We start from the raw sequence: 46,423 nt of genomic DNA, 5'->3' as shown, positions 1-46,423 counted from the left end.
GGGTGACGATGCTCTCAATACCGTCTCCTTCTGCAAAAAAAATAATTGGATCCTGTTTTATTTGCGATAGACAAGATGTGTAGACGATTCAGCTTAAATGGGAAAGAGCCTAATTTGTAACCGATGTCTTCGGAATAGACTCCTACTTAGTGGTGGCTATGGGTGGACTCGAACCACCGACCTCAGCATTATGAGTGCCGCGCTCTAACCGGCTGAGCTACATAGCCACAAGACGCGTGATTTTGTCGTTTTAATGACAGGATGTCAAGTCTATTAACGTATTTTTTTATATTTTTCTTTAATATGAGTTCAGTTTCAGGAAATAATGATAGTTCATTGATTTAATAAGCCTATTTTTAATCGATCACAGCTATCATTTAAAGAAGCAATTAAGCCTGGGTAATGATTCACCCAGGCTGGAAAGAAAGTTAAATAATCAATAAATACATTGCGCCAGGTCCACGTAATATTTGAACCAGTAGTTCTTGCTTTTTCTGCAGTGCTATTTGTTGTAGAGATTTCACATCTTTAACAGGAGCTTTGTTTGCAGAAATAATAATATCTCCAGGTCTTAGACCAGCACGCCATCCTGCGCTTGTTTCTGAAGCACCAACAACTTGTACACCGATTACGTTGCCATGAGGTGGTGTTTCTTGCTCAAAATTTCTTAATGCTAATCCATAGAGGAACGGATTCTCAGCTTGAAGTTTTTGTTCATGAGATTTGATGTCAGTAACAATAGCATCAAGAGTAATTGGTTTTCCATCACGTTGAACAATCATTTTAACATTTGACCCCACACGCAAGAGGCTAATTGTTGTTTTTACCTGGGTTGCTTGGGTAATTTTAGTATTGTTAATTTGGGTAATTATATCCCCAGACTTTAAGCCAGCTCGTTCAGCAGGAGAGTTTGGATTAACCTGTGATACTAATGCTCCTTGGAAATCTTCAGGATACCCCATGGAATGAGCTAACTCTGGAGTTAAATGTTGAACGAATATACCCATTAATCCACGATGGATTGAGCCATATTTGATTATTTGTTGTGCTACATCTTTAGCCATATTAATAGGAATAGCAAACCCAATACCTACATTACCACCATAAGGGGAAAGAATTGCGGTGTTAATGCCTATCAATTCTCCTTTAGTATTAACTAGTGCACCACCAGAATTACCTGGGTTAATTGCCGCGTCAGTTTGAATAAAGTTTTCTACACCTTCAATGTTTAAATCACTACGTTTTAAGGCACTAATGATACCAAATGTTGCTGACTGGCTATTGCCAAAGCTGTTTAAGCCAAAAGGATTTCCGATAGCCACTACAAAATCACCTACTTGTAATTGATCTGAATCTCCTATAGGCAAAGATTTTAGATTTGCTGCATTGATTTTTAATACAGCCAAATCAGTTTCGCTATCACCACCAATCAGTTTTGCTTTCAATCGTCGACCATCTTGGAGGGTGATGGTAATAAGGGTAGCATTTCGAATGACATGATCATTAGTAATAATGATTCCATTTTGTGCATCTAAAATAACACCGGAACCAATGCTTTCAAACTTACGTCCTTTTTCTGGAGCAATTTGACGAGGTTGCCTATTATTTAGTGCATCATCATCACTCCGCGATGAAGCTCCAGGAGGTGCTGCATCGCTCGGTAAATAACCTTGTACAGCAACATTCACGATCGCCGGCATTATATTTTTTAAAGCTGGAGCTAGGCTCGGAATTGGTGCAGAGGCTTCATTAGCCGCATAAGTAAACGAGGCGGTTAAAAGAAGCAGGGTACTCATAAATAGTTTGATATATTTTATCATATTTTAGTCCTGAGGTTGATCATTAAACCAGATTAAGGTAGCTATTCTACCTGTTTGTGATGTTCTTCGGTAGGAATAGAACTCATTTTTTAACTCAAAAGTACATAATTCTGACTGATAAACGGTATTAACCCCTTTAGCGTTCAAAACAATTTCAGCGATTAGTGATAAATTCGCGAGCCATTTTTCTTTCATAGGATTGAAGGCTTGCTGACTTAAAGGATAAGTCTGAATGAATTTTTGATAGACTTCATCACCCACCTCATAGCATTTTTGACAAATGGAGGGGCCAATCCACGCTAATAGTTCCGATTCCGGGCTGTTCATTTTATTGAGTGTATTTTCAATAATACCATGAGCCAATCCTTTCCATCCAGCATGAATTGCTGCAATCTCAGTTCCTTGCACGTTACATAGCATGATTGGTAAACAATCCGCGGTAAGAATGGCCAAAGGATATTTTTGAGAGCGAGTTATGGAAGCATCAGCATTTCTATTAAGATCCTCTTCTACTATAACGCAATGAGTACTATGTGTTTGCTTTAGCCATTGGGGTTCGTCTGGGAGTTGCAGCAGCTCAACGAGTTGTTGTCTATTTTGCATCACGTGATGGTCATTATCACCAATGCCTAAGCCCATATTGTTACTTTCATAAGGTATTTGGCTATATCCTGAAAGTCGAGTAGTACTTAAGGCAGTGATATTTTTTGGGGCAGACCAGTTCGCTAATTTAGTCTTCATAATGCTCGTCCAATGTGTTTAGAAGAAGTTTAAAATCATCGGGTATTGGGGCCATAAGCGTCAACTGTTTTTCTGTTTTTGGATGATGAAATGAGAGAGCACAGGCATGCAGTGCTTGTCTTTTAAAGTCTTGGAAAAGAGCACGCAACTGTTCTGATGCTTGTGCTGGAAATCGCATCCGTGCGCCATAAAGTGGATCACCAACTACTGGATGATGGATATATGCTAAATGAACCCTGATTTGATGTGTTCGCCCCGTCATTAGATTGACGTCCAGTAGAGTAAAGTCATGATACTGTTTTTTTACCGAATAATGAGTTATGGCTTGTTTTCCATTCTCCTGTACCGCCATTTTTAGTCTATTTCTAGGATGTCGTCCAAAGCCTGTATCAATGGTACCACCAGAAATAATATGGCCTTGTACTAAAGTAATATACTGACGTTTAATTTCACGAGCTTGCATTTGGCGTATCAAGGAAGTATGCGCGGGTATAGTTTTAGCCACCATTAAAAGCCCTGTCGTGTCTTTATCAAGCCGATGAACAATACCTGCTCGAGGTAAATGAGTGAGCGAGGGGTTGTGATGTAACAATGCATTGACTAAGGTATGTTCTTTATTTCCAGCTCCTGGATGAACGACCATATTTGCCGGTTTATTGAGAACTAAAACATCTTCATCCTCATAAACAATAGTTAAAGGAATTTCCTCTGGGACATAATGATCAAAATGAGTGTTCGTTACATTAAAATCAATATTAATCTCGATCAGATCGCCATCTTCAACTTTGTCTTTGGGTTTACACGATTGGTGATTAAGCGTTATTGCACCCTTTTTAATCCAGCTACTGATTTGTGAGCGTGAATAGTCAGGGAGTAGCTGTGCGAGCACGCTATCAATGCGTTGATTATGGTACTCGCGAGAAATGGTCAACTGCTTTTGAATATGCTCTATCATCAAATCGTTTCAGTCTCAGCTGCAATGAGGCGTCCTCGTAATGAATTTGGCAATGCATCATTAATTTGAATAGAAACGAATTGACCAATTAAATGTGCTGGACCGTCAAAATTTACTACTCGATTGCACTCAGTACGTCCAGAAAGTTGTTGAGAGTCTTTTTTAGAAAAACCAGTTACTAATATTTTCTGTGTGCTTCCAATCATCGATTGACTATAACGAGATGCTTGCAATAAAAGTCTATTTTGCAAGATCTGGAGTCGTTGCTTTTTTACGTCCATAGGTGTGTCATCAGATAAATTAGCTGCAGGTGTACCTGGCCTTGGACTATAAATAAAACTAAATGACGTATCAAAGCCAATTTCGTGGACTAAGTCCATAGTATCTTGAAAATCTTTATCTGTTTCCCCTGGAAAACCAACAATAATATCTGTAGATAAACGGATATCTGGTCGTACTTTTCGTAACTTTCTAATTTTAGATTTGAACTCTAAAGCAGTATATCCTCGCTTCATTAAACCTAAAATGCGATCGGAACCGCTTTGTACTGGCAAATGTAAATGATTAGCCAATTCAGGTACCTCTGCGTAAGCATTGATTAGATTGTCTGAAAACGCCAAAGGATGCGATGTTGTAAAACGAATTCTGCCTATACCCTCTATGGCGGCAAGATAATGAATTAAAAGAGCTAAGTCAGCAATATCCCCATTTTCCATTGTTCCGCGATAATCGTTAACATTTTGACCTAATAAATTAATTTCCCTAACCCCTTGGATTGCCAATTGGTAGCATTCAGCAAGTACATCATCAAAAGGTCGGCTAATTTCAGTGCCCCGAGTATAAGGGACAACACAAAAACTACAATATTTGCTGCAGCCTTCCATGATGGAAACAAAAGCAGTTGGTCCTTCAGCCCGCGGTGCTGGCAGATGATCAAACTTTTCAATTTCTGGAAAACTTATATCAACAACGGGCTTTCTCTTTTCCATTCGCTCGTTAAGTAACTCAGGAAGTCGGTGTAACGTTTGTGGGCCGAAAACAATATCAACAAAAGGTGCTCTTTTAATAATATCTTCACCTTCTTGACTCGCTACACAGCCGCCTACGCCAATCACTACATGGGGGTTTTTCGCTTTATATTCACGCCATTGTCCTAATTGAGAAAACACTTTTTCCTGTGCTTTTTCACGAATAGAGCACGTGTTAAGTAAGATCACATCTGCATCTTCAACTTGATCCGTTTTGACCAAACCATGTGATTGCAGCAAAACTTCTGCCATTTTAGATGAGTCATATTCATTCATCTGGCAGCCGTTAGTTTTGATATATAGTTTTTTTGCCATATTTTAAAGTCTACTTTGAAAGTGTAAGGTACAAAGAGTAGGACCAGAATATTACTGGGGGAGCCACTGATTGCATCCAGGTTATTTTAAATAATTTCGGGAAGTTCCGTATTATTTCATTAATGTGCACTTTGGCAATAAGTTTCTTTGATTTTGGGTAAAATAATTAAGGCAATAAGCATTCCTAGCGGAAGAATAGCAAGGCCAGTATGATATGCTTCCAGCGGATAAACTCTGACAGTACCATTGACTTCACCTTCCCACATTTTATCAAGAATATAACCAATAAGTGGTTGCGCTAACGCTATCCCTAGCATATTCATCATATTCATAAAACTTAAACCTGTAGCAACATATTTTTTATTGCATAACTCTTTAGCAACAGTAAATGCAGGTAAAAATCCTGCAGAAAAAAGACCAAATGCGAAGAGTAAAAGTTCCATATATATTGCTGTATTAATCGGAACAAAAATAAAGAGTAAAGAACAAATAAGGGCACCGATACATCCTATATACATAGGAGGTTTACGCAAGCCAATTCGGTTAGAAAATATGCCCCATAAGGGACTAGCAATTGCCCAACCAATAAAGACTAAAGAAATATAATTTGCTGCGGTCGTTTTGGTAATCATCATTTTGTGCATTAAAAAAGGAACACCCCATAGCCCACAAAAAACAGGCGTTGCCATGTACATTAATCCACCATAGCAGGCCACTAGCCAAAGTTGTTTGTTTTTCATTAATGCGAGCAAACTAGGTATTAGGTGCTCCTCTTCTACTAGATGAGGTGCAGAAATTTCATGATTCTTTGGCGTATCTTTAGCGATAAAAATAAGCAAAACAGCAAGAACAAGCCCAGTACTTCCCATGATCAGCATGCTATGACGCCAACCAAAATGGTCAATTAATAATGCTAAAGGGGCTTCTCCCCCAATTGCTCCGAGCATTCCTATGGTTACCATGAGTCCGGTAAGCAAAGCAAAGCGTTGAGCGGGAAACCAATTTGCAGCTAGCTTCATTGTTCCGACAGCTGCGAAAGCTGAACCAAAACCTATCATTAAGCGAGCGACGCAAGCCATAAAAAAGCTATCAGTCATGCCGAAAGCGATAGTACTTACAGCACAAACTACAGTAGCTAATGTTAACAGCCGATGTGGGCCAAAATAATCCATTAATACACCACCTGGCAATTGCATGGCGGCATAAGAATAAAAATAGATACCGGATAAAATTCCTAGGGTTTGGCTGGTAACTGAAAAGTCCCTCATGAGTTCATGGCTCATGACACTAGGTGATACTTGTAAGAGGCACTCATAAAAATAAAACAAACAACCTAAGCCCCATACCATCCAAGGCATAATTGATTGGATTCCGAAATTTGTTATTGATTCAGGCTGAGTATTGTAATGTGCCATTCTTTTGTCATTCTCCAGAGCTAAAGGCAATTGATTTTGAACAAAAACTGAGTATTAATTGGGGTTAAACATAGCTTACTTAATAATGCAGTTTTTTCAATCAAAAATGTCAACACACAACCTTATCATACTAATGTATAAATTTCATCATCTAAAATAGTAACATCTTGTATATTATTTGTCTATCGTTCATTCGGATCATGAGATTCATCAATGACGACTCGAGTTCCTTTCATTCCACCTCCTGGTAAATCTATAAATTCTTCATTAAGCCAACGTGCATCTTCAATGAACATTCTGACACAACCATGACTTGCTTTATAACCCGGTAATTCATAGCTGCCATGGAGGGCATAACCCATATAAAAATGCATGCAATACGGCATTAAAGCACCTCCATCGTCTCCATTAGATCGTCTTGGAAATACAGTTGAAACACAATCTATATCTTGTTTACGAACAATTCGAAAAGAGCCTGTGGGTGTGGTACATCCTCCAATGACTCCAGGGCATTTTCCTATTCCTGAAGATATAGGGCCCCACCAGAGTAGTTCTCCATCTTGATCATACGCTGCCCAAGCTAATTTCTTTTGGCTCACGTAAATTGTCTTTTCACCATTAGGTTCTATATATCTTGGAAATGGAGAGACATCATAAATCGTTAAACGGTCAATGTTTTTAGGTACAGCAATAGTTATTCCTGAGCGTAAGGGAATGTTCATACGATTAATTCGCTTTACCATATCTCGTTCTTCTTCATTTGGAAAAAGCTTATCCCAACTCTCACCACTTTTAATTTTCATGCAAAAGTAATCGGGTGAATTGCATAATGTTTCTCCATATCGGGTATGGGCGAGAACAAATTGACTGGTAAATAAGACACTGATGAAGATTATTATTGATATTATAAGTTTCATACATGAATCTCAATTTAGGTCTTTATATCGTCTTTAGCGGCATTTTAAAAAATAACTTTAAGTGTATTGAAATGAATCAACAATAAGATTCAAATACAGGTACATTCTAGGAACAAGCACTCAATGTTTTCATTTTAAAAATTAGAAGATCGTTCCTGTATGACGAGCATGTGGATTTAAGAATATTTTTTTCTGTGTATAATAATGAAGATTTTTTTAAATTAGGTTCCATTATGAGTTGGTTTAAAAAACTACTACCCTCAAGAATTAACACTGAGACTTCTCAAAAAAAAGGAGTTCCTGAAGGTTTATGGCTGAAATGCTCTGGATGTAATGAGGTGCTCTATAGTATCGAGTTAGAAAAAAATTTAATGGTATGCCCATCCTGTAGTTTTCATCATAGGATATCAGCTAGAACCCGTATTAGGCAATTTCTTGATGAGGGTGGTCAAGAGGAAATTGCTGCGTCTTTAGAACCACAGGATAGATTAAAATTTAGAGATTCCAAAAAATATAAAGATAGAATCTCGCAAGCCCAAAAAGCAACGGGTGAAAAGGAGGCTTTGATTGTTGTAAAAGGAACTTTATTACAACAACCTGTAGTAGTTGGATCTTTTGAATTCAATTTTATGGGTGGTTCTATGGGGGCTACTGTTGGTGAGAAGTTTGTTCGTGCCATACAAGTAGCTACTAAAGAACAAAGATCTTATATTTGTTTTACAGCGAGTGGTGGGGCGCGCATGCAGGAAGGGCTTTTTTCCTTAATGCAAATGGCGAAAACATCAGCTGCTTTGGCTAAATTTGCCGAAACAGGATTGCCATTTATTGTGGTTCTCACTGATCCCACAATGGGTGGAGTATCTGCTAGTTTTGCAAGCCTTGGTGATGTAATTGTTGCTGAACCTAATGCATTAATCGGTTTTGCAGGCCCCCGGGTTATTGAACAAACAGTAAGACAGATCTTGCCAGAAGGGTTTCAACGCAGTGAATTCTTATTAGAACATGGCCATATTGACATGATTCTAGAGCGAAAACATATTCGTCCAGTTGTTGCTGAATTGGTCTCCAAATTAACACGTAAAGTCGCAGAGGGTTAGTTGTCACAACATCATTGTATTAGTGAATGGTTATACGATTTAGAAACCAGAAATACTCAAGAAATACAACTAGGCTTAGCTCGTATCAAGGAAGTTGCACAAATAGCGCATTTGCATCTTCCTGAGAGTCGAGTGATTACTGTTGCTGGTACTAACGGCAAAGGTTCGACTGTAACGGCTCTTGAAACAATTTATCACACTGCTGGATATAAGGTGGGGGCTTATACATCGCCTCACCTTCTTCAGTTTAATGAACGTATTAGAGTCAATTTAACTCCAATTTCTGATGATGATTTATGTCATGCATTTAACATTATCGAGAAGGCTCGTGGAGAAATCATCCTGACTTATTTTGAAATGACTACTTTAGCTGCTCTTTGGTATTTCAAAAAAATGAAATTGGATATCATTATCCTGGAAGTGGGATTAGGCGGCCGGTTGGATGCCACTAACATAGTTGATGCCGATTTATCTATTATTACGACGATCGATTATGATCATCAAGATTTTCTAGGCGATACGCTTGAGGAAATTGGTTATGAAAAAGCAGGAATTCTTCGTCCAGGTAAGCCATTCATTTATGCGGATGATATTCCACCTGCTTCTGTAATCGAGATAGCGACACAGCTTGCTTCTCCGACATATCTTTATAATCAAGATTTTTCAATTCAGGAAAAGGATTCTAGCTGGAGTATTTATTATGGAGAAAAGGACAATTTTGCTTCAGTTCATGAATTACCTAAGCCCTCAATACAACTCAAATCGGCAGCAGCTGCAATCACTGCCTGTTTTTTATTAAAGCACTATTTACCTGTGGCATATACTCATTTGCAATCTGCTATGCAGCATGTTTTTATCCCAGGTCGTTTGCAGTTGTATCAAGGAACTGTGGATGTCTTATATGATGTTTCTCATAATCCTCAATCTGCGAGACTGCTTGCTAAGACTTTGCAAAAAATAAAAAAAGGGAAGGTTCACGCTGTTTTTTCTGCGTTAAAAGATAAGGATATTTTTAACTTAATTATGCCATTAAAGGATTGTATCGATTATTGGTATCCTGCACAATTGGATAATAAAAGAGCTGTCAGTGCTGATTTACTGATTACAAATTTAAGAGATGCAGCAATTTCTGTGGAGTTTTGCTATACTAATCCTCTGATTGCTTTTGAAGCTGCATTAAAACAATCTAGACTTGGCGATTTAATTGTTGTCTACGGGTCTTTTTTCACAGTGAGTCATGTTATGGCTAATAGGAGATTCAATGAAATTAGTAATTGATGAGAAGCTAAAACATCGTTTAGTTGGCTTGGCTGTTGTTTTATCCTTGGGCGCTATTTTCCTGCCATCAATGATGAAAAAATCAAGTCAGCGCTTTGAACATAATTTTCGCGTCAATGTGCAATTACCTCCTAAACCAAAAGCTCCTCATGTGGTTATGACTGATGAAAAAGAAATGTTTGAGACCATAAAAGTAGCTAAAGTAGAAATTCCTCCTGTTTTAGACCAAAAGGGATCTGAACTCGATAAAGAAGATTTTATCCAATCTGTTCAAGCTGTCGATGATGCAGCGATTCGTATAGCCAAGGCAGAGCGTGTATCTAACCGTGGGGTTGCTACAAAACCTATTGAGCTTGCATTAAATAATGCTGCAAAAAATGTGGTTAAGAAACAAACAAATGAAGTGGTAGCAAAACCAGCGAAACCGGTCGAACCCGTAAAAGTACAGACACAAGCGGTACAGAAGCGCGTTGCCACTAAGCCAGTTATTGCTAAAGCACGTGAGAACCATTCTGTAGAGCAAAAAAATATCTATGCAGTTCAATTAGCATCTTTTGCACAGTTTTCTAATGCTCAAGCTTTAGTAAATAAATTACAAAGCCAAGGATATAAGGCCAATTATATTAAAACGAATGGAAAACGGGGGGTTATTTATAAAGTTTATGTAGGACACTCACCTGTTAAAAGTGATGTGATGAAAGTGAAAACTCAATTAGCAAGTGCGATGCAGTTGAATGGTTTAGTAGTCAATACTGGAGTTAGCTAACGATGCAATTTCAATGGGTTGATATAATTTTTATTATAATAATTGGATTATCTTCTATTACGGGTTTGTTAAGAGGATTTGTTAAAGAGGCTATTGCTATAGGAGTATGGGTACTAGCTGTGTGGGCAGGTTATAACTATTCGGGCAGTGCCACTCCCTATATCCAACCTTACATACAAACTCCATCCATTCTTTCAATAGTAAGTTTTATGGTTGTTGTTCTTGGTGTTTTAATCGCAGGCGGTATCGCTAATTTTGTCATCGGACTTTTCTTAAAGGGCAGTGGTTTAGGTGCTATGGATAAAGTTTTAGGTGGTATTTTTGGTTTTGGCCGAGGCGTGTTTATCCTGTCACTTATCTTTGCTGTACTGAGTATGACGTCTTTACCTTATCAGCAATATGTTCAGGGTTCCAGGGTTTATAACCAGCTCACACCTGTGATTAACTGGATTTCTGGATATTTACCAGGACTTCTTAATCAAGCGAAGCAAATGGCCGCAAATAACAAATCATTTAATCTTATTGATATAACCCCAGATGTTTAATGTATTTATAGACCGAATAAGGGAGCTTTTTTCGCACGTCAGCGCCCTTTTTTATCTCCGCACGAAGTGAAGTAGAAGAAATTTCATAGTTACCTGCATTAAATAAAAAAACGCACCCTGATTGAGTGTCCAAAAGTTCTGTTTTATTTTCATTTTGATGTTTTTTTAAAAATTGCTGCATCACTTCTGGAATAGCTTGCTTCGCGAATTCAGATCGGTTAATTACTATGAGATGTGCCAGTGTAATTATTTTTTGCCACTGATGCCATTTGAATAAGGAGAGAAAAGCATCATAACCAATAATTAAGGTAATCGAGGCGCTAGGATACTCTGCTCTAAAACTTTCTAGGGTTTCAACCATATAAGATGGCGTAGTACGCTCTATCTCACGTAAATCCAATTTGAAGTTTTGATTTCTGTTCTTTATCGCTCGCCGAATCATTTCTATTCGCTGCTTACTCGTAGCAACAGTAGCTGGCTTTATAGTTGGTGTTTTACAAGGAAGAAAAATATAAGCATCAAATTTGAAATGCTCTTGTAGGGTTAAACTGGTTTGCAAATGTCCATTGTGGATTGGATCAAAAGCACCGCCGAAGATAGCTATACTGTACATGAATCACCTATTGTTTTTCCGAGACATAATGAAAGAGCAATATTTTCTAAAGCGTTCCATATTTGTGAATTTATATTGGATTTAATACGCTCATCAATGGAATAACAGTATCGATGTAATTGGGTCAACGTTTCTTTATTAAATCGCTTACAGCATGTTTGATAAAGAGAAATGCGTTGTGGCCATATTTTTAATTGAGCACTGGCACTCTTAATATCCATTTTATGTTCTAAGAAATGAGAGAGTTGCATGATTACTCTGATTTCTTGGCTGAGCATCCATAATACCAAAGTAGCTTCAGTCTTATTATTCGCTGCATGACGCAAAATCTGAATTGCTTTATCGCCTTGGCCGAGTAAGCATGCATTAACTAATTCAAAAAGATCATGTTCGCATTGGTCTGATAAATGTTCTTGTACTTGCTGGACATCAATTTTTTGGTTGCCACTATTAGAAAGTACTATCTTTTCGATAACTTGAGCACAAGCTAACATATTTCCTTGGGTATAATGGTGAATTAAATGAGGAACCTGTGCATCAAAATGGATGGAGTTTCTCTTTAATTGCGTTACGATCCAACTTTTCATAGCATCTGCATTGAGTGGGTAAGCGACAGTAAGTACAGCATGTTCTTGGGAAGAGAGCCATTGTAGCTGTTTTAAGGGTAAATTAGGCGCCCTTATGATAATAAAACATCGTGGGTTAATAGAACTAAGGTATTCTATTAGAATTTTCTTTCCTAATGCATCTATTGTTTTTTTATCAAAAAAAATATTTAAAAGCACAATATCTGAAAATAAAGAATAACTGTTTGCCTCTTCTCTGACGATATTCCAATCCTCGGTAGACTGAATAGTCATAATTTTTTCATCATAATGATGATTTTTTTTGATGGCTAATTTTATGGTGGCTAGAGAATCTTCTAATAGATAATTGTCTTGTCCAATAAGCATGTAGAGTGGGGCAATTTTTTTTTGGACTTGTTGAGCGAGCATTTGTTGTTTTATTTGCATGTAAGCAGGCCTTAACTTAGTGGTCATAAATGTATGCTCTAATGGCACTAAGTTAAGACCCTGCCTACTTCCCGTGGCTTGTCTGCGGGATCCAAGGATCTAATCCTAGCGCGAGATCTCTGGATCCCGCAGACAAGTCGCGGGAAGTCGAGAGAAAAATTTAGTCAAAAAAATGCTTCAATTAGTGCCATTAGTTTCACTACAGCAGATTAAAATGAAGGTTTTTGTAGATGACTCAGCCGATATAGAATTTGAGTCACAGCATCTTGTTTCATTTCTCCAATTAAAATGCTTTCTTCATCTTTGGATCCAAGAATTCTATCATTATTCAAAGTAAGTTGTCGGGAAACACTGACCTTGCTTGGAGGTGTTAAATCTTGTCCTTTACGGGTTTTCAACAGGTATACTACGTTCAAAGTTAACGTATATTGTCTGGGATTTGTACTTGCTCCAACACTAATAATTTGCTGCTGTAAGTTCACTTCATTCACTAGAAGCCAGTATTGGGCACGGGAAGGCTCAGGATTAATTTCAATCTTTGAACCTTCCAATCGTGATTTTATTATAGAAACAAATTGTTTGTCGTTATTTTCAGAAATAATTGCAATATTATTAAGCCAAATTGGCACGTTACTTACACCACGCAGATGAAATCCACAAGCAGACAGCAATAACGACAGCATTACAGTGACGCTACTGTGTAACATCATGGATTGGAACTTGGAATAACTATATTTCATCAACCAACAACCAAATTAATTAATTGCCTATGTGCAACTACAATCGCTTTTTTAACAGTTTGATTCGCGAGAAAATCTTTTACATGTTGTTTCGCTGTAGCAATTAATACTTCTTCTGTTGCATCTACACTAGCAGTAAATTGCGCTCTAAGCTTACCATTAACCTGAACTACATAATCTACTTCGTCTGTTTTTAATGCCCCTTTATCCACTCTTGGCCAGTTAGCATCAATAATTGCTTTTTCAAAGCCTAATTGTTGCCATAAGTGATGAGTAATATGAGGGGTTATGGGGGCGAGTAATCGAAGTAATATACTCATACCCGAATGAATAAAGAATTTATCTTCTTCTGTTTCTATTGAGTAACTTGATAGTTCATTAAACAGCTTCATACAACCTGAAACTACTGTATTAAATTGATTCCGATCGTAATCATGAGTAGCTTGAGCCAGAATTTGGTGCACAATATGCCGTGATTTTTTTAAGCGACTTTCAGCTTGTTGCCAGTTCACATGACCATTACCACTAAGAATAAGGTTATTTATATCGATGAACATATTTTGATGCTGATAGGCAAAAGTCCAAATCCGTTTAAGGAAACGATGCGCGCCTTCTACAGCAGTATCAGACCACTCTAAAGATTGTTCAGGTGGGGCAGCAAACATAACAAATAAACGTGCTGTGTCCGCTCCATAAGTATTAATCAGATGGTTAGGATCAACTACATTGCCAACTGATTTAGACATTTTATGTCCATCTTTTAAAACCATACCTTGGGTTAATAGGGCTTTAAAAGGTTCATCTGAGTTTACTAAACCTTCATCACGCATTAATTTGTGAAAGAAGCGGGCATAAAGTAAATGCATTACGGCATGTTCGATACCACCAACATATTGATCTACAGGAGTCCAATATTTTGCTCGATCATCAAGCATTGCATTTTCTTGGCCTTTGCATGCAAAACGTGCGTAATACCAAGAAGACTCAACAAAGGTATCAAAAGTATCTGTCTCACGATACGCATCCTGACCACACTTTGGACAAGGGACGTTAACAAATTCAGGGCATTGAGCGAGTGGAGATCCTGTGCCGGTAAATGAAACATTTTCAGGGAGTATTACCGGAAGATCTTCATCTGGAACAGGTACAGTGCCGCATTGCTCACATAAAATCATGGGAATAGGTGTTCCCCAATATCGTTGTCGCGACACACCCCAGTCGCGCAATCTGTAGTTAATTGTCGCTTTACCCGCATCGTGCTCTTCGAGGAAATGTGTTATGGCTTCCCTTGCTTGAGTAGAGTTTAACCCATCAAACTGGCCTGATTGAATCAGCGTACCTTCCCCTATGTAGGCTGATAAGTTTAAGTCGTGCTCTAAACCATTTTCCGGTTTTATAACGTCTATAATAGGTAATTGGTATTTTTTCGAAAATTCCCAATCTCTTTGATCGTGAGCTGGGACTGCCATTACAGCACCAGAACCGTATTGCATAAGCACAAAATTTGCTACCCATATGGGTAATTCTTTTCCTGTTATGGGATGAATCGCAGTCATTCCAGTATCAATACCACGTTTTTCCATGGTGGCTAACTCAGCTTCGGCCATTTTTGTGCCTTGGCAGCTGTCAATAAATTCTTTTATTTCCTTACGACTATTTGCTGCTTCTTTAGCTATAGGATGATCTGTTGCTACTGCAAGATACGTTGTCCCCATGAGAGTATCAGGGCGAGTTGTATAAATTTTTAGCCGCTTAGGGTAATTAGTGACATTGAAATAGATTTCAGTTCCAGTAGATCGTCCTATCCAGTTGCGTTGCATCTGTTTGACTTGCGCTGGCCATTCATCCAGCTCATCTAATGAACTCAATAACTCATCAGCATAAGCTGTAATTTTAATGAACCACTGAGAAATTTCTTTCCGTTCAACCAGTGCTCCAGAACGCCATCCCCGACCATCAACTACTTGTTCGTTCGCTAAGACAGTTTGATCGACGGGATCCCAATTTACCACGGCATTTTTTTTATATACTAAACCTTTTTCGAATAATCGAATGAAAAACCATTGTTCCCATCGGTAATATTCAGGATTACAGGTGCAAAGCTCTCGTCTCCAGTCATAAGCATTACCAAGACGTAAAAACTGCTTTTTCATAGACTCTATATTTTGCTTAGTCCATTCAGCTGGAGGAATTCCATTTTTTATCGCTGCATTTTCTGCTGGTAAACCAAATGCATCCCAGCCTATAGGTTGGAGAACATTTTTGCCCAAAGCACGCTGATAGCGAGCAATAACATCACCAATGGTGTAGTTACGTACGTGCCCCATGTGCAATGTTCCACTTGGATAGGGAAACATGGATAAACAATAAAACTTCTCTTTGTTTAAATCTTCTGAAACATTAAATGATTGTTTTTTATGCCAATATTGTTGAGCTTGTTCCTCAACTTCTTGTGGTATATAGGTTTTATCCATGATCCAATTTATTAAGTGACTCTAAACCGCTAAGGATAACTCCTCTTGGGTCTGCCAGCAATAGATTATTGCTGGAATAAGCGACGAAGTTGAATAAAAAGCATAAAAAATATAAAAAAAGTACAAAAAATGAAAGAAGGATACTCATGCCAAATAATCCATGGAGTAAAACCTTCAGCTGGATAGATAGTACCTTCTAATAATCCGGCACTGAATGGTGGAAGGCTTTCTACGATAGTTCCATAAGAATCAATTATAGAAGATAAACCATCATTATTAACAACTACTTGATATCGTCCAGTCAGTAAGGAGAGGAGTTGGGCCATTTGCAATTGCTGATAACTTGCTAGCGAATGTCCAAACCAACCATTATCGCTGATTGAAACGATCCATTGTGCTTTAGGCATTTGTTCCCGTAAAATATTGGGGTAGGCAATTTCATAACAAATCAGACTAGCAATTGGGTGTTTGGCAATTTTAATTAAAGGCTGTTGCTTTTTTCCGGGGACTAAATTTGCTTCAGGTAAATTCAGCCATTGATAAATTTTAATTAGAGGTTTAGGTATGTATTCCCCAAAAGGAACGAGTTGACGTTTGAATTTTTTTCCTTTTGCCTGACCAAAAGTAATGATGGAATTATAGTAATGGGTTTCACTGTCATTTGTAGGTTGGAGTATACCTAACATTAATGCACTCTTCGCTTTTGTGGCTTTTTTATTAAGTTTGAGTAAGTATTTATCTAAGTAACTCGCAGGAAGTGGTATTGCAGATTCAGGCAAAATAATAAGTTGTTTTCCTAATAATTTATTTATTGCATTCTCGTAATATTTTAATAAGTTCCAAAATAAAGCTTCATCCCATTTATCACGCATGGATAAATTAGCCTGAACTGCACCGACACTAATGGGTTCCTGTTTTATTTGTGACCAGGAAATATTTTTACAGAGTATAGGGCTTATCATGATGAGTACCAAAACAATGATGCAGGAATAACGTCTGGGATTGTTTGGTGAGACAGCTAAGGTGAGTAATGCAGCGATAAAAACACATACTAAGCTTAATCCGTAGACTCCTAAAATAGGGGCAATGTATTTAATCGGTGTATCAATGAGCGTTGTACCTACCAATAACCAAGGAAATCCACTAAACAAGGTAGAACGACAATATTCACTTAAGCACCATAAAGTACTAAATAAGAGTAAGGACAGTAGCGTTCGATGTTTTAACTCCAGTAACTTAAATAAATAGGCAACAAGAGCGGGGAAGAGAGAGAGATACATGATAAAAATTAATGTAACTAACGCTGAGCCAAAATAATTTAATTGGCCATAATCATGAATACTGAGAATGACCCAGGAGACTCCAAATCCAAAATAGCCTAATCCATAAAAAAAACCTAGATAAGCGCTTTGTTTTATAGAACAATTTTTCAGGCTAAAATAGAGGGAAGCTAGACTTAACAGAGTCAAGCCTGGAATGTGAAAGGGTGCAAAGCCGAAGGGTGATAATATTCCAGCTATAAACACAAACAGATATTTAGTATAGCCAAGACGGATTGATGAATTAAGCGTGGCGGTATTCGCTAAAGCAGTTTGCTTCATATGTTATCAACAAATTATAAAATGATAAGATAAATGAGTCCTGGATTTAGGTCAAGAATTAGCAAATTCTTTTCTTAAAACGAACGATAACATGTATCACAAAATAGTGCACCATATAATGCAACAATGCAATTTAGATATAGAGAACACTACCAAAGCCTTGAGAATTTGTGTAGGATGATTGCGTTTTATAATGGGAGAGGGATTAAATGTATAACGTAATGATTACTGGTGCAGGGAAAATTGGTAGTTTAATTGCTTGCTTACTGTCAGAAAGCGGCTCTTATCAGATCCATTTAGTGGATATCGATTTTAATGGATCAGATGTGAAAAGGTTATTGGATGCAGTACCGAAAATCAAAACTGTGGCTTTAGATGTTCAGGATATAGAGTCTACTCAAGCTTATATGGAAAAGCATGGGATTGTGGCTGTTATATCAAGCCTTCCTTATTTTTTAAATACCTATGTTGCTGAGGCGGCAAGAGCAGCTAAAGCACATTATTTTGACCTTACTGAAGATACTGCTGTTACAGAAGCAGTTAAAGCAATTGCTTTAGATGCAGAAACTGCATTCGTACCTCAGTGTGGCTTAGCACCTGGATTTATTAGTATTGCTGCTAATAGCTTAATGCAGGAATTTGAGGAGTCTCACCATGTGAAATTACGTGTAGGTGCTCTTCCTCAGAATGCAAATAATGCGCTGCAATATTCATTGACTTGGTCTACCGATGGTGTAATCAATGAATATGGTAATCCTTGTTACGCCATTAAATATGGAAAAGCAGTTACTTTAGCTCCATTAGAAGGTTTGGAAACGATTCAAATTGATGGTTGTGAATATGAAGCCTTTAATACTTCTGGTGGTCTTGGAAGTTTGGCAGAAATGCATTCGGGTAAAGTGCAAACCATGAATTATAAAACCATGCGTTATCCAGGTCATTGTCAAAAAATGCGTTTATTAATGAATGACTTATGTTTAAATCAAGACAGGCCTACATTAAAGCGAATCTTAGAAAATGCTATTCCTAAAACGTATCAAGATATTGTGATTGTTTATGTTTCTGTAGAGGGAATCAAACGTGGTGAACTTACAGAAAGAAATTATGTTAAGAAGATTTATCCTGCTGAAATTTGTGGTTTGGAATGGTCTGCTATTCAAGTGAGTACGGCTTCAGGCGTTTGTGCTGTTGTTGATTTAGTACTAGGTCAAGCCAATGAATATAAAGGTTTGGTTTTACAAGAAAAATTCCAATTATCTGCCGTATTGGAAAATCGTTTTGGTCGCTATTACGCATAACCTCGTGCGTTCTTATCCACGACCGTTAGTGTGAGTAGATGGTTTGCTCATCAGCGGTCGTATCGAGTCACACGATACAGTTTGAATTAGTTCGGAGATAATGAATGGATATATTAAAACACTTAAAAATTCATGCAGTTAATTCAGGAGCTTTTAGTGGTCAAGGATGGCAGAGTCAGGTTCATGCTCATCAATTAATTTCTTTTAACCCTACAAATGGTGAAAAACTTGCCGAAATCGCAACCTGTACTATGGACGATTATGAAGAAGTGATGACGCGTGCGCAATATGCGGCGCATGAATGGAGAAAAGTCCCAGCTCCGAAACGAGGTGAAATCATCAGGCAAATTGGTCAAGCATTACGTGAACATAAAGATGCATTAGGCAGTTTAGTTTCCTTGGAAATGGGAAAATCAAAGCAAGAAGGAGACGGCGAAGTTCAAGAAATGATTGATATAGCTGATTTTGCAGTAGGTCAGTCACGAATGCTGTATGGGAATACTATGCACTCTGAACGGCCTCAGCATAGAATGTATGAACAATGGCATCCCTATGGGATTGTTGGTGTAATTTCAGCATTTAATTTTCCAGTAGCTGTTTGGTCTTGGAATGCTTTTTTAGCTGCTATATGTGGAAATGTTACTTTATGGAAACCATCAGCAAAAACACCTTTATGTGCTGTAGCGGTACAACATATTTGCAATGAAGTATTAAGTCGTAATGGTTGTCCTGAGATATTTAGCTTAATCATCCCTGAAAGTCACGATGTTGTCGAAACTATGGTTAATGACACTCGCATACCACTTATTTCATTTACCGGATCAACAGCTGTAGGTAAACAAGTTGCAGCGAAAGTGGCAGCTCGATTAGGTAAGACTATTCTTGAATTGGGTGGCAATAATGCAATTATTTTAGATGAAACAGCGGATCTTCATTTGGCTATACCAGCAATAGTTTTTGGGGCAGTAGGTACTGCAGGACAACGGTGTACCTCTACACGACGCTTATTTGTACATCATTCTATGCATGATTACGTAATTGAGCGTTTACGTTTCGCTTATGAGCAAATAACAATTGGTGATCCCTTAGATAAGCGCAATTTAATGGGACCTCTTATTGATCAGCAAGCTGTAGAACAATTTAATCAAGCAATAGGCCGTATTAAATCAGTTGGTGGTCGTATTCTATTTGGCGGAGAATCATTACATCAACCGGGATTTTTTGTGCAACCTACTCTGGTATGTGATGTAAAAAACCATTGGGATATTGTGCAAGAAGAAACATTTGCACCTATCTTGTATGTAATGCCTTATCAAACTTTAGATGAAGCAATTGCATTGCAAAATAATGTTCCTCAAGGATTGTCTTCAGCAATGTTTACTCAAAATTTGAAAAATGCGGAGCATTTTTTAAGCGCCTGGGGCAGTGATTGTGGGATTGCCAATATTAATATAGGTACTTCAGGTGCTGAAATTGGCGGGGCATTTGGGGGCGAGAAAGAAACTGGTGGGGGGCGTGAATCGGGTTCTGACTCTTGGAAAGCATATATGCGTCGACAAACCAATACAATTAACTGGGGTAATGAGTTGCCTTTAGCGCAAGGTATTCGTTTTGATTTGTCTTGATAAAATAAATGAGGAAAAAAGAATGCAGGGACCTTTTTTTATAAAAAAAGCCGCAGTTCTAGGAGCCGGTGTTATGGGTGCACAGATTGCTGCGCATTTAGTGAATGCAGGTGTAGAAACCTTACTTTTTGATTTGGCCTCAAAAGAGGGAAGCCCAAATGCTTTTGTTGACAAAGCAATAACTCATTTAGGGAAACTAAAGCCTGATCCTCTTGCAACAGCACAAACTGCTGCTTTATTGCACGCACGAAATTATGACCAGCATCTTTCAGATTTGTCTTCCTGTGATTTAGTTATTGAAGCTATTGCTGAACGTTTAGATTGGAAAGAAGATTTATATAAACGAATTTCTTCTTACCTAGGAGCAAATGCGATTCTTGTGAGTAATACCTCGGGTTTAAGTATTAATACCTTATGTTCTGTTTTGCCTGAGCAGCATAGAAAGAACTTTTGTGGGGTTCACTTCTTTAATCCCCCTCGTTACATGCATCTTGCAGAGCTTATTCCTGCAGAAACCACGGATGAAGAATTAGTGAATCATTTAGAAACTTGGATGACTCGCTATTTGGGTAAAGGAGTGGTTAGAGCAAAAGATACTCCTAATTTTATTGGGAATCGTATCGGGGTGTTTTCTTTATTAACAACCTTGCATCATGCATTTGCTATGGATATGGGTTTGGATGAAGTGGATGCGCTAACTGGTCCCTTATTAGGTAGACCTAAATCGGCGACATTTCGCACCATGGATGTTGTTGGTTTAGACACCATGCAGCATGTTATAAATACCATGCAACAGCAATTAGCTGATGATCCTTGGCATCATAGTTTTAAATTACCAGAATGGCTTATTCGTTTAATTAAAGAAGGACATTTAGGACAAAAAACGGGTCAAGGTATTTACAGAAAAAACGGTAAGTTTATTGAAGTTTATGATGTGAAATTAGCAAGCTATCGTCCGGCAGAGCCTGCTGTGAGTGATGAGTTAAAAGCAATTATGGGTAATCAAGATCCAGTTGCGCGCATGCAAAGTCTGATTACTTCGAAAGACAAGCAAGCGCAATTTTTAGCTGCATGTTTTAGGGATCTATTTCATTATTGTGCTTATCATCTTGCTTCAATTGCTGATAACGTGAGAGACGTGGATTTGGCAATACGTTGGGGATTTGGTTGGATGCAAGGACCTTTTGAAACGTGGCAACTCGCTGATTTGGCAACGATGACGCAGTACATTTATCGGGAAATAAAAGAAAATAGAACGCTTAGTTCAGCACCTTTGCCTGGATGGCTTTTTGAAATTAGTCATTTTTATACTGAAAAAGGTGCTTATTCACCACAACTCAACGATTACCAACCTAGAAGTCAATTACCTGTTTATAAACGTCAATTTTTCCCCGATAAAGTTCTTAAAGAATCGGCACATCCTAAACCTGTACTTTATGAAAATGAAGGTGTTTGCTTGTGGCATTTACAAGATGATGTTGCTGTAGTGAACTTTAAGAGCAAATCGAATACGGTGGGACAATCGGTACTTGATGGGTTAGAAGCAGCATTGGAAGTGGCGGAAAAACAATGTCGTGGTTTGATCATCCATCAACAAGATATCAATAACTTTTCCTCAGGTGCTGATTTACGGGGAGTATTAAAATTAATTCAAGACAATAAAATGCGAGATTTAGAGGCAATGATTGCCCAATTTCAGCATTTGGCATTACGCTTAAAATATAGTTCTATCCCAGTTGTTGCGGCCTTAAGAGGACGTGCTCTAGGCGGTGGTTGTGAATTAATGATGCATTGTGATGCTGTAGTTGCCGCTTTTGAGTCTTATCCTGGCTTGGTTGAATTTGGTGTTGGGGTAATTCCTGCTGGAGGCGGATGTAAAGAAATGGCAATGCGTGCGGCACGTCTTGTTCCTAAGGGTGATTTATTGTCAGTGATTCAAAGTTACTTTCAGCAAATTGCTACGGCACAAGTGGCGAGTTCCGCCGCTAATGCAATACAGATGGGATATTTGCGAGATACCGATAGCTATATAATGCATGCACGTGAGGTCCTTTATGTAGCGCTAGAACAAGTAAAATCCATGCATGCAAAGAACTATCTTCCTCCTCTAAAAAGACAGTTTAGAATTGCTGGCATTGAGGGGAAAGCTCGATTGCAAGCAGGTTTAGTGAACTGGCTAGAAGGCGGATTTATTTCTCAGCATGACTACTTTATAGCTACAGAATTGGCAGCGGTGCTTTGTGGTGGCAATCTCAATCAAGATACAGTTGTTGATGAGAACTGGATCCTTAAATTGGAGCGAGAAGCTTTTATTAATCTAGCTTCAACACCGTTAACGCAGGCACGGATTAGTCATTTACTAGAGACCGGCAAGCCACTACGTAATTAAGGGAGATTAAAAAATGACTAATGTATACATAGTTGATGCATTACGTACTCCAGTTGGTAAAGCACCTCGTGGTGTATTTAAGCATACTTTGCCTGATGATTTGTTAGCACATGTTATAAGAAATGTAATGCTGCGTAATCCGTCTGTTGATAAGTCAAAAATAGAGGATGTGGTTATAGGATGTGCTATGCCAGAAGCGGAACAAGGTATGAACGTAGCCCGTATTGCATCGTTACTGGCTGATTTACCTCAATCAGTTCCAGCGATGACTATTAATCGCTTTTGTTGCTCAGGTGTACAAAGTATTTCTATAGCAGCAGAATCTATTCGCAGTGGTGATATACACTTGGCTCTTGCGGGTGGTGTTGAAAGTATGTCAATGGTACCTCTAGGTGGAAATAAATATACAGCGAATCCCGCTATTTTCAATAATGAAGATATAGCTATTGCTTATGGTATGGGAATAACCGCTGAAAATGTGGCTAAGCGCTGGGAAATTTCGCGAGAGCAACAAGATGAGTTTGCTACTGAAAGTCATAAGAGAGCTGTGGCAGCACAACAGCGTGGTGATTTTAAAGAAGAGATCAGTCCTATTGAAATCATGACAAGACAAGCTGACTTAGAAAACTCGACTGTCCTAACCAAGAAAAAACTGGTGAGCGAAGATGAAGGACCTCGTGCAGATACTTCATATGATGTGATTTCCAAGTTAAAACCTGTTTTTGCTGCAAAAGGGAGTGTAACCGCTGGAAACAGCTCGCAGACTAGTGATGGTGCAGGTATTGCTTTATTAGCAAGTGAGCAGGCCCTACATTATTATAAGTTAAAACCTATGGGGCGATTGTTAAGCTATGCTGTAGCAGGTGTTCCTCCTGAAATTATGGGGATTGGACCAATTGAAGCAATTCCTATTGCATTAAAAAGAGCAGGACTTACTTTAGATCAATTAGACTGGATAGAACTTAATGAGGCTTTTGCAGCTCAAGCTTTAGCTGTGATCAAAGAACTTGATCTTCCTCGTGATAAAGTAAATCCTTTGGGTGGCGCTATTGCTTTGGGTCATCCACTAGGAGCTACTGGTGCAATCAGAACAGCGACTTTATTACATGGTTTACGACGAACTAAAGGTCGTTACGGTATGGTCACTATGTGTATTGGTACTGGTATGGGGGCTGCTGCAATATTTGAAGCATTATAAAATCTCTATCCGCGCAATAGTGTCAACAGCTTTGGCACTATTGAGTAATCCATGTTTAATAAGTGATAAGCGTTCACACCTCATGTATCGAAAGGCGGTATTTGGCGCATCTTGTGCAAAATAAAACTTATCGCCAAGAGGCAAGCATACCCTCGGAACGAATACAATAAGTGTTAATTATTGATATACAACTCTTTGATATGGATTTTCCGGCTCACCGTTTTTAATAGATATTGGTAAACCCTGCACCCCGGTGATTTTGATAGGTGGTGTTGGCCAAAAAGTGGGATTATATAAAGTGTTACTACCGATAATTGTCTCCAAAGGTGGTGCACTTGCTATTGGCATAAACGCAGGTTGATAGGGAGGAGGGGGAGACGAATGTTCCGATTGAGCGATTTTTATCTGGGTTGCATTGATTGTTCTGTTAAGCTCGTTATTCATTTTCCATAGAGTTGCCAACGTTCCTGATGAGATACTAGGTTTAAAAAAGCCCCGCTTGACAGCAAAAAAAGCCCCTAGTGGTGTTTGGTTATCTAGAGCCTGGCTGACCAGAACTTTCTGCATTACTGGGGGTAATGATTGAATATAGCATAAGACACGTTCCTTGTTATTGTCATATTTTCCAAACGATTCGATCGCTGTAGGATCGATATATTCCTTTGACAAAATACTCTGGTTCACAGTGTCAATTATATGTTCCTTTTTGATGTACGGAAGGATAAAACGGTTCATTCTGACCAATGGACATGATGCAGCAAAAACAAGGAGTGCGATTGCATTCCAATCGGGTGATGTTTGATTCAGTAAACTAAACAGGGGAGTCTGATCGGAAAAATTTGGCTTTTGAACATTAACTCCTAGTTTTATTGCATTACAGATATTTTTGAGGTTATTTGAAAACACAGCATGGTGTACTAGGTTATTACCTTGAGCATCAACGGTGTCACGTTTGGCACCAGCATTAATGAGTAAAGCCGCTGCTTCAAAATCAATTGGTTGCTGCATAAATAAACATTGAAGAGCTGACAAGCCTGACTTGTTTTGTTTTTCAGCATTAACGCGCAATCCCAGTACTGTAGAAATCAGTGCATATCCTTTGGAATAAATAATAAGATGAAGCAATGTATCGCCATTCTGGTTAGTTGTATTAGGGTTTGCTCCGTCTTTAATCATGGAGGCAACTACGGCCATGTTACATGTCGCGCTGGATAAATAATTAGATAACTCAGCATCCTTGCTCATTGAAACTCCCTATTCGCGTATCATTAAAAATCAATATTCAAATTGACTCAGACGAAACACTCTGCAATTTAGTTTTCAAAATAAGCCTATTTTGCATGCAATCTGATACTGAATCAAGTTGCGGATATACTTAAGCAGGTTTTGTCGCAAAAAATATTAGTGATCAGTTACGATGGGGAGAACATGCAAACTGAATTGTTTCATTTTTTGCTTTAGATTGGCATTAACTATATGGATCCTGTAAACGTTTATGCTTTCGCAGAGGGTAACGGCAAGATCCGAGCTATTATAAATTTAGTTTGCACTACTCGAGAGTTCCTTCAAGGTTATGTGCTTGAAGGATGATATGATGAAGCTACAACTAAATTATTAATCGGTCTAGTTTTTATCGCGGAATATAATGCGGCCCTTAGATAAGTCATAGGGAGTTAATTCAACCTTGACTTTATCTCCAGTCAAAATTCTTATGTAATTTTTACGCATACGACCAGAAATGTGAGCAGTAATAATGTGCCCATTTTCTAATTCAACACGAAACATGGTGTTGGGTAGGGTGTCTATAACAGTACCAGCCATTTCTATATGATCTTCTTTTGCCATAGGTCTCTCAGTGATGTACCAAATTTATAAAGTTTATACGCATAATTATACATTTAACTGCAGCCCTGTATACTGCACTAAAATAAATAAAATGGCAATCTAACCGTATAAAATTTAACTCCTTGGCATACTTTTTTTTACTCAGATGTAGAGCGGGCTACTAAATATAGCCTGTAAAGTGCTTTTCTTGACTGGCTTGGGATCGTTTTGGCTTTATGAGTCCTTTTAAATTAAATTCGTGTTTTTCTAATTCTATGATTAATGTTTTGAACAGCTCGGGACTCACATGTTGTTCAAACAATTTTTTTGCAGTGTTGAGAAAATGTTCCATTTTCTTATCAAACGTTGCTTTATCCAAAGTATATTTTTCTTTAATATCAGTTGAATCTGTTTTTGATGGTTCTTGGGGAGGCTTGGGGGCCATTTTCCAACCCTCTTCAGTGAGCCCAAATCGAATGTGTTTTACTATTTCTTGTTCTTGGCAATAATACGAAACAGTTATTAAACCTGGATAGGTAGAGCTATCTCTTATTAAGAATACAGCCTTAGTTTCTTTTGTTTTTGCATTATGCTGTTCTAGGAGGTTATGTATTTGGTAGCTGTTGATTAATCCAAAAATGATTGGGATCTTGGAGTTTGGTTCATTCTTTTGCATTGCTTCCATAAAGTACTCCTGTTAATTAAAATCATACTTAAAGCTAGGTCCTAATCATTAAGGTTATGACAAAATGAACTGACTATTAGCTACTTTTATACAACCTACTAATAGTATAGTTCTACTAATTTAAAATATTGGGTGGTCAAAAAGATAAACGCCACAGGCCTTGTTTAGTAGGATGGACTAAAGCCTTCTCTAATAAGCGAAGAAACTCTTTGCGATCAATAATTTTAGCTCCTAAGCTTTGTAAATGATTTGTAGGTATTTGGCAATCAATAAAATCGAAATTCCAGTCCGTTAACGTGGTGCATAAATAATAAAAGGCGATTTTTGAGGCGTCTGTTATTTTGTGAAACATGGATTCACCAAAAAAAGCCTTCCCTAAACTAATGCCGTAAAGACCACCAACAAGCTTGTTTTCATACCATATTTCGAATGAATGGGCGAACCCTAAAAAATGTAGATGGGTATATGCCTCTATCATTTCTTCGGTAATCCAGGTATTATTAAACCGATCAGAGCAAGTAGCACATGAGGTAATTACTTGTCTAAATGCTGTATCGATGGTGCACTTAAAATCTTTTTTTAAAGACTTTTTTAAGCTTCGGGATAAGTTAAACTCATTGGGAATCAATACCAGTCTTGGATTTGGTGACCACCAAAGCACAGGCATCCCGGGCTCATACCAGGGAAAAATTCCCTGTTTATAAGCTTGAAGTATGCGATGGGGAGATAGCTCTCCTCCGACCATCAATAAACCATTATCATCGCTCGTTTCTGGGTTGGGGAACGAGTATGATTCATTATCACTCAACTTAATCTCCTGAACTGGGGGATTTCTATCAAATTGCCCTTTACAATGATTATAAACAAGTATTAGGAAAAACAAGTGAAACTCTATTTTATTCAAGAATAAGGTCTTAAGTTTAAAGGAAATTCGAGTCAGATATAATTCAGAATAATAGCAATCAATAGTCAAATGAAATTATAGCCTGAGTCCAGAATGAAAGATCTCAAGCTATAAATAATTTGTGTCTTATTTATTTAAATTTAAATCTAAATATTGTTCCGCATCAAGGGCTGCCATACAACCAAAACCTGCTGAAGTGATGGCTTGTCGATATACATGATCAGCCACATCACCGCACGCAAATACTCCAGGAATGGAGGTACTCGTAGCCATTCCATCAAGTCCTGATTTAATAACAATATAACCATTATTCATTATGAGTTGATCTTTAAACAAATCAGTATTTGGTGTATGGCCAATGGCAATAAATACACCATCTACATTTATTGATTCTTTGGTATCATTTTGTACGTTGCGAATTAAGGCTCCAGTTACTTTCTTCCCATCACCTAGGACTTCTTCTAATGTAGAGTTCCAGATGATTTTGATATTTCCATTTCGCGTTTTCTCAAAAAGTTTATCTTGGAGAATTTTTTCAGCACGCAAACTATCGCGTCGATGAATTAATGTGACTGACGAAGCAAGATTTGATAAATAAAGCGCTTCTTCAACAGCAGTATTTCCTCCACCAATAACACAAACTGATTTATTGCGATAAAAAAAGCCATCACAAGTAGCGCAGGCAGAAACACCTCGACCTTGATAGGCAGATTCTGATTCTAATCCTAGGTAACGTGCAGAGGCTCCAGTGGCAATAATTAAAGCATCACAAGTATAAGTCTCACTATCACCCTGAAGAACAAAAGGTGCTTGTGCTAAATCAGCCTTAACAATATGATCGAAAATGATTTGGGTTTCGAAGCGCTCCGCATGCTTTTGCATACGCTCCATCAGGGCAGGGCCTTGTAATCCCTCAATATCTCCAGGCCAATTATCTACATCAGTTGTGGTCGTGAGTTGGCCACCTGGTTGCATGCCGGTGATTAAAACGGGATTAAGATTGGCTCTTGCAGCATAGACAGCGGCGGTATAACCTGCTGGACCCGAACCTAATATGATTAAGCGGTGGTGATTGCTTACGCTCATCTCTCTGCCTTCCTTAATATTTTGTGTTAAGATGGCGAATATTATGATAAAAACAAAGATATGAAAATACCTATGGAAAAACAACGCTCTGGAAAAAGAACCCAAGGAACTAAAAAACATATGCCAAACTACGTCATAAAACGGCTGAGTGAGGGGAGTTTTATACTCGTTTTAACAAGTGCTCTTTTTGTGCTTTTGTCCTTATTAACCTATAAAGTAAGTGATCCTGGGTTATCGCATGCCGCATTGAGGGGAGATTCTGTTGCTAATTCGGGTGGGCAAGTAGGCGCATACGTAGCAGACGCGCTTTATTTTACATTCGGATATTTTGCTTATTTGGTACCTCTATCGTTCGTATATGTTGCGTGGGTTATTTTACACGATTTCCGTGTGTTAAGAATTCTTGATAAACGAGTTTTATTGCTGCGTTCCATTGGTTTAATGTTTCTGTTTGCAGGTGGCTGTGGTTTATTAAGTTTACAAGTAGAAATGAGCCAATTAAATTCTATTCGCGGTCCTGGAGGATTTATCGGACAGGCAGTAGGCAGTGGTTGGTATCAAATGCTCAATGTATATGGGGCTAGTCTCGCTTTATTGGCAATACTTTTAGTAGGTACTACTTGGTTCACGGGCTTGTCCTGGATAAAAGCGCTTGAGTTAATTGGCTTTTATACTTTATTTGCAGTGAGTTATGTGATCAAAGCGGTACAAAAAGTAGGTCGCTTTATCAATGCTCAAATCGATAAAAACAAAGCAAAAAAAATAACGAAGATTTCTAACGTGTCTCGTGAGAAACCCGCCCCTAAATTGTTCAAACCAAAAGCAGAGAAAGAAAAAGAAACGGTTGTTGCTGCTCCAGTTTTAATGTCCAATGAAGTAAAGCCTGAAATTATTAAACCTGTTAAAGAAATAAAAGAAATTCGTGCTCCCAAAATGAGTACTTCAGGAGACTTACCTTCACTCAACTTGTTAGATAAAGGACAACCTGGTAAACCCATGGGTGGATACACACATCAAGAGTTAGAAAATTTATCGCGTGAAGTGGAACAGCATCTGTTAGATTTCGGCATTCAAGCTGGAGTAGTCGCTGTACATCCTGGCCCTGTGGTAACTCGTTTTGAATTGCAATTGGCAGCTGGAGTAAAGGTCAGTAAATTAACGGCCTTGGCTAAAGATTTAGCTCGTTCTTTGTCGGTCATTTCAGTACGTGTTGTTGAAGTTATTCCTGGTAAGACTGTAGTTGGTTTGGAGTTACCTAATCATTCCCGCGAAGTTGTGCGGTTATCTGATGTTTTGTCAGCTGATGTCTATCAGCAGGCACATTCGCCTGTAAGCATGGCTTTAGGAGTGGATATTGGAGGTCATCCAGTAGTGGTGGATTTGGCAAAAATGCCTCATTTACTCGTGGCTGGCACCACAGGCTCAGGTAAATCTGTGGGAATAAATGCCATGATTTTAAGTATCTTATTTAAGGCAACCCCTGAGCAAGTACGCCTGATTATGGTTGATCCTAAAATGTTGGAATTGTCCGTGTATGATGGTATCCCGCATCTATTAACTCCAGTTGTTACTGATATGAAAGAAGCTGCTAGTGCTTTGCGTTGGTGTGTTGAAGAGATGGAGCGACGTTATAAGCTGATGGCCGCATTAGGGGTAAGAAATTTGGCGGGTTTTAATAGTAAAATTACCGAAGGTATTACTCATGGCCAACCCTTAGTGAATCCTTTATGGAAGCCAACTGATTCAATGGATGAAACAGCCCCAGAGTTAGAACCTTTACCTTGTATTGTAGTTGTGATTGATGAACTTGCTGATATGATGATGGTTGTGGGTAAGAAAGTAGAACAATTAATTGCGCGTATCGCACAAAAAGCGCGAGCGGCGGGGATTCATATGATCCTTGCTACCCAAAGGCCCTCGGTAGATGTTCTAACAGGTCTTATCAAATCAAATATTCCAACGCGAATGTCTTTTCAAGTTTCGTCAAAAATTGATTCTCGTACCATATTAGATCAACAAGGTGCTGAGCAATTGTTGGGTCATGGGGATATGTTATATTTGGCACCAGGAAGTGGTGCTCCTTTACGTGTTCACGGAGCTTTTGTTGATGATAAAGAAGTACATCGTATCGCCGATGATTGGCGTGCCCGTGGTGAACCTGATTATATTGATTCCATTTTAAAAATGACTGGGGATGGCAATGAAGGAGGTTTTGATGAAGAAGGTCAAGCAACAGAAGATGATGACCCTCTTTATGATCAGGCGGTAGAGTTTGTGATTCAAACGCGTAAGGCGAGTATTTCTGCAGTACAACGACGTCTGAAAATAGGCTATAACCGTGCAGCTAGAATGATTGAAGAAATGGAGCGGGTAGGTATTGTTGGCCCATTAGAAGGGGGCTATCGAGATGTCTTAGTGGCATCAGTAACAGAGGATTAACTATGAAAAAAATATTTATTGCATTACTTTTAAGTATTTCTACTTCAGTATTTTGCCAAACACCGGGCGAATTATTGCAAGATAAACTCAATGGAATTCGTTCAATGACGGCCAGTTTTAAGCAATCAGTGAAGGCAAAACATCGGGTTGTATCTCGATCATCAGGTTCTATGGCGTTACAAAGACCAGGTAGATTTCGTTGGCAAACCGTGCAACCTATGGCGCAGTTGATGGTTGCAGATGGTCAGCAAATTTGGGTTTATGATAAAGATTTAGAGCAAGTAACGGTTAAAAAGCAAAGCAAAGGTTTAGGAGGTACTGCTGCTTTATTTTTGAGTGGTTATGACGATACAGTAACGCGAGATTTTAATGTAGTTCAAAAAGGAATGGGTAACGAATTAGTTTTTGATTTAAAATCAAAATCACCTAAAGCAAGTTTTCAACGAATTAAAATGATTTTTCGTAACGATCTTTTGACAGGACTAGAGCTTTATGATCAATTAGAACAAGTAACTACCGTGCAATTATCTCAAATTAAATTAAACCCTAAATTGACCTCCACTATGTTTCAATTCAAAACACCTAAAGGTGTGGATGTGGTTCAACAATGAGTTTGTTTCAGGAAGCACCTACGCCACCGTTAGCAGAATGTTTAAGACCTAAGAGTCTCGATGAGGTGATTGGACAAAGTCATTTATTAGGTGAGGGCAAATCTTTAAGACTAAGCTTTGCAGGAAAAAAACTTCATTCTATGATTTTATGGGGCCCTCCTGGGGTGGGTAAAACAACAATTGCGCGCATTACTGCAGAAGCTTTTGACTGTGAATGGATAGCGTTGTCTGCAGTTTTTTCGGGAGTGAAGGACATTCGTGCTGCAGTTGAGAAAGCACAACAAAATTTAATTCATGGTAAACACACCCTTTTGTTTATTGACGAAATTCACCGTTTTAATAAGGCGCAACAAGACGCTTTATTGCCTTATACAGAATCAGGGTTGATTACTTTTATAGGTGCTACCACGGAAAATCCTTCTTTTGAAGTAAATTCTGCTTTACTGTCGCGAGCTCAAGTATATGTTTTAAAACCATTAACTCATGATGAATTACGGCAATTATTTCAAAAAGCGTATCAAGCAGTTTTATCCCATCTTCAATTTGATGAAGAGGCCATAGAATTGATTATTGAATTTGCTGATGGGGATGCTAGACGCTTACTCAATACACTAGAGCAATTACAAACTGCATGTACTGCAATGCAGAATGAATTTGTAACCAAAGAATTTGTTATCAATTCTTTGGCTGAAAATACTCGACGCTTTGACAAGAGCGGAGAAAATTTTTATGACCAAATTTCTGCATTACACAAATCTGTGCGTGGTTCTAATCCTGATGCCGCACTTTATTGGCTGTGTCGTATGTTAGATGGAGGTGTAGATCCTCGTTATCTAGTACGGCGCATTTTAAGAATGGCATGGGAGGATATTGGTTTAGCTGATCCACGTGCTATGCAAATTGCGAGTGATGCTGCAGCAACATATGAGCGTCTCGGATCTCCAGAAGGAGAACTTGCATTGGGGCAAGCGGTTATTTATTTGTCAATAGCTGCGAAAAGTAATGCAGGTTATATGGCTTTTAATCAAGCTATGGCTTTTGTAAAACAAGATAAATCTCGAGAGGTACCTATTCATTTACGCAATGCACCTACTCGATTATTGAAAAAATTAGGTTATGGAAAAGAATATCGCTACGCGCATGATGAGCCTCACGCCTATGCTGCTGGCGAACATTATTTACCTGAAGGGATGCAAGAACCTGGATGGTATAAACCAGTAGAACGTGGTTTAGAAACAAAAATCGCAGAGAAACTTGCTTTTTTAAGATCGTTGGATAAAAAAAATAATTAATGTATAATACTGCGCCAGTATCGGTTTAGAAATAGCAGTAAATTTTCAGTGTTGATCAATATGTGAACTGTACTTCTCCTATGATTTGATGTCAATGAAAATAATACTCCATTAAGGTTGTTCCATGTCTTTAGATATTCCAAGTTCCGACTCTTCAACAGAACTCAAAAAACTTATAGATTTAATTACGAGCTATAATAAAATTTCTGATAAAGAAGAAAATTCCGAATTAAGAAGGTTATTTTATCTACAAAAGATTAATTATTTAACTAAATACAGTACAAACCATGTAATTATCCAGTGGAAAAATCAATTCGATAAAAATGGACTAGAAAGTCATTTACAAAAATATGGAGTACATCGTGATTCATCACTGTTATTACAAAGTATTGAATTTGCCAATGCTGTATCTCGTTTATCTCCTCCATTAAGAGGGTCATCCGGACTGTCGCAAACAGACTTTTATAAAGCAATGCAAGAGCGCGATAAATTATTTACCAACGATCCAATTCAGGAAAATATCGCGAACTATATTCAGTGTAACCAAATCATAAAAGCTTATTACCAGCAAGATCAACAATTACAAGAGAAAGTTCAAAGAAATTTATACTATTTGTCACTCGTTTATGCAAAAGTTGATGCCATACAAGGATTTGTTCATCAAGAGTTTAGTGAATATCAAACCGAAGTTCTGGGCAATCCTGAAGGAAATAATAAGAACTTTACGTTTACTATTGAAAGTGAGCCAGTAAAAACGGTAATCCGAGTAGAGGATCGGAATACCATTGGAAAAGAACAACAACTACAAACATACCAAGTTAGTGAGTATTTTTCTGAAGATTATGCAACGATTATGATTCCCTTTTTGAATGATGATAGCGAAACAGCATATCAACCTGTTGTGATTAGTGAATTTGCATCAAAAGGAGATTTAGCTCGTTATGCCGAAAAGCTTAAAGGCCAAGATCAAAAAGACATTTTAGAACAAACAGTGTTTTTTATAAGTAAATTAGGTGATTTTTGCACTAAATTAATGGACTCAGGGCATTATCATCCAGATATTAAGTTATCTAATTTTTTAACTGATGGTAAGCGGCTTATTGTGAGCGATAGAAAAACGATTACTGCTAAAAAAAATCCTAAAGTGAATGAAATTTCCAGTTCACCTACTTATGGAGCACCGGAGTATCAGAAGTGTCTTAGAACAGGTAGTTTAGGTCTCAATTTTCGAGCATTTACCACAACACTTGATATGCCTTCTTACATGTCTTTTCAAGTAGGTGCGGCTTTAAAAGAGTTTATGCTCAAAAGTAATCTTATTCCTTATGACGAACAAAGTGAAGAAGACTTTAAGGCAAAATTTTCTAAATGGCAATCACTCAGTAAATTTGCTAATCCTCAACCACCAACAAATGAACTAAAAAATATATCAGTGCTTGTTCAAGAGTTAACCCGACAAAACTCAAAAGACAGGCTTCCGATTAAACACTTTCAAATACTATTAAAAAAAGTAACATTATCTCCAGATTCATTTATGCAAGAGCTGGAAAAATTATCTCCTGCATCTAAATTAAGCTCTTCTGAGTATGTTGAAGACATTAGAACTATTTTAACTGCAGATACTTTAGATGAGAAATTAGAAGAAAAGCTAGGGCAAATGGATCCAATTCGTTTAGAAAACTTATTTCAAGATCCTCGATTTCATTCAGAGTCATTGTTTAAAGGCAAAGCACTTACTCATGCTAATCGATATTTTAAATCTGTAGATGAAGCACTATTAGCAAAAGATTTAGAAAGGGCCAGTGGCTTTAGATGGTTCCTTCATAAAATTTCTTTTGGGCTCATCAGTGTACCTAGGGTGAGTATCCTTAATGATATAAAAAATAACGTACCGAAGATGGATAAAATAACAGAAGCATGTTTTATATTAAGTGCACTAGCAGGTAATGAAACGTTCCCTGGTCTTGATGCAAATAAAAAAGAGTTATTAGAACAAATTAGTGATTTGGAAGAAAGCTCTGAAGTTGACAAACAAGCCTCAAAAGAGAAGGAATCTAACCATCGCTGCTTGAGTCAATCTACAAAAAGCAGTACAAGCGAACTATATGATACAGACGAGTGTGATGTGATAATTCATGATATTGACGAAAAGGAAATAAATGAGGGTATAAAAAGAGTACGGTTTTCAGTTAAGAGCAATGAAAAGCCCGTACACGACCAACATATTACTCGTGTGCCTTCAAATGTTGAAGATATAGTAAGTACAATTAAACGCGGTAATAAAGTTAAAAATGGATTAATTTCAATGAAAGAATCTGTTGCTCAGGAAGAAGCTACTGAAAAAGAGAGCCTAAATATGAAGTTTTAGTCCAAAATATTTTAGGCATTAATGGATTATAATTACTCATGTAATTAATTACATATGCTTAGATATTCTCATTTGAATTTAAATTTGTTAGAGTCAATGTATTAATTATAATAATTTCATCTAGCATGCATTATTCTAATTACCAAACTTGTGCTGTGAAACCGCAGATACCTCTTTCTGAGTGGGATATTCTATCCAGCTTGCCTACGGCTTTAGTAATTATTAATTCTCAAGGGCGTATTGTTTGGTTAAATCCACCTGCTGAAGCTATGTTAGGTTATGGGTTACTCGGTTCTTTATGGTTAGATGTAATTTTACGGGCGTTTGTTCCTCGTGCTGATGATGGCCATGAAGTTTCTCTAGCGGATGGACGACGTGTGCATGTAGCAGTTGCTACTTTAGATAGTTTGCCAGGCATTTTAGTGAGTTTAACTGATATTACTGCAACACGAGATTATGAAAAAGCTAAAGAAAATGAAAAGCGCTTAGTCTCAATTGGTACGATGACCGCCCAGCTAGCCCATCAAATCAGAACTCCTTTAGCTTCAGCTATGTTATATACAGAACACTTGAATAATCTTCTTGATTTGGATTCGCGTACTCAAAATTGGATTCTTAGATTGCAAGAATGCCTTAGTAGCATTGAGCAACAAATCCAGGATTTATTGTTATTTGCACGTGGTACTACAATTGAACCCACACGTATGGATGTAAATTATTGGTGTTCTTTACTGGTGCAACGAGCTCAACCTTATGTTTTAGCCCGCGGGATATCATTTAATGTGAATAACCAGCTCATTAATCATGAGGCATTAATCCATGGAGAGTCACTTATTGGCGCTGTTTTAAACTTAGTAATCAATTCATTGCAATCAGAAGCAACAGAAATTAATTTAACACTTGCATCTACTGACAATTCAGGTATACAAATAACAGTAGAGGATAATGGAAAAGGAATGACCGAGGAGGTTAAGAACCAGGCTTTTTCACCTTTTTATACTACAAAAGCTCAAGGTAATGGTTTAGGATTAGCAGTTGTTTATGCAGTAGTAAAAGCCCACGGAGGTCGAGTGAGTTTGGAGTCTACGGAAGGAATTGGCACACAAATTAATTTGTTTTTGCCCTAGGGGGTACTAACTTTTAGAAAAGGAAATCCTATGAGTCATGTTTTAATCGTTGAAGATGATCCAGTATTAAGGGAAGCTCTGGCTGAAACAATGACTATTTCTGGCCATACCTATATTACAGCTAAAAATGGTAAGGAAGCTTTGGCTCTTCTCGAAATCCATAATCCATCTGTAGTTTTATCCGATATTCGTATGGATGAGATGGATGGCAATCAATTATTATCTGAAATTCAACGAAAAAGGCCCGGGGTGCCTGTTATTTTGATGACTGCATATGGTTCCGTCCAAGATGCGGTGACGGCTATTCATCATGGTGCAGTGGATTATTTGCAGAAACCTTTTAGTGCTCAGGTATTAACTGAAAAAATCAACCAATATATTAAAATTGAATTTGATGAAAATACAGGAGAACCTATAGCCCAGGATCCTAAGAGCCAAGCCTTATTGTCTATGGCATTAAGAGTAGCTCAGTCTGAGGTGGGGGTAATGATCAGCGGTGAAAGTGGGACAGGTAAAGAAGTGTTAGCGCATTTTATTCATGATCATTCACCACGAAAAAAGCAACCCTTCATCGCAATTAATTGTGCTGCAATTCCTGAGCAAATGCTTGAAGCAACTTTATTTGGTTATGAAAAAGGTTCATTTACAGGAGCATATAAGTCAACTCCAGGAAAATTTGAGCAAGCGCAAGGCGGAACCCTGCTTCTCGATGAGGTGAGTGAAATGCCTCTAAGTTTACAAGCTAAATTACTTCGTGTTTTACAAGAGAAAGAAGTGGAGCGCATAGGCGCTAATAAAACAATAAATCTTGATGTACGAATTCTGGCTACAACAAATAGACAGCTTAAAGATGAAGTGAAGGCCGGACGTTTTAGAGAGGATCTATTTTATCGCTTGAATATTTTTCCATTACAATGGCATCCTTTACGAGAAAGAAAAAATGATATAATTCCCTTAGCTAATTATTTAATGCGCAAACATTGCCAACATAAGCAACCTGTCGTTCCAGTAATTAGCCCGACTGCACAAAAGTTGATGCTAGCTTATCCGTGGCCAGGAAATGCACGAGAGCTTGATAATGTGATTCAAAGAGCATTAGTGTTACAAACACAAGGTATTATCGAAGCAGAGCATTTACAGTTATCCTTAACAGCTCCTTTGGTTCCAGATACAAGCGCAACAGCGAACAGTAAAAATTTACAAGTCCATGAATTTGAATTGATCGAAAAAACATTATTAGAAAATGAGGGAAACAGACAAAAGGTAGCTGCTGTGTTAGGAGTAAGCGAGCGCACCTTACGTTATAAATTAGCGAAAATGCGTGAGGAAGGTTACACTGTATAATGCTTAAAATGTAGTATGAGCAAGCAAGCAATGGTATAGTATACAATCAATGAGCAACCGACCCCTAAGCGTGAGTAAAGTATTTAAACGAATCTGGATGTATTTAGCCGTCTTCATTATTTTTATGGCTGTTTTATCCAGTATCTTCCGTGCACTGACTCCATGGGCAAAAGAGTATAAAAGTGAGATTGAGCAACATTTATCCCTTCTTATTGGCCAACCTGTTACTATTCAAACTATAGAAACAGGATGGCATTGGTTTCATCCTGTACTTAAATTAAATCAAGTTACTTTAGGGGATGACTCAAACAATGATTTTCATATTAATAAATTATTAGTAGGAATTAATTTATTCAAATCATTATGGAATTGGCAGATACAGCCGGGTGTACTTTATATTGATGATATGCATCTTAATCTCCGAGAAAAAGATGCTCGTTGGACTATTGATGGTATTACCACAAATACGCTTAACAGCGATATGACTCCCGAAAAAACCAAACAAATTTTAATTTGGTTATCACAACAAGAGCATTTGATTATTAAGCATGTTTCAGCTTATTTTTATTTTAGTGATGGCGGTTTGATTCCAGTGGATGGATTAAATGTATCAGTAGCCAATAGCGGTGGATATTATAAGGTTAAAGGAGGAGCTAGACTTGCACAAACCAACAGTACTGATTTTCAACTATTAGGGGAGGGATACTTTGATCCTGAGCATTTTGAAGAGATAAAAGGGAGATTTTATTTTTCAGCGAAAAATATTGTACCTGCTCAGTGGCAAAGTTTATTCCCTCAAGCAACCGAACATTTGGAGGGTGGCAAAGGCAATATTGCTTTATGGGTAGATATGCGTCATGGCTCGATTACTTCAGTACAAGCACAAGTAGATTTTAAACGTTTGGCTTGGCGACTGCTGCATAGTCAACAAAGTCAATTGATTCAATCTTTTTTTGCAAACTTATCTTGGAAACCTGATAATGTAGGATGGCAGTTACTTGCTGATCATATTCAATTACGTATAGGAGGAGTAAGTTGGCCTGAAAATCAGATATTACTCAAATACAAGAAAGAGCAACAAAGTTATCAATTATTTGTAAAATCAATTATTATCGAGTCGCTATTGTCTCACGCAATTGATTGGCCTAAAAGCATGCAAGCCTTGTTGGATATGAAGCCACAAGGGATTTTACATGATTCTCAGATTATGATAACAGCAACTGCTAATGCCTCTAGTATTCCTCCCATTCCTCGTTTTAATTCGTTGAGCTTTGGTGCAGACGAGATACCCCAAATTCCGCTTGATAATGCACAAGGAGATAATAATCAGGTGGTTTTTAATGATTATTCCCTTAATTATGTTTTAACACGTTTTGAGCAGTTGGGGTGGAATGCAAAAGATTCCATTCCCGAAGTACATAACCTCTCTGGAGTGGTTAATTGGCAACCAGACCAAGGACGTTTAGAACTTGATTCTGAAAATACTTCCATAAAGGTTAATGGCTATCCGGAGCAGAATTTATTATTACTCAATGGCGCCTTTGACTGGAAGGACTTGAATGACGGTTTGCGCATTAGCATGGAGCGATTTGTCCTTAGTCAACCTGAGTTGACAATGAGTATGCAAGGTGCAGTTGATCAAGTAAGTCGTCAATCTATAGGCCATATTCGTTTGGGTGCAGAATTTTCCGGGAAAAATTGGCAGCAATGGGTTGCCTTTCTTCCTAAAGAATACTTGAAACCCAAATTATACCTCTGGTTAAAGAATGATTTAAAACATATTGCTGAGGCGAGTGGTCGGATTAAACTTAATGGTTTAGCGAAGGATTTCCCTTTTGATAACAATACAGGGGAATTTACTATAGACAGTTATGCCAGTGGAGGGGAGCTTGCAATCAATTCTAAATGGCAAGTTATAAAAGAAATCGATGGGTTTATTCATCTAAACAAGCGCAATTTAAATATTGATATAGTCCATGCTAACTTTCAGGGCGTGCCTGCGAATCAAATGCATTTGCGTATTGATGATATAGGAAAGAATAAAGAAAATTTGATTGTCACTGGGAAAATTGATGCATCAGTGCAAAAAATGATGAATTATGTTATGGCTTCACCTCTAAAGAAAAAGCTGTCTCTTTTAAACATGTTATCAGTCAAGGGTTCCGCACTGCTCAATTTAAAGGTAGAAGCTCCTTTATATCCTGAAAATGATACAGTGCTTGCTAAGGGAAATGTTGCTTTTAAAAATAATACACTCGTTGTAAATCATGAGCTAAGCAAATTTACCGTAAAGAATTTATCAGGTGAATTATTGTTTAATGAAACAGGAGTTATTGATAGTTCTTTGTTGGCTAATATTTTTGAAAATCCAATGAACATTAAAGTTCAATCTGTAAAACAGCCAAAACCTGCGACAACAATTACAGTTAATGGAAAATGTACCGTTGATTCGTTAAAGAATCAATTGAAAATACCTGTATTGGCTTTTGCCAATGGTTCTTTTCTGATCAATGCAGAATTGAAGCTAACCGATAAACCTTCTGAACCGGATAGCATTAATTTAAGCAGCTCTTTGGAAGGGGTAGCAATTCATTTACCTACACCTTTAGGCAAAGAAGCGGATGAAAAAATCCCATTAAATTTAACTATTGATTTTAATTCAAAAAAATCAATGCGGTTAAGAGGTAATTATGATACCCGTCTTAGTGCTGATCTTTTGTTTAAAGATGATAAACAGGGATTAGCTTTTAATTCAGGACAACTACGTTTTGGAAGTGAAAATGCAGTAAATCAGAATTTACCAGGGCTTGCAGTAGTTGGTTCCTTAAAAGGTTTTGATTTTCACGATTGGAAAGAGATATATGCTCAATTTGCGTCAACCCAAGCAAAAGCACCTTTATTAAATAAATTACGTATTATTCATGTAACAATTGATAAGCTTAGTTTTTTAAAACAACAATTTAATGCAATGATTGTTAAAGCAAAAATACTACCTAATCAGGATTGGTCTTTTAATTTACAACAAAAAATGATTGCTGCCGATTTAGTGTACCATGTGTCACGTAACGAATTAAGCGGTCATGTTCAGTATTTGCATTTGGATAAAATCAGTGTTGCTGATAGCAATTATGCGGATTCATTACACATACATCCAAATCAAATCCCAAATCTAAATTTGCGTGTCGATAACTTATCTGTGAATAAATTGCAAATTGGTAATGTTACATTGAAAAGTCAATCCAGTGCTGGAAAGTGGTCAATAAATTATTGTCAAATTGATTCTCCAGTATATCAGTTTGATGTTCAGGGAGAATGGACGGAGAAAAATAAAATCAATCAAACAAAATTGGATGTAAAATTAACTATGTCTCATTTATCCAAAACTTTAGAGCGTTGGAATGTAACTCCCGCAGTCCATGCTAAAAAAGGTTACATGGAGTTTCATGGTGGTTGGAAAAATAGAGTATATAATTTTTCTCTTGCCTCGTTAAATGGAGCAATGTATCTGCAACTTAAAAATGGAAGAATTACTCATTTAAGTAAAGCAACGGAAGAAAAACTAGGCTTAGGTAAATTATTAAGTATTTTGAGTTTACAGACAATTCCTCGTCGGTTGCAATTGGATTTTAGTGATTTGTCGCATCAAGGATATAGCTTTGACATTTTTCAAGGAAATTTTATTATCAACAATGGAATTATGAGTACACAAGACAGTTATCTGAATGGTCCGGTTGCTTATGCAGCTATGGAAGGGGATTTAAATTTATCCAAGCATACTTATAATTTGTATTTAAAGATCTCACCTCATATAACTGCAAGCTTACCCGTTGTTGCAACTATCGCAGGCGGTCCTGTTGCTGGTGTTGCAGCATGGGTGGCGAATAGTATTATAAGTCAAAGTATGCAAAAAATTTCTGCATACAGTTATAAAATATCAGGACCATGGCGTGAACCTGTCATTCAGCAACTTAGCATGGTGAAGAAATTAATGAACAGAGAGTAGTGGGTAATACGGATTAGGATTATTATGCATTTACATATATTAGGTATCAGTGGAACATTTATGAGTGCTCTTGCTTTACTTGCACGTGAAGCAGGGCATCAAGTTACTGGAAGTGATGCTAATTGTTACCCACCAGTCAGTGATTTGCTTGCAGCAAAAGGCATCACGTGGACTGAAGGTTATGAGGATACGCGTGTCGCATTACAAGCAGATTTAGTTATTGTTGGTAATGCAATTAAAAGAGGTATGCCTGTGCTTGAGGCAATTATGGAGTCAGGAATACCCTATACTTCGGGACCTCAATGGCTTGCTGAAAACATTTTGTCCAAATACCAAGTAATTGCTGTTTCAGGAACGCATGGAAAGACAACAACGACCTCTATGATTGCTTGGATTTTACACCAAGCGGGATTAAACCCTGGTTTTTTGATTGGAGGTGTCTCATCAGATTTTAAAACGAGTGCTTGTTTAGGTTCAGGGAAATGGTTTGTTATCGAGGCGGATGAATATGACAGTGCTTTCTTTGATAAGCGTCCTAAGTTTATGCATTATCGACCAAGAATCGCTATTTTAAACAATTTAGAGTTTGATCATGCAGATATTTATCCTGATCTTGCAGCAATTCAATTGCAATTTCATTATCTATTAAGAACCATACCGGCAAGTGGGGTTGCGATCAAACCTTGTAATGATAAAGCTTTAAATGAAGTTATTACTCGTGGTCAATATTCACGAATTGAAGATCTTGTTTTGGATGGTGATGCTCAATGGTCAGCAAAATTACTTGAAGAAAATGGTTCGATATTTAAAGTAGTGCATCAGGGGAAAGAGGTTGCGGAAGTCCATTGGTCCTTAATTGGCCGCTTTAATGTAGAAAATGGTTTAGCTGCGCTTGCTGCAAGTGTAAATGCTGGAGTAAATCCAAAGATTGCAGCTAAAGCTTTAGAACGGTTTACGCCGGTGAAACGTCGATTGGAAGTTCGTTCCAATAAACACGGTATTACCATTTATGATGATTTTGCACATCATCCTACCGCTATAATGCGCACTGTTGATGCTTTAAAACGCAGTAATAGGCATCAACGAATTTTTGCCGTTTTGGAGTTCGCATCATATACCATGCGCACTGGTGTTCATGTTACTGAAATGGCGCAAGCATTGGAGTCAGTTCATGGTGCCTATGTTTTAGAACCACAAGATTTTGATTTACATAAGACCCTAGATAACTGGATTTGTCCTTATACTATTTGTAAAAGCCATGATGAAATCGTTAACGAGGTCTCAAGAACGGTACAAGCAGGAGATGCTGTATTGGTTATGAGTAACCGAGGTTTTAATGGTATTCATCAAAAGTTAATTACCTCGATTGATGAGCGTTTTACAATGCAGCATTATTGAAAATAATTAAACCTAGAAAAAGCGGTTGGGTCTTTAGTTGTCACAGCAGGACCTAACTGCTTTCGCTTCTATATTATCCTAAATTCGGCAGTTGAATCTACACTACGCGTGCACACCGCGCTGATCCGTCTCGCTACGATTCAATTGCCGAATTTAGCATGATGCAGATAAAACTCAGGCATTAATTTAGAAAAAGAAACGCTTAATTCTTTTTATGTTCAATTCGTCAAATTAATAGTTGCAATATTTTTTATTGGTTGTTATAAAAAATGAAGGCGTTTACATTTTCGAACATAAAATGACGCGTTGCAGTTTTGCGGGTCACTATTTGCAGGAGAGATGCAATGACTCAATTTGCCCAATTTCAGCAAAAAGCAAAACGATTAGCAAAGTGTTTCGCAGGAACTGGACAACATGCGGGCTGTTTAAGTTTTTTTTCAATGTTACCTGACCATGTTGCCATGGATGATGCGAGCACCATAAGTTTTTTAGCTCAGAGCCTAGATGAGACTTATGACTTAATCAATTATGTTAAAGAGGTTAAAAGAGATCCTAAGTTAACGCTCGATGAGTTTAACGAATTTAGAACAAAAGTTATTATTGGAATGTATTTGGTAAAGTGGTTTCAATATAACTCAATAATCAAGAGTTACTTGCATCAGCCTTTGATTGATTTATTTCGAAGTCATTTGGGGGTGGAGTCCCTCGAAGAGATAGATAAGCGTTTCTTTGATTCTTGTCTGAGCGATCTAAGTTACTATTGTACTTTTGTCTATGAAAAACGTGAAGAAAAAATATATAGCGAACTAAATAAGCGATTGGGGGTAACAATTCAAAAAGAGATTCATGAGGCTAAACACTTATCTTTTCATAATGGTTCTTCAACAATGTATGATATTTACAGAGGGATCATTAATTCCTTGGGATTGAATATGTAATAAGGAGGTTGTATGACTTTTCCCCTACCACCATTTGCGACATTTAGAGTCAATACTTTTAACCTGGATACTGCATATTCTACTTTATTAGGCAGATATAAAGTGGTTGAAGCACAGAGTATGGATTCGGTGCAACAAACTAGCCTTGAGGTACTAATAGCCAGAACAAATGAAGTAATAAAATGTAAGACTGATAGAGAGAGTCAGCGTGAAGTATTTAATTTATTAGTTAATGAATTGCGGCAAATTTCCAAAGAGGATAAAGAAAAAACCAAACAAGGTACTTTGTTTTTATTAGGAGCATTAATTCATCGTTATTTTCGATTGATTAAAGAGTATGATGATTATAATGGTTATGCATCTTGGACCTATTTTGGTACCTGTGATGTAACCAATTGTAAATTGTTCTTAGCAATCAGAAGAGCATTACAATTTAAAGAAATAGAGCACATCCCTAAAAAGAAATTCAGAGAAGATGACTTAAAAATTCTTGATGTTGTCACTATTGTACGGGCACTAGAGGTTTTTCGAGATAATATGTTTATCGAAGATAAAGACAAAATTCCTCGATATATGAAGTATCCCCATTTTGCTCAAGATGCAAATTTCCAAAAATATTTGCAGGATATTATTGAGCAACAAACAAGACGCGGTGCTGCGATTTTACACAGATTTAAAGCAATTGCTTTCGTCCAATCTTTAATGAAGCAAATTGAAAATGAACGACAGCAGCTGGAGAAAGACATAGAAAAATGGTGCAAAGCAGTAGCAAAAGAACATAAAGATTTTAATGCTTTTAGGGTTTTAAGCGATGAGGCAATTAATTTAAGTCTTATTAAACATGTTGAATCAGAAAAATCAAGAAATATAATATTTGATTTATATTACACCCCATTAATCCAAGATAATCTTGAATCAACGGATCACAGTACATTTTTAGCTAAAATAAAGGATTGCTATGATCAGAAATGCAGTTGTAAACTGTTTGGCGGATATGCTTTGTTGCTACAACAACCAAGAGGATTGGATGACAATTTGCTGTTTACTTTTCAGAAAGCGTTAGGTCTTGAGAGCTCTTTTGATGAACTGAGCAAAAAGGATATACTTCATGGGATCAAATTTCTTAAGGAATTTCTTGAAAATGAACCAAATGTGATTTTAGATTGTGAGTTTTTTGGTGGAAGAGATAAAATGGATACTCTTATTGCACGATCAGAAAAAGAGTTGACCAAAGCATTATCCCAGGAGAGTTCAGAGTCATTAACCTTGTAATTTTCCAAAAAGAGTCCCGGATTGAAAAAATCATGTTCCGGGATTTAATTTAGGGGTGTCCTTTCAGGGCTATCCCACACGATTAAATTTTCCAGCTAAATCCATAACCGAAACCTTCATTTCGGCGGACAAATCTATCCCAAACCAATCATTGCATAGTGAGGTTGAGTCAAGATGATTCGATCTTACTCTGTTCGTTTCTTGGGAAACAGTTAATTTAATTCGGTCGTATTTTGTATTAGAAGACTGATAATACTTACTTAAGGTATTTGAATTATAATTGGTATTATAAGTAATTTTTTATTCATTTATAAAGTACTTTTGTGTTGGGCAAAATTAATTTTAAGTTAAAAGGAATATATATGTTTGATAAAACAAATCCTCTAAGTGACACGGGTTTTCAACAATATAAACAGGCTTTTCGAAATACATTTCTTTTAAATTTAGAAAACCATCTGAAGTTGCCATATGATCCAAAAGGCGCGGACAATCAACCGTATAAAGTCATAGAAAAATCAAAGAACACAGCGGCTACTTTTTCTCGTATATTTGATGAATACAAAGTTCCTTTACCCTCTTATGAGGAGTTTAAAAAATATATAGAAGCACCAAGTTGTATTGGTGCATATATGCAATCGTTAATGGATGAACTTGTACCTCAGATTTTAAATGAAGATAAAACGGCTTTAAATTCCAGAATAATTGACGCAATTAATCACAATAATAAAGACAATTACCGCCTCATGCTGCAAAAAGCAAATAATGACCCTAAACAACTTGCAAGACTTTTTATACAAGCAATAGTTGTTGGTTATAGTCAGCAAATGTTAGACGAAGTTAAGAAAGACCCAAACCCAGATACACAAATAGCATGGTTCAATAATGAGGGTGCTGAGTTTACAATAGTAAGTAGACTAGTGACCATTGATGGACTTAGTGAGTTTGCGCAGAAACCCTTACCCTTAGATGAAGAAGAACAAAGATCCCGTATGCAGAAGTTAATGGATGTATATGGAGGAGAGGAGAATGCCCCTAAAGCACTGAAGGATAAGTATCAAAGATTTAATGATTCTTTTGATATTAGCAAGATAAAAGCTCTTGAAGCTTATTTAGATGCATTAAACTCGGCCTTAAAAGAAGAGAATTTAAAAAATTTATCAGAAGAAAAAGTCCAAGAATTATATAAGTTAGTTGAAGAAAATATTTCTCTTGTTCCATTGGACGCATTGCTTCATAAAAAATGTTACCCAAAATAGGAATTTTTAGATTCGTTGCCTCATAAATAATGTTACCGAAGGAAGAAA

35 protein-coding genes and 1 tRNA gene are annotated in these 46,423 nt (G+C 37.5%); 19 read left to right on the top strand and 17 right to left on the bottom strand.

All coding sequences use genetic code 11. The features are described from left to right. Positions 1–150: 150 nt before the first annotated feature. The 7 genes from Lgra_RS12925 to Lgra_RS12895 form a co-directional block, all read right to left on the bottom strand. Positions 151–227: transfer RNA gene (locus Lgra_RS12925), tRNA-Met, on the bottom strand. Between the two features lie 201 nt (positions 228–428). Beyond that, positions 429–1,820, bottom strand: a complete 1,392-nt coding sequence (locus Lgra_RS12920; protein ID WP_058499693.1) for a Do family serine endopeptidase — start codon at positions 1,818–1,820, stop codon at positions 429–431. 3 nt (positions 1,821–1,823) lie between these two features. Further along, positions 1,824–2,561, bottom strand: coding sequence for a peptidoglycan editing factor PgeF (pgeF, locus tag Lgra_RS12915; RefSeq protein WP_058499692.1), 738 nt, complete (start codon positions 2,559–2,561; stop codon positions 1,824–1,826). Further along, the gene (gene rluD / locus Lgra_RS12910) at positions 2,551–3,516 is read right to left on the bottom strand and encodes a 23S rRNA pseudouridine(1911/1915/1917) synthase RluD (RefSeq protein WP_058499691.1); all 966 of its coding nucleotides are present in this window, start codon (positions 3,514–3,516) and stop codon (positions 2,551–2,553) included. Before rluD ends, pgeF begins: the two co-directional genes overlap by 11 nt. After that, positions 3,516–4,859 carry a tRNA (N6-isopentenyl adenosine(37)-C2)-methylthiotransferase MiaB gene (gene miaB / locus Lgra_RS12905; protein WP_058499690.1) on the bottom strand — a complete coding sequence of 448 codons (1,344 nt, stop codon included), beginning with the start codon at positions 4,857–4,859 and terminating at the stop codon, positions 3,516–3,518. The genes rluD and miaB overlap by 1 nt, the downstream gene beginning before the upstream one ends. A 119-nt stretch (positions 4,860–4,978) precedes the next feature. Continuing rightward, positions 4,979–6,274: an MFS transporter gene (locus Lgra_RS12900; protein WP_058499689.1), complete on the bottom strand. Its 1,296-nt coding sequence runs from the start codon at positions 6,272–6,274 to the stop codon at positions 4,979–4,981. A gap of 182 nt (positions 6,275–6,456) precedes the next feature. Next, the gene (locus Lgra_RS12895; protein ID WP_058499688.1) at positions 6,457–7,191 is read right to left on the bottom strand and encodes a L,D-transpeptidase; all 735 of its coding nucleotides are present in this window, start codon (positions 7,189–7,191) and stop codon (positions 6,457–6,459) included. A gap of 233 nt (positions 7,192–7,424) precedes the next feature. Here Lgra_RS12895 and accD point away from each other — a divergent pair, with 233 nt between their 5' ends. The 4 genes from accD to Lgra_RS12875 are packed head-to-tail and all read left to right on the top strand — an operon-like array spanning position 7,425 to position 10,877. Continuing rightward, positions 7,425–8,288, top strand: coding sequence for an acetyl-CoA carboxylase, carboxyltransferase subunit beta (gene accD / locus Lgra_RS12890; RefSeq protein WP_058499696.1), 864 nt, complete (start codon positions 7,425–7,427; stop codon positions 8,286–8,288). Then, positions 8,289–9,566, top strand: a complete 1,278-nt coding sequence (folC, locus tag Lgra_RS12885; RefSeq protein WP_058499687.1) for a bifunctional tetrahydrofolate synthase/dihydrofolate synthase — start codon at positions 8,289–8,291, stop codon at positions 9,564–9,566. It begins immediately after the preceding gene. After that, on the top strand, positions 9,550–10,332 hold the full coding sequence (locus tag Lgra_RS12880; RefSeq protein WP_058499686.1) for an SPOR domain-containing protein: 783 nt from the start codon (positions 9,550–9,552) through the stop codon (positions 10,330–10,332). Before folC ends, Lgra_RS12880 begins: the two co-directional genes overlap by 17 nt. A gap of 2 nt (positions 10,333–10,334) precedes the next feature. Continuing rightward, positions 10,335–10,877: a CvpA family protein gene (locus Lgra_RS12875; RefSeq protein ID WP_058499685.1), complete on the top strand. Its 543-nt coding sequence runs from the start codon at positions 10,335–10,337 to the stop codon at positions 10,875–10,877. Here Lgra_RS12875 and nadD read toward each other — a convergent pair. The 5 genes from nadD to lnt all read right to left on the bottom strand — a co-directional run bounded on the left by nadD (position 10,852) and on the right by lnt (position 17,318). Then, positions 10,852–11,490, bottom strand: coding sequence for a nicotinate-nucleotide adenylyltransferase (gene nadD, locus Lgra_RS12870; protein WP_058499684.1), 639 nt, complete (start codon positions 11,488–11,490; stop codon positions 10,852–10,854). The genes Lgra_RS12875 and nadD overlap by 26 nt on opposite strands. After that, positions 11,478–12,503 carry a DNA polymerase III subunit delta gene (gene holA / locus Lgra_RS12865; RefSeq protein ID WP_058499695.1) on the bottom strand — a complete coding sequence of 342 codons (1,026 nt, stop codon included), beginning with the start codon at positions 12,501–12,503 and terminating at the stop codon, positions 11,478–11,480. Before holA ends, nadD begins: the two co-directional genes overlap by 13 nt. A 209-nt stretch (positions 12,504–12,712) precedes the next feature. After that, positions 12,713–13,213: an LPS-assembly lipoprotein LptE gene (locus Lgra_RS12860; RefSeq protein ID WP_238584448.1), complete on the bottom strand. Its 501-nt coding sequence runs from the start codon at positions 13,211–13,213 to the stop codon at positions 12,713–12,715. A 29-nt stretch (positions 13,214–13,242) separates the two neighbouring features. Continuing rightward, on the bottom strand, positions 13,243–15,717 hold the full coding sequence (gene leuS, locus Lgra_RS12855) for a leucine--tRNA ligase (RefSeq protein ID WP_058499682.1): 2,475 nt from the start codon (positions 15,715–15,717) through the stop codon (positions 13,243–13,245). Positions 15,718–15,782: 65 nt separating this feature from the next. Next, on the bottom strand, positions 15,783–17,318 hold the full coding sequence (lnt, locus tag Lgra_RS12850; RefSeq protein WP_058499681.1) for an apolipoprotein N-acyltransferase: 1,536 nt from the start codon (positions 17,316–17,318) through the stop codon (positions 15,783–15,785). 209 nt (positions 17,319–17,527) lie between these two features. On the opposite strand from lnt, the gene Lgra_RS12845 reads away from it, so the two are divergent. From Lgra_RS12845 to Lgra_RS12830, 4 genes are all read left to right on the top strand, one after another. Further along, positions 17,528–18,616, top strand: coding sequence for a saccharopine dehydrogenase family protein (locus Lgra_RS12845; protein ID WP_058499680.1), 1,089 nt, complete (start codon positions 17,528–17,530; stop codon positions 18,614–18,616). 104 nt (positions 18,617–18,720) lie between these two features. Next, complete coding sequence (gene amaB / locus Lgra_RS12840; protein ID WP_058499679.1) at positions 18,721–20,241, top strand: L-piperidine-6-carboxylate dehydrogenase; 1,521 nt, start codon at positions 18,721–18,723, stop codon at positions 20,239–20,241. A 22-nt stretch (positions 20,242–20,263) separates the two neighbouring features. Beyond that, positions 20,264–22,630 (top strand): 3-hydroxyacyl-CoA dehydrogenase/enoyl-CoA hydratase family protein, encoded by a 2,367-nt coding sequence (locus Lgra_RS12835; protein ID WP_058499678.1) that lies wholly within the window; start codon positions 20,264–20,266, stop codon positions 22,628–22,630. Between the two features lie 13 nt (positions 22,631–22,643). Continuing rightward, positions 22,644–23,828, top strand: a complete 1,185-nt coding sequence (locus tag Lgra_RS12830) for an acetyl-CoA C-acyltransferase (protein ID WP_058499677.1) — start codon at positions 22,644–22,646, stop codon at positions 23,826–23,828. 177 nt (positions 23,829–24,005) lie between these two features. Here the strand turns inward: Lgra_RS12830 and Lgra_RS12825 are convergent, their stop codons facing one another. The 5 genes from Lgra_RS12825 to trxB all read right to left on the bottom strand — a co-directional run bounded on the left by Lgra_RS12825 (position 24,006) and on the right by trxB (position 28,327). Next, a complete protein-coding gene (locus tag Lgra_RS12825) occupies positions 24,006–25,073 on the bottom strand; it encodes an ankyrin repeat domain-containing protein (protein ID WP_058499676.1) in 1,068 nt (355 codons plus the stop codon). Positions 25,074–25,451: 378 nt separating this feature from the next. Beyond that, a complete protein-coding gene (infA, locus tag Lgra_RS12820) occupies positions 25,452–25,673 on the bottom strand; it encodes a translation initiation factor IF-1 (RefSeq protein ID WP_058499675.1) in 222 nt (73 codons plus the stop codon). A 160-nt stretch (positions 25,674–25,833) separates the two neighbouring features. After that, positions 25,834–26,337, bottom strand: coding sequence for an SH2 domain-containing protein (locus Lgra_RS12815; RefSeq protein ID WP_058499674.1), 504 nt, complete (start codon positions 26,335–26,337; stop codon positions 25,834–25,836). A 136-nt stretch (positions 26,338–26,473) separates the two neighbouring features. Continuing rightward, positions 26,474–27,082, bottom strand: a complete 609-nt coding sequence (gene aat / locus Lgra_RS12810; protein WP_420795206.1) for a leucyl/phenylalanyl-tRNA--protein transferase — start codon at positions 27,080–27,082, stop codon at positions 26,474–26,476. A gap of 285 nt (positions 27,083–27,367) precedes the next feature. Beyond that, positions 27,368–28,327: a thioredoxin-disulfide reductase gene (gene trxB, locus Lgra_RS12805; RefSeq protein ID WP_058499672.1), complete on the bottom strand. Its 960-nt coding sequence runs from the start codon at positions 28,325–28,327 to the stop codon at positions 27,368–27,370. Positions 28,328–28,399: 72 nt separating this feature from the next. On the opposite strand from trxB, the gene Lgra_RS12800 reads away from it, so the two are divergent. The 11 genes from Lgra_RS12800 to Lgra_RS12750 all read left to right on the top strand — a co-directional run bounded on the left by Lgra_RS12800 (position 28,400) and on the right by Lgra_RS12750 (position 46,375). Then, positions 28,400–30,766: a DNA translocase FtsK gene (locus tag Lgra_RS12800; protein ID WP_058499671.1), complete on the top strand. Its 2,367-nt coding sequence runs from the start codon at positions 28,400–28,402 to the stop codon at positions 30,764–30,766. Positions 30,767–30,768: 2 nt separating this feature from the next. Next, entirely contained in the window at positions 30,769–31,377 is a 609-nt protein-coding gene (gene lolA, locus Lgra_RS12795; protein ID WP_058499670.1) for an outer membrane lipoprotein periplasmic chaperone LolA, read from the top strand. Continuing rightward, complete coding sequence (locus Lgra_RS12790) at positions 31,374–32,669, top strand: replication-associated recombination protein A (RefSeq protein ID WP_058499669.1); 1,296 nt, start codon at positions 31,374–31,376, stop codon at positions 32,667–32,669. The genes lolA and Lgra_RS12790 overlap by 4 nt, the downstream gene beginning before the upstream one ends. Positions 32,670–32,793: 124 nt before the next feature. After that, positions 32,794–35,037: a protein kinase family protein gene (locus Lgra_RS12785; protein WP_058499668.1), complete on the top strand. Its 2,244-nt coding sequence runs from the start codon at positions 32,794–32,796 to the stop codon at positions 35,035–35,037. Between the two features lie 125 nt (positions 35,038–35,162). Then, entirely contained in the window at positions 35,163–36,164 is a 1,002-nt protein-coding gene (locus Lgra_RS12780) for a sensor histidine kinase (protein WP_058499667.1), read from the top strand. A gap of 30 nt (positions 36,165–36,194) precedes the next feature. Then, a complete protein-coding gene (locus Lgra_RS12775) occupies positions 36,195–37,508 on the top strand; it encodes a sigma-54-dependent transcriptional regulator (protein ID WP_058499666.1) in 1,314 nt (437 codons plus the stop codon). 49 nt (positions 37,509–37,557) lie between these two features. After that, entirely contained in the window at positions 37,558–41,511 is a 3,954-nt protein-coding gene (locus tag Lgra_RS12770; RefSeq protein WP_058499665.1) for a YhdP family protein, read from the top strand. A 24-nt stretch (positions 41,512–41,535) separates the two neighbouring features. Further along, positions 41,536–42,909 (top strand): UDP-N-acetylmuramate:L-alanyl-gamma-D-glutamyl-meso-diaminopimelate ligase, encoded by a 1,374-nt coding sequence (gene mpl / locus Lgra_RS12765; protein ID WP_058499664.1) that lies wholly within the window; start codon positions 41,536–41,538, stop codon positions 42,907–42,909. Positions 42,910–43,253: 344 nt separating this feature from the next. Further along, a complete protein-coding gene (locus Lgra_RS12760) occupies positions 43,254–43,847 on the top strand; it encodes a hypothetical protein (protein ID WP_058499663.1) in 594 nt (197 codons plus the stop codon). Between the two features lie 12 nt (positions 43,848–43,859). Then, on the top strand, positions 43,860–45,119 hold the full coding sequence (locus Lgra_RS12755; RefSeq protein WP_058499662.1) for a hypothetical protein: 1,260 nt from the start codon (positions 43,860–43,862) through the stop codon (positions 45,117–45,119). 362 nt (positions 45,120–45,481) lie between these two features. After that, positions 45,482–46,375 (top strand): hypothetical protein, encoded by an 894-nt coding sequence (locus Lgra_RS12750; protein ID WP_058499661.1) that lies wholly within the window; start codon positions 45,482–45,484, stop codon positions 46,373–46,375. Positions 46,376–46,423: the final 48 nt, after the last annotated feature.

This window comes from Legionella gratiana (assembly GCF_001467695.1).
Classification (GTDB): domain Bacteria; phylum Pseudomonadota; class Gammaproteobacteria; order Legionellales; family Legionellaceae; genus Legionella; species Legionella gratiana.
Note: the sequence above shows the minus strand (reverse complement) of the source record. Positions and strands in the feature narration are given on the sequence as shown.

Excerpts from the sequence above, each read along its gene's own strand:
- Lgra_RS12920 (WP_058499693.1), bottom strand. The coding sequence starts at position 1,820 with ATGATAAAATATATCAAACTATTTATGAGTACCCTGCTTCTTTTAACC.
- pgeF (WP_058499692.1), bottom strand. The coding sequence starts at position 2,561 with ATGAAGACTAAATTAGCGAACTGGTCTGCCCCAAAAAATATCACTGCC.
- rluD (WP_058499691.1), bottom strand. The coding sequence starts at position 3,516 with ATGATAGAGCATATTCAAAAGCAGTTGACCATTTCTCGCGAGTACCAT.
- miaB (WP_058499690.1), bottom strand. The coding sequence starts at position 4,859 with ATGGCAAAAAAACTATATATCAAAACTAACGGCTGCCAGATGAATGAA.
- Lgra_RS12900 (WP_058499689.1), bottom strand. The coding sequence starts at position 6,274 with ATGGCACATTACAATACTCAGCCTGAATCAATAACAAATTTCGGAATC.
- Lgra_RS12895 (WP_058499688.1), bottom strand. The coding sequence starts at position 7,191 with ATGAAACTTATAATATCAATAATAATCTTCATCAGTGTCTTATTTACC.
- accD (WP_058499696.1), top strand. The coding sequence starts at position 7,425 with ATGAGTTGGTTTAAAAAACTACTACCCTCAAGAATTAACACTGAGACT.
- Lgra_RS12880 (WP_058499686.1), top strand. The coding sequence starts at position 9,550 with ATGAAATTAGTAATTGATGAGAAGCTAAAACATCGTTTAGTTGGCTTG.
- Lgra_RS12875 (WP_058499685.1), top strand. The coding sequence starts at position 10,335 with ATGCAATTTCAATGGGTTGATATAATTTTTATTATAATAATTGGATTA.
- nadD (WP_058499684.1), bottom strand. The coding sequence starts at position 11,490 with ATGTACAGTATAGCTATCTTCGGCGGTGCTTTTGATCCAATCCACAAT.
- holA (WP_058499695.1), bottom strand. The coding sequence starts at position 12,503 with ATGCAAATAAAACAACAAATGCTCGCTCAACAAGTCCAAAAAAAAATT.
- Lgra_RS12860 (WP_238584448.1), bottom strand. The coding sequence starts at position 13,213 with ATGATGTTACACAGTAGCGTCACTGTAATGCTGTCGTTATTGCTGTCT.
- leuS (WP_058499682.1), bottom strand. The coding sequence starts at position 15,717 with ATGGATAAAACCTATATACCACAAGAAGTTGAGGAACAAGCTCAACAA.
- lnt (WP_058499681.1), bottom strand. The coding sequence starts at position 17,318 with ATGAAGCAAACTGCTTTAGCGAATACCGCCACGCTTAATTCATCAATC.
- Lgra_RS12845 (WP_058499680.1), top strand. The coding sequence starts at position 17,528 with ATGTATAACGTAATGATTACTGGTGCAGGGAAAATTGGTAGTTTAATT.
- amaB (WP_058499679.1), top strand. The coding sequence starts at position 18,721 with ATGGATATATTAAAACACTTAAAAATTCATGCAGTTAATTCAGGAGCT.
- Lgra_RS12835 (WP_058499678.1), top strand. The coding sequence starts at position 20,264 with ATGCAGGGACCTTTTTTTATAAAAAAAGCCGCAGTTCTAGGAGCCGGT.
- Lgra_RS12830 (WP_058499677.1), top strand. The coding sequence starts at position 22,644 with ATGACTAATGTATACATAGTTGATGCATTACGTACTCCAGTTGGTAAA.
- Lgra_RS12825 (WP_058499676.1), bottom strand. The coding sequence starts at position 25,073 with ATGAGCAAGGATGCTGAGTTATCTAATTATTTATCCAGCGCGACATGT.
- infA (WP_058499675.1), bottom strand. The coding sequence starts at position 25,673 with ATGGCAAAAGAAGATCATATAGAAATGGCTGGTACTGTTATAGACACC.
- Lgra_RS12815 (WP_058499674.1), bottom strand. The coding sequence starts at position 26,337 with ATGGAAGCAATGCAAAAGAATGAACCAAACTCCAAGATCCCAATCATT.
- aat (WP_420795206.1), bottom strand. The coding sequence starts at position 27,082 with ATGGTCGGAGGAGAGCTATCTCCCCATCGCATACTTCAAGCTTATAAA.
- trxB (WP_058499672.1), bottom strand. The coding sequence starts at position 28,327 with ATGAGCGTAAGCAATCACCACCGCTTAATCATATTAGGTTCGGGTCCA.
- Lgra_RS12800 (WP_058499671.1), top strand. The coding sequence starts at position 28,400 with ATGGAAAAACAACGCTCTGGAAAAAGAACCCAAGGAACTAAAAAACAT.
- lolA (WP_058499670.1), top strand. The coding sequence starts at position 30,769 with ATGAAAAAAATATTTATTGCATTACTTTTAAGTATTTCTACTTCAGTA.
- Lgra_RS12790 (WP_058499669.1), top strand. The coding sequence starts at position 31,374 with ATGAGTTTGTTTCAGGAAGCACCTACGCCACCGTTAGCAGAATGTTTA.
- Lgra_RS12785 (WP_058499668.1), top strand. The coding sequence starts at position 32,794 with ATGTCTTTAGATATTCCAAGTTCCGACTCTTCAACAGAACTCAAAAAA.
- Lgra_RS12780 (WP_058499667.1), top strand. The coding sequence starts at position 35,163 with ATGCATTATTCTAATTACCAAACTTGTGCTGTGAAACCGCAGATACCT.
- Lgra_RS12775 (WP_058499666.1), top strand. The coding sequence starts at position 36,195 with ATGAGTCATGTTTTAATCGTTGAAGATGATCCAGTATTAAGGGAAGCT.
- Lgra_RS12770 (WP_058499665.1), top strand. The coding sequence starts at position 37,558 with ATGAGCAACCGACCCCTAAGCGTGAGTAAAGTATTTAAACGAATCTGG.
- mpl (WP_058499664.1), top strand. The coding sequence starts at position 41,536 with ATGCATTTACATATATTAGGTATCAGTGGAACATTTATGAGTGCTCTT.
- Lgra_RS12760 (WP_058499663.1), top strand. The coding sequence starts at position 43,254 with ATGACTCAATTTGCCCAATTTCAGCAAAAAGCAAAACGATTAGCAAAG.
- Lgra_RS12755 (WP_058499662.1), top strand. The coding sequence starts at position 43,860 with ATGACTTTTCCCCTACCACCATTTGCGACATTTAGAGTCAATACTTTT.
- Lgra_RS12750 (WP_058499661.1), top strand. The coding sequence starts at position 45,482 with ATGTTTGATAAAACAAATCCTCTAAGTGACACGGGTTTTCAACAATAT.